Raw genomic sequence first — 54084 nt, forward strand, 5'->3', positions numbered from 1 at the left:
AGCTGGGCTTTTTGCTGGCTTACCGTGCGGGGGGCAGTATGGGCGTGGCCGGGCTGAGCAGCACGGCGCTGAGTACCTTGCTATTGCTGCCGCTGGGTTACTGGCTATTCCGCGAAACCCTGTCCTGGCCACGGCTGGCCGGTGCCGGGCTGAGTTTGACGGGCTTGTGGCTGATGCTGCAGAAATAAGCCGCAGCCTTGGGCTACGATTAGCCTGCCTTGGGGTGAGAGCGGTAACGCTGAGGTAGGTGAAATATTTGTCCGTACAGTATGGACGAACTGGTTGTCGGGTAAGTGTCCCTGGCTGGGCATCGAGATTGGCAAGCGGCTTTTTCTTGCTCAGCTGCAGGCTAGTGAATAGAGCAGATCGGCCATGGTTTCAGGTTCGAGCGCCCCTGATGCGACATCTACCATGATGTCCTCCAGCTTCTGGCTGCGTATCAGCTCTATACCTTGTAGGTCTAGATACGTCAGTGCCGTCACCAAGGCGGTACGTTTGTTGGCGTCGTTAAAACAGTGCCCGCGAGCCAAGGCTTCTGCATAAAGCGCGGCAATACTGAATACATCATTAACGCCTTGGTACAGAATTTTGTTGTCGATGCGTGCCAGCGCGCCTTCTAGCTTGCCGGGCTCTGGCATGCCGATCAAGCCTGGCTCTTCTGCCAGGATGGCATCGTGAATCTCGATGACAAGCTGCGGTGTGATCATCGGTCCGCCAGTGCTTTAATGACCTTCTTATGGCGGCTAATAACCCGTTTGGCAGCGGTTTTTACCAAACGTGAGCCATCCTCGTTGGCCAAGGGAATGGCGACTGGTTTGACTGGCTGGGTGCGTTCTTTTACCCGGATACCATATGAATTAGAAGTTTTCATTTTTCCTCGGCTATAGCTCGTTAGCGTGCTTTGATTGTCGTAGCCTGGCGTGTCTTGCACAAGCTGTGTTTGGTTTTGTTCCGAGCCTGTCTGTGATGTACTGTGCATTAGCCATTTGCGGAGCCCTGCCATGCCCTACCTCGCTACCTATTCCCCCGATGCCCCCGAGCGCGCCGCGCTGGACGCCCTGCCCGGCCCTGTTTTGCTGGAGTTTGGTGCCGGCTGGTGCCCGCATTGCCAGGCGGCGCAGCCGGCTATCGAGTTGCTGCTGCAACAGGTGCCGCAGTGGCAGCACGTGAAGGTAGAAGACGGTGCTGGTCGCCGCCTGGGTCGTACCTTCCGCGTGAAGCTGTGGCCCACGCTGATCCTGCTGCACGGTGGTGTGGAGCTGGGCCGTGTGGTGCGGCCAACCTCTATGGCCGAGCTGGCACCGCTGCTGGCCTTGCTGCCCGCAGCGGGCTAGGCCGCCAGCGCGCCGAACGCTGCGTTTCTGCCCGGTGGTGGCCTTGCGCGCCGATTTGCCGGACAATCCTGCCCTTGATAACAGACGCCCGTTGCAGGGCGCGGCGCCGCCATGGCCACAACTGTGCTGCGGCGGCTGGATACAGGTCAACGCCCGCGCCGCGACGTTGCCGTATCCTGACCGACAGGATTTTGCCGGGTAGCGTGCGCTGCCCGATGCCCCATTAGCCCGTGCGGCGTGTGACGCCGCCAGAAAGGAATACGATGTCCCGCAATCTCGAGCTGTTTGAACGTGGCAAGCAGGTAATCCCCGGCGGCGTGAATTCGCCGGTGCGTGCCTTTGGTCAGGTAGGTGGTACGCCGCGTTTTGTGAAGCGCGCCGAAGGGGCCTACTTCTGGGACGCCGACGACAAGCAGTACCTGGACTACGTGGGCAGCTGGGGCCCGGCCATCCTGGGCCACGCCCACCCCGAGGTGGTGAAGGCGGTGCAGGATGCGGCGGTGGGCGGCTTGTCTTTTGGCGCGCCGACCGAAGGCGAGATCGAGATCGCCGAGGAAATCTGCAAGCTGCTGCCGTCGGTACAGCAGGTGCGCCTGGTGAGCTCGGGTACCGAAGCCACCATGAGCGCCATCCGCCTGGCGCGTGGCTTTACCGGCCGCGACCTGATCGTGAAATTCGAAGGCTGCTACCACGGCCACTCCGATAGCCTGCTGGTAAAAGCCGGCTCCGGTCTGCTGACCTTTGGCAACCCGTCGTCCGGCGGCGTACCGGCCGACTGCACCAAGCACACGCTGGTGCTGCAGTACAACGACGTGCAGCAGCTGGCCGACACCTTCAAGGAGCTGGGCGACAAGATTGCCTGCGTGATCCTGGAGCCGATCGCCGGCAACATGAACCTGATCAAGCCGTCGGCCGAGTTTGTGCAGGCACTGCGCAGCCTCACCGAGCAGCACGGTGCGGTGCTGATTTACGACGAGGTGATGACCGGCTTCCGCGTGGGCCTGCAGTGCGCGCAAGGCCTGCATGGCATTACCCCCGACCTCACCACCCTGGGCAAGGTCGTGGGCGGCGGCATGCCGCTGGCGGCGTTTGGTGGCCGCGCCGACATCATGGCCAAGATCGCCCCGCTGGGTAATGTGTACCAGGCTGGTACGCTGTCGGGTAACCCGCTGTCGGTGGCCGCGGGCCTGGCCACGCTGCGCCTGATCCAGCAGCCGGGTTTCCACGACACCCTGGGCCAGCGTAGCGCCAGGTTGGCCGCAGGCCTGGCCGACGCGGCCCGCGCCGCCGGTGTGCCGATGACCACCGACAGCGTCGGCGGCATGTTCGGCTTTTACTTTAGCGACCGCGTGCCCACCAGCTACGCCGAAGCCACGCAGTGCGATATCCCGCGCTTCAAGGCGTTTTTCCACGCCATGCTGGAAGAAGGCGTGTACCTGGCACCGTCCGCTTACGAAGCCGGCTTTACCTCGATTGCCCACACTGATGCGCTGATCGACGACACCGTCGCCGCCGCCGGCCGCGCCCTGGCACGTATCTGATCGCTACCCCGCGCCCTGGCGCCACACCCAAACACCCCGCCCTGTCTCAGCGCGGGGTGTTTGTTTTGCTGCACTGCGCATTGGCCGTGGCAGGCCGCCCGCGCTTGCCGTAGTATTACGGGTTTGTCTAACCCGCAGGCGTGGCTGCACCTTGGCCGCCGTGCCTGTTTAATTTGAATAATGGCTGAATAAAACAGCGCGGCCCGAATACTGCCTTTACCGGCAGGCCGCCGGTTTTGCCGCCATTGTTTATCAGGCTTACATGACTGCGCTTTCCACCGACTTTACGCTGGACACCCTGCCCGCCCACACCATGGCCGTGCTGCACGCGCTGGCCCTGCTGCCCTCGGGCGAGTCCAAGGCGGCGCTGCTGGCCCTGCTGCAGCTGAACCTGATCCGCGACGAACACGGCAAAGCCGTCAATGGCGACAAGCTGGGGGTGATCCTGGGCGACCTGGAGCACCGCGGTGCCATTGTGCGTACCGCCGGCCTGCCCTACCGCATTGCCCCGCCCGCCCGTAACGCCGTGCTGCTGCAGCTGATGGGCGAACAAGGCGAGCTGTCGGCCTGGGCCGAGCTGCTGTGCGAGCACCTGCCGCTACCGCGTAACCAGTGGGACGTACCCACCGCCACCGCTATCCAGCTGCGCCTGTGGCTGGCCATTTTGCAGGGCAAGGCCGAGCCTACCCAGCAGTGGCTGGCGCAGTACCAGCAGCTGATGCAGGCCGGTGGCGCCACCCCGCAGCCACCGTTCAAGCGCCTGTTTGCCAACGCGGCCGGCCGCCAGCTGTTCGACCGCCTGGACGACGACATCCAGGTGCTGCTGCTGCAAGACTACCTGCCCGACGCCAACTGGCGGCTGGATCACTTTGCCGAAGGCTACCGCTACGCGCTGTCGCGGCTGGACGACGGCTACCGCGACTGGGACGACCTCACTGCCCAGCTGCTGCTGCAGGGCGTCTGGCGTGCCGATTTCGAGCTGGTGCGCCAGCCCGGGGCCGAGGGCGACGGCCTGCCGGTAGCGCGCCTGTGCTACCTGCCGGTACTGCAAGGCCGTTTTGCCGAAGCGCTGTCCATGCTGGACGACTGGCTGGCCGACATCCGCGCGCAAACCAAAAAGCGCACCGTAGACCTGCCTGCCCCGCTGACCGCCTTTTACTGCCTGGCGCTGATCGGCAGCCAGGACAAGGCGCGCCAGCCGCAGCTCAAGCAGGCCATCGCCAGCGCCATCAAGCAGCGTTACGGCCATAGCTACTACGTGCTGCAGCATCTGCTGCTGCTGCAGGAAGGCGGCGCGCTATCGGCCAAACTGCAGCTGCCGGACGCCAGCGCCCTGTCGGGCATGGATGGCCTGCTGCTGGCCCTGGGTGCTTTCTGGCTGGATGTAAACCAGGCGCGTACCCCGGCCTGGCAGGCGGCGCTGGCCAGCTTCCGCGACCAGATGTTCGAAGAAGGCTATGTCTGGGTGGCCGAAGAGCTGGCCGCCCTGCTGGAACGCCAGTTTGGCGAACGCCGCGCCCACCCGCGCTGGCACGCCGAGCGTGGCCTGATACCGCTGGTGGCCGCCTACCAGCGCCAGGAAGCCTGGCAGCACGCGCTCAACGCGCTGAAGCTGCTGGGCGCCGGAAAATCCCCCGAAGGCAAGGCAAACGTGGATAGCAAACAAACCCGGCTGGCGTGGCTGCTCACGCTGGCCCCGCACGGCGCCCTGCTGGAGCCGCGCGAACAAAAGCTGGGGGCAAAGAGCCAGTGGAGCAAAGGCCGCGCCGTGGCGCTGCGCCGCCTGCTGGACGAGCCGGAAAGCTTTGATTACCTGCAAGAGCCAGACCGCCAGCTGCTGCGCTACATCCGCAGCCATCACGACCAGCACCACTATTCCAGCAACAGCGCCTGGGAGCTGGACGCCGAAAAGGCGCTGCCCTTCCTGGTAGGCCACCCGGCCATGTTCTGGGGTGACGCGCCCGACGTGCACATCGACGTGGTGGCCGGCAGCGTGGCGCTGCAGCTGCAAGAGCGCGACGGGCAGATCCGCCTGCGCCTGTCGCCGGCCAAGATCACCGCCGACAGCGAAGTGGTGTGGGAAAAAGACACCCCCACCCGGCTGATGGTGTACAGCGTGAGCCGCGAGGTGCGCCAGATCGCCGCCATTCTGGGGCGCGAGCTCACCGTGCCGGTAGCCGCCAAGGCGCAGCTGGTCGAAGCCGTGACCAGCATCGCCCCGCTGGTGCCCATCCATTCCGACCTGCCAGAGTTGGCCGCCAATGTGGACGCCGTGCCGGCCGACGGCACGCTGTACGCCCACCTGCTGCCGCTGGCGCAGGGCCTGCGCATGCAGCTCTTGGTGCGCCCGCTGCCTGGCGGTAGCTGGAGCCGCCCCGGCCAGGGCCTGGAAACCATCGTGGGCGAGCTGGACGGCCGCACCGTGCAGACCCAGCGCCGCCTGAAAGCCGAAAAAGCCGCGCTGCAAAAAGTGCTGGAAGCCTGTCCCGGCCTGGCTGCCGCCGAAAGCGACGGCCAGGAATGGCAGCTGCCGGACCCGCAAAGCGCCCTGCAAGTGCTGTCCGAGCTGCAGGCGCTGGACGCCAGCCTGCTGGCCTGCGTGTGGCCGGAAGGCGAACGCATGCGTATCAAGGGCCGCCGTGGCCTGCCGCAGCTGGCCATGGGCCTGAAACAGCAAGGTGACTGGTTCGTGCTGAACGGCCAGCTCAAGCTGGACGACGGCCGCGTGTTGCAGCTCAAGGAGCTGCTGGCGCTGGTGCAAAACCAGCCGGGCCGCTTCCTGCAGCTGGGCGACGAAGACTGGCTGGCGCTGACCGACGTGATGAAAAAACGCCTGGACGAGCTGGCGCTGCTGGCCGACCACGTGGGCAAGGACGGCGTATACCTGTCCGCCCTGAACGCCCCGCTGCTGGCCGAGCTGGCTGGCGAGGTGGGCGAGTTCGACGCCGACGACGCCTGGCAGCAACAGTTGGCCGCACTGGACAGCCTGCGCGACTACCAGCCGCAGGTGCCGTCCACGCTGCAAGCCACGCTGCGCGACTATCAGCAAGAAGGCTACGCCTGGATGTCGCGCCTGGCGCGCTGGGGCGTGGGCGCTTGCCTCGCCGACGATATGGGCCTGGGCAAGACCGTACAAACCCTGGCCCTGCTGCTGGAACGCGCACCGGATGGCCCGCAGCTGGTGGTGGCGCCGACCTCGGTAGCACTGAACTGGATCGCCGAAACCGCGCGCTTTGCCCCCACGCTGAAAGTGCGTGCCTACCAGCAGCAGCGCACGCTGGTGGGGCTGGACGCCATGGACCTGGTGATCGTCAGCTACGGCCTGCTGCAGCAAGACGCCGACGCCTTTGCCACCGTGCCGTGGCAAACCGTGGTGCTGGACGAGGCGCAAGCCATCAAGAATGCCGGCACTAAGCGCTCGCAAGCGGCCATGAACCTGCAGGCCGGCTTCCGCCTGGCCGCCAGCGGCACCCCGGTAGAAAACCACCTGGGCGAGCTGTGGAACCTGTTCCGCTTTGTGAACCCCGGCCTGCTGGGCAGCCAGGAGCGCTTTGCCCAGCGCTTTGCCACGCCGATAGAGCGCGGCGACAAAAACGCCCGCCGTGCGCTCAAGCAGCTGATCCAGCCGTTCATCCTGCGCCGTACCAAGACCCAGGTGCTGGACGAGCTGCCACCGCGTACCGAAATCACCCGCAAGGTACCGCTGTCTGCCGACGAGCTGCACCTGTACGAAGCCATGCGCCAGCAAGCGGTAGAAAAGCTGGACGAGCTGCAGGGCGAGGACGGCAAGCAGATGCAGGTGCTGGCCGAGATCACCCGCCTGCGCCGCTTCTGTTGCCACCCCAAGCTGGCCCTGCCGGAATCCACGCTGTCTGGCAGCAAGCTGGCCGCCTTTGCCGACATCGCCGACGAGCTGCTGCAAAACGGCCACAAAGCGCTGGTGTTCAGCCAGTTTGTCGACCACCTGGCGATCGTACGCCAGCTGCTGGACGAGCGCGGTGTGCGCTACCAGTACCTGGATGGTTCTACCCCGGCGCGCGAGCGCAAGGCGCGGGTGGATGCTTTCCAGAAAGGCGAAGGCGATATTTTCCTGATCAGCCTGAAAGCCGGCGGCACCGGCCTGAACCTGACCGCAGCCGACTACGTGATCCACCTGGACCCGTGGTGGAACCCGGCGGTGGAAGACCAGGCCAGCGACCGTGCCTACCGCATGGGCCAGCTGCGCCCGGTCACCATCTACCGCCTGGTGGCCGAGCACACCATCGAAGAACAGATCGTGGCGCTGCACCACGCCAAGCGCGATCTGGCCGACAGCTTGCTGTCCGGCGGCGATATCAGCGCCAAGCTGGATGCCGAGGCGCTGTTGGCACTGCTGAAAGGCGAGGCTGGCTAATAACGAAGTTGGCCAGGGTATAAGCTGGCTTGCCGATCACACCTACCGCTCATCCTCACGGATGGGCGGTATTTTTTTGCCCGTTACCCGGCGGCGTGGCTACCCCCGATACGAGGCAAGCACGGTGGCCAGGCAGTCACGAAATGGGCAGGCAGGCAACGCGAATACCCGCGAGGTTGGCCGCATTGTGTGACACCCGGTGTGGTAGCAGCGCCGCCAGTGGCCACGCTCCGCGTGGTATGCGGGCGAAAAATGCATGTATTATTTGTATGATTATTTGACGGATTAATACAATGCAAAAATAAAAACACAGCGCCAATGTATGTTTTGTGTGAATCAATTGTATTGATGTGTGATTTTCCGGGGAGGCGTACGTCTACATCACGCTTAGTCTTTGTTATGGCTGGTTGATTTCCTCGATTGCGCCTGTGTGCCTGCATGGCATTGTGTGATTTGTTGCAAAACCCATACACACACATGATTGTGGTGTGTGTATTTATTGTATTAATACTGCGCCGTCTGTATGATTGCTGTTTTTCGCCACCTGCCGGAGCCTGCCATGTCTGTATTGCCTGACTTTGAAAGTGCCGAATTCGCCCCCGCGCTGAAAGCCATCCGCAAACAGCTGCAGCTGTCCCGCACTGCCTTGGCCGCGCAGGTGGGCTTATCTACCGCTGCTATCCAGCGCTACGAAGCGCAAGACGGCAGCAATATCAAACCCAGCCGCGATGCCTACGAGCGGCTGTGCAAAGTGCTGGCCGATTTGCTCCAGCACAGCCCCGCGCCGGCCGCTGTCACCCCGCCTGCGGCCAGCCCCGTCCCCCCCGTTGCACTGCCCCCTGTTGTGCGTAGCGAGCCGCTGCTGGCCCCTGGCATTTTGTTGGCCGATGCCACGCTGGAGCAGCTGATTGCACGCGCCAAGTCCATGGGCGCCAAGAAAGTCACCATCGAGTTTTAATGCACTGGCCGCCGCGTCGTAGGCCAAGTCATATTGTGTGACGCAAAGTGTGACAATTGTGTGTTTTCAGTGCTTTGTATGATTCGTGACGCAATGTGTCACAAAATAAATCCCCCATACCCAAGCTGCTGTTTGCCCTGAATGGGCATGATGGCTATGCCAATCGGGTTTTTTGGCAGTAGACTGTCAGGTTTCGATAAGCCTGCCTGTGACCCCGCTGCCAATGACTGACCCCTTAGCTTCTACCGAAGAGCTGATCCAGCAAGCCAATACCCTGCACGCTAGCGACCTGCTGCAGGCACAGCACTATGCCGAGCAGGCCGTGGCGCGTGCCGAAGGCCAGGTATTGCTGCGCGCGCAGGCCTTGCAGATTCGTGGCCGCATCTACAGCTCGCGCGGTTTGCTGGGGCCGGCACTGGAAGATGCCCTGGCGGCCCGCCAGCTGTTTGCACAGCTGGGGGATGATTTCAGCGTGGCGGTGCAGGATGCGCTGATCGGCAACGTGTATGTGCACGAAGGCCTGTTTACCGACGCCCTTACCCTCTACCTGCAAGCCTTGCCGCATATCGAGCAATCTCAGGCTAGCGAGTGGCACACCAGGCTGCTGAATAACCTGGGCTACGCCTATGTGCAGATCAAGATGGCCGACAAGGCCGCGCCGTTTATCGAGCGCTGCGTGGCGCTGGCGCGGCAGAACGGGCACCAGCACACCCTGGCCATGGCGCTGGACAGCCTGGCGCGTGCCTACATGCAGCAAGGCAAATTTGCCGAGGCGCGCCAGCTGCTGGGCGAGGCGCTGTTTCTGTTTAGCGCCACCGATACCAAGGGCTACGAGTCGCTGTGCGAGCTGTACCTGAGCTACGCCAGCAGCGAAGCCGGCCTGGGTAACCTGCCCGAGGCCCTGCACCTGCTGGACAAGGTGCAAGCACTGGCGCGTGAACACGGCCGCCTGCGCCAGGAGGCCGACGCGCTCTATCGTGCCGGTGCGCTGTACCGTCAGCACGGCCGCTGCGAGGCGGCGCTGGGCAAGCTGATGCAGGCGCTGGCGCTGCTGTCGCTGCACGATATGCGTAGCGCACTGCATGAATGCGACTACGAAGCCGCCATGTGCTACCAGGCGCTGGGCGATTACCAGCTGGCGTTCGAGCATTTTCAGCGCTTTCATCAAGGCCGCGAACGGGTGTTTACCCAGCAGTTCGAGGCGCGCATGAAGCACGTGGAGCTGATGTTCCGCCTGCATCAGGCCGAGCGCGAGCGCGAGTACTACCGTGAAACCAGCCATAACCTGGCGCGGGAGGTAGAGCGGCGCAGTGCGCGCCTGCAGGCGGCCGAGCAGCAGGCCAATACCGATATGCTGACCGGCCTGCCCAACCGCCACCATTTCTGGCCGCGTGCCGACGCGATACTGAGCCAGGCGGCGCGCTGGAGCAGCCTGGTGCTGGTGGATGCCGACCATTTCAAGCGGGTAAACGATACTTTTGGCCACCTGGCCGGCGACCAGGTGCTGCGGCGTATTGGCGAGCTGTTGGCCGCACTGGCCCGCCCGCAAGACCTGTACTGCCGTTTTGGTGGCGAAGAATTTGTGCTGCTGTTGCCCGACACTCGTGCTGCCGAGGCGGCGTTGCTAGCCGAGCAGTTGCTGCAACAGTTGGCCGCAAGCGCCTTCAGCCTGCTGCCTGGCCATCAGGTCACACTCAGCGCCGGGGTGGCCGAGCTGTATGCCGATGGCGCATCGGGTGGCAAGCAGCGCTTGCGTGCCTTGCTGGGTGCGGCAGACCAGGCGCTGTACCGCGCCAAGGATGGCGGCCGGCACCAGGTGTGCCTGGCCAGCGTGCAGGGGGCTGGCCAGCCTTCGTGCGGCTAAGCCCTCCTGTTGTGGCCGCTATGGCCCCCTTACACCCGGGCTGGCGGCGTTGGCACGCGCCGCTATGGTCCGGGATGTTGCCAGTAGCGCTGGCTATCAGGCGTGTGGAAAGCCGGGGTTCCACGCGACTTCCCACAAAAAACCGTCCGGGTCGCGGAAGTAGCCGCTGCGCCCGCCCCAGAACACGTCTTCTGCCGGTTTGACGATGCTGGCGCCGCGTGTGGCCAACTCGGCCAGCAGCGTGTCTACCTGGTGCTTTTCGTGCACATTGTGCGCCAGCGTAAAACCGGGAAACGCGGCGGGCGGGCTGTTCGCTACGGTGGCGTCTGCGGCCAGCGCTGCGCGCGGGTAGAGCGATAGCCAGGTTTTGCCCAGCTCGAAAAACGCTACACCGGCGCCGTCCGGCATCGGTACCTGCGGCAGCTGCAGCACATCACGGTAAAACGCGGTGGCGCGGGCCAGGTCGGCCACGCCCAGGGTGACAAAGCTCAGTCTTGCTTCCATGGTGTTTCCTTTTCGGTCTGTTCAATGTTTTCTTGGGCTGTGGCCGCTTGCTGCCGCATGCAGTGTGAAGGGAAGTGCCCGTCACCGTGTCATGCACTGCCGTGGCGCTTTTTCAGGGTTGGCCGCTGTCCTGGCGGTGCCACGGCTGGTGTGTTTCGCGGTGCAGGCGCGCACGGGCGGCGTCCCCTGCATCGCTGTGCTGCAAAAAGGCGTCCAGCGAGACCTGTGCCGGCCACGGGGCCGTGCCGGGCTGTAGCCGGGCGATGCGATCGATACGGAAGTGGCGGTAATCGCCCCGTAGCAGGCACCAGGCGCCCAGGGTCCAGCGGTCGCCCCAGAAGAACAAGCCCAGCGGTGCCACCTCGCGCAAGGTGGCGTTGCCGGCCTCGTCGCGGTAGTGCAGCTGCAGGCAATGCCGGGCCTCGCAGGCGTGGCGCAGCGCCGGTAGCTGCGTGAGCGGGTAGCTGCCGGCGGGGGGCACAAACAGCGGCGCGGCGGTAAGCCCGGCGCTACCCAGCACGGCATGGATCTTGGCCAGCGCACTGGCGGCGGCCTGCGCGGTGGCGCTGTCGGCCCAGGCGCTGAGCATGCGCGCGCCCACTTCCAGTGCGGCCAACTCGTCGGCGGCAAAGCTCAGCGGCGGCGGGGTAAAGCCGGCTTCCAGCCAGTAGCCTTCGCCCGCTTCGCTATTCACCGGTGCACCGCTGGCCAGCAGGTCGGCCATATCGCGGTACACGGTGCGCTGCGATACCTCCAGCCACTGCGCCAGCTGCGCCGCGGTGGTACGCCGCCGCCCGCGCAGCAGCAGCAGGATCTGCATCAGGCGGTCAGCGCGGCGCATCGTGCTTTGCCAGTGTCAGGATGGCGGCGATGCTGGCCCGTGCTTGCGGGCTGTTCTGCCAGCAGCTGCTGCGCAGCAGGCCGGCTATTTGCTGGCAGATGTCTTGCGCATCGGCCCCGGCTAGCTGTGCCAGCGAGCTATAGCCTAGTTGTTCCAGCCGGCTGATAACCGTCGGGCCCACGCCTTTCAGGGCCAGCATGGCGGCGTGTTCGTGTGCGGGGAACGGCATGGCGCTCTCTTAAGTCGTTGTGCTTGGCGGCAGTGTGATACCCATGGCGTGGGCAATCAAGGCAAAGTCACCGGCGCTGATTTCCAGATGCCCACAGCGCAAAGGGTAGCCCCAACGCGCCGGGTTTTCTATAAATGAGAGCGTGTGTAGCAAGGGGCGGATCGCCGCCGGCTGGCCGGGCAGCCAGTGGATGTCGCGGCGCCACGGCACAAAGCCTTCGCCCATCGCCACCTGATACGCGCCACCGTCGGCCACGTAGCCCAGCGCGGTGAACTGCTGGCAAGGTTCGCGGCCCTGCAGGGTGAGCACTGGCGAGTAGTACACCAGGCCATCGCCGGGCTGCATGCGCGCCAGCGGTGCCTGTTTGCCGTGGCAGAGCTGGGCAAAGCCGCCGGCGAGGCCCCGGCACACGTGCTCGCTGCAGGCCACGCCTACCCAGTAGCGTGGCGGGCGGGGGGCGATGCCGCCCAGTATGCCTTGCCGGCTCATGGCGCTTGCTGCTGCCACGCCGCCTGCAGGTAGGCGGCCACCTGTTTGCGGCCAACCTCGTCCAGGCTGTGCAGCTTGATGTGGCGGCGCAGCTTGCCGCTGCCTTCCAGTACCTGATGCGGGTCGGCCAGCTGCGCCCCGGCGCTGAATTCCAGCGACACGTGGGCACGATAGGCAAACAGCCCGCAAAAGGGCTGCTGGTCGGCAAACAGGATGCCGCCGTATTTGATGTCTTCCTGTATGCCGGGCGCGAGCGCCAGGATGTGCTGGCGTACCGCCAGCAGGATGGCGTGTTGCTGTGGCTGCTGCTGGCTGATATCGAGCAGCCACTGTTGTGTGCGGGAAACGGTGTGTGACATGGCAGGTACCTGTGGTGGTGGATCAGGGTTCGGTGTGCAAGCCGATGATGTTGCCCTCGCTGTCGGCAAACAGGCCGATCTGGCCATTGCCATCCGGCAGTGACATCTCGGGCAGCACCATCCGTCCGCCGTGCCGGGTGGCGCGGGCCAGCACGGTACTGACATCGGGGCTGCCATCCAGGTAAATGCGTGTGCCATGGGCAGCAGGCTGCAGGCGCAGGCTGGCCATAATGCAGCCGCTGCTGTCGGGGAAGACGGCGATGCGCTCATCCATGACGTGTTCTACTTTCAGTTCCACGTGGAACACTTGCTGGTAAAACGCGACGGCACGGTCAAAATCGGTAGCGGGGATTTCAAACCAGTGAATCATCTTGTTCATGGGGTGTCTCCTGACAGGTCAGCCGGCTGGCTGTTGTCAGGCACTATGCAGCAGGCCTACTGACAGCATTCTGTCAGCAGGCACAGGGTGGTGATTGTGCGGTGGCAAAACGGCAACAGCCCTTCGTGTGGCCGTGCCTCATTTATCGGCGTGCTTTTTGCTTTTGCACTAAAGCACGGTGCGCTGGGTATCATCACCCGCTGCGTACTTGCGCAGCCATGCGGGTTTACGCTGCAGGCGCCATGGCTAACTGGCTAAAAGGAAAACATTTTCTGTCTATGTGTGGCTACCCGACATGCTCACCATCATGAGTAAACCCGCCTCCACGCGCCAAGGCCTGGCGCTCAGGCGGCGCATCGCCCTGGCGCTGCGCCGCTCGCGGCACTGCCAGGACAGCGGCCAGCACCAGGCAGGCGTGCAGGCTGCCGAGGAGGCTTTATTGCTGTGCGAGCTGCCGCAGCACCGCCCGCAATGGCAGCAGGCCATGGTGCAGCTGGCCTTGCACCAGTTTCGCATGGGCCAGTTTTCCGATGCGGTGCGTAGCGGGCTGGAGGTGGCCGCCACACTGGATTTTGGCCCCGATGCCGCCCTGCGCGCCGAGGTCTTGTGCGTGGTAGCCATTGCCTGCAACGAAATGGGCCTGATGCAGGACGGGCTGAAATACGCACTGGAAGCCCTGGCCGCAGCCCGTACCAGCAACGACACCGCGCAGACGATCAACGCACTGAACCGGGCCGGCGTGTGCACCTATGGCGCGCTGGGTGATATGGCGCAAGGCGAACAGCTATTGCGCCAGGCCGCCGAGCAAGCCCGGCTGGCAGACCTGCCGGTATTGCTGTTTGCCGCGCGTAACAACCTGGGCACGCTCTACAGCAGCGAGGGCCGCAAACAGCTGAAGCTGGGCAAGCAGGCCGAAGCCCACCGTCTGCTGCACATCGCACTGGCGCATTACCACGATGCCTGGCAAAGCGTGGCCCACGCAGGCAACCGCCACCAGTGGGCCATGTTGCAAACCAATCTGGCCGAAGCGTACGCAGACCTGGATGAGTTCGACCACGCCCGCGCCGCGCTGGCCGAGCTGCGCCAGGCGCTGGCCGGTAGCGACTTTCACTCGTTGCAACGTAATGCCGACCTGATCGAAGCCACCCTGCTGCAACGTAGCGGCCGGGTAGCCGAGGCGGTGGCCGCGCTGCAGCAGATGCTGGGGTTGCCGGGCAATATGATCGAGTTCGACATGCGCCGTTTTGCGCAGGAAGAGCTGTACCGGCTGTACAAAGCCAGCGGCCAGTTCGAGCTGGCGCTGGCCCAGCTGGAAGCCATACGCCACAGCGAGCAAGAACAGAACGAGCAGCGCAGCAGCACGCAGGGCTGGGCTATCCGCAAAGAGCTGGAAATCACCAGCGTACAGCTGGCGGCCGAGCGCGAGCGGCTGCAGGCCGAGCGCGAACGCCTGCGCGCAGCGCAGCTGGAAGCAGAAAAAGTGGTGACCGAGGCGCGCATGAGCGAGCTGGAGCAAGCCGTACTGATCGACCCGCTCACCGGGGTAGGCAACCGCCGCTGCCTGGATCAGCAAGGCCCGGCCAGGTTGGCCGCATTGGGCCAGCAGCTGCACGGCATGGCGGTGGTGGTGGTGGATCTGGACCATTTCAAATCCATCAACGACCGCTTTGGCCATGAGGTCGGTGATGAAACGCTGAAAAAAGTGGCGCAGATCATGGTGTTGCGTACCCGTGGCAGCGACCTGACCGTGCGCTTTGGCGGCGAAGAGTTTGTGCTGCTGCTCATGGAGCAGTCGCTGGACAGCGCGCTGGCCTGTTGCGAGCGGCTGCGCCTGGCCATCCTGGATTACAGCTGGCACGAGGTACACCCCTTGCTGCACGTTACCGCCAGCTTCGGCGTGCACTGGTGCCATGCCCCGCAGCCGTGGGCGCACGCTCTGCGCCAGGCCGACCTGGCGCTCTATCAGGCTAAACGCTTCGGGCGTAACCGCCTGCAGCTGGCCAGCACGGGCTAGCGCCGCACAGGATTTCAGGGTGCTACCGTAAAAAAGCCGCCAGAGAAAGGCGGCTTTTTTGCTGCTGCCCTGTCAAGGCAGCAGGCTGAACTGATGCTGCCAGCGCAGTAGCCAGCGCTGGCGCGAGCGCGCGTCGGTTTGGTCTTCCTGCCATTCCAGCGACCCCTGCTGCTGTTTGGCCGGCTGCCAGCGCAGGCGCACGCCAATGACTTCGGGCTGATGCTGGCTGCTAGCGATGCCGGCTTCTGTGGCCAGTATTGCGGCATTGGTACCGGTTAGCGTGTGCCGCAGGCGCAGGCGCTCGTAGCGTACGCTGGCGTCCACTCCGGCCAATAGCGGCGCTGCGGTGGTGGCTTCCACGGCTAGCCAGTCGGTACGGCCATCGTAGTCTACCTGCCCGGTAGCGCTGCCCAGCGTGCCTTGTTCTTGCCGGCTGCCTAGCGCGCCGCGCAGGGTCACGCCGTACAGTTGGCCGCGTGCGGCCAACTCCAGCCACTGGCCATCGCCGTTCAGGCAGGCCAGCGTGCGCTGGCAGCCGCGGGCACCACCATGGCTATGGCTGTGGCCGTCGCCAGCCAGCGCGTTCTGGCGGCTGACGCGTGGCGTATCTGCGGCGGTCAGGCCCAGTTGCAGCGGGCCCAGGTCTTGTTCCAGCGCCAGCAACCACAGGCCAGCCTGTGCGCCAGCGCGGCGGGTGCCGGGGTTGCTTTCGCCGCGCAGTGCCGACAGCGTCAGGCGGCGGCCAGGCTGTTGCAGCTGCAGGGCCAGGCCGCTGTCGTGCCAGTGGTCGTGGCCGCCGGTGAGCAGCGTGTCGCGCAGGCTGCTGCGCCCCCATTCGTCGGCAGCCAGGGCCTGTGCCGGGCTAAAACGGCCAGCTTGCAGCGCCAGGCTGCCGGGGATGGCGGCCCAGCGCAGCCAGGCCTGGTCGTTGGCCAGCTGTTCGCGCTCGCGGTCGTAGCTGACGGCCCACTGTGTTTGCAGGCCGGGCAGCCAGCGTGCTTGCCAGGCTAGCGTGCTGCGGTCGGCATTCAGCTCGCGCAGGCTGGCGGCAGCCGGGTGGTCGATCTGCACCAGTGCCGCCGGGGCGGTGTGGCTGCCGCGGCCCTGGCGCAGGTCCAGGTCTAGCGTGAGCTGCTGGGCCGGGGCCGCGCTATCGGTATCGTCATCGTGGCTAACGCCGTCGTGCGCCCAGCTGCCTGCGCTACTGGCCAGCAGGGAAAGGATTGCTAAAGCGCGGGCTGGTGAGGAGTGTGTCATCGGTAAGGGTCTTCAAAAAGGCAATGATGTCCTGCTTGTCCTGGGCGCTCAGGTTGATGCGCGTGATCAGGTCGCTTTTGTACGGGTTCAGGCGGCCATCACCGGCGTGCGGGCCGCTGCTGAGGTTGCGCCCGCCTGCGGCGTAGAAATCCAGCACTTCTTCCAGCGTGGCGATGCTGCCGTCGTGCATATAAGGCGCCGTGTTGGCGATATTGCGCAGGCTGGAGGCGCGGAAGGCGCCCATATCGGCCGGCAGGCTGGTGAACTCGAACAGGCCACGGTTGGGGAAAGGGAAGCCGCCTTGGCCGTCGATGTTGTACAGGCCGGTGTTGTGGAAGGCGCGGTTCACCTCCGGGCTGCCCAGGTGGTTGGTCTGGTCGTTGAAGTTGAAGCTGCCGTGGCAGTGGAAGCACTCGGCGGTTTCACCCATGAACAGCTGCATGCCGCGCAGCTCTTCGGCGCTGAGTACGGCTTTTTTCTGCAGGTAGCGGTCGTATTTGCTGTCAAAGCTCAGCAAGCCGCGCTGGAACGTGGCAATGGCTTTGATGATGTTGCCAAAGGTGATGGTGTCGCTGCTGCTGCCAAAAACATCGGCAAAGCGCTGGCGGTAGCCGCTGTCTGCCTTGATGCGCGCCAGCACGGTGTCTTTATTGCTGTCGTCGATGCCCATTTCTACCGGATCGGTGCCAAACAGCGGCACTTCCATCTGGCGCTCCAGTGTGGTGAGCGAGGGGTTGGCCCAGGTATAGGTGCTGTGCCAGGCGCTGTTGGCCAGGTGCTGGGCATTGCGATGGGTCAGCTCGCCGGTACTGCCAGGCGACACCGCCAGGCCATCGGTAAAGGCCTTGTCCTGATGGTGGCAGCTGGCGCAGCTTTGCGTGCCATTGCCAGACAGGCGCTTGTCGTAGAACAGCTGGCGGCCCAGCTCGAACTTGGCTTCGCTCATCGGGTTATCCGCCGGTACCACCGGGGTGGGCACGTCGGCCGGCAGGCTCCATTGCCAGCCGCTGGTGCTGCGCGACGGGTCGACAACCGTGGTGCCGCCGGCACCACCGCCACCCAGGCAGCCAGCCAGCAGCGCACTGCTGGCCAGGGTGATCAGCAGTGCGCGCATTATTTGCTTTCTACGCGGAAGGCCGGCACGTTGCTGCCGTCACCTTTGGCTTGGCCGGCCGGGCTGGTGGCCAGGTTCAGGTCGAGCTTGTCGAAGATGGCCGGGCATTCCGGGTCGGTGGTGCCGCTCATGCAGCCCACCGAGCTGCCATTGTCTTGCGACAGATTGCTGCTGGCCAGTAGCTGCTGGATGTCCAGTACCACTTGCTGGCTGGACGGGTTGAAGGCGGCAAACTTCACTGGCAGGCGGTTGGGGTTGCTGCAGCTCACGCCCAGGCCGGTGAGGCTGTCGCCACCCGTGCAGTTGGTGGAGCCCAGGTGAATGTTAAAGGTGGTGGCGGTGGTGGGCGGTGTGGTATTCGGTCGGGCCACGCCGCCTACCGGGTTGAGCTCTACTTTCATGAACTTGCGGCCAACCTGCCAGCTCCAGGCCATGGCCTGGATATTCAGGGGTGCCGGGGCGGTGGCGTAGGGCAGATGGTTCATGCCGACCGTCGCATTGCTGCTGTTGGTGCTGGTGTACGGCACACCCACCTGGAAGCTCAGGCCTACGTAGTTGCCGCTATCGATGGTGCCCTGTACCAGATTATTGGTAGCGGCCGTGCCGGCTGCGCACGCGCTAGTGGCATTTTCGAAGTCCAGCAGTGAGGTATCCAGGTATTGCCACTGGCTGTCCTGGGTCAGCTTTACTGGTACGGCATTGCCTTGGGCGGTGATCAGTTTTACATCGTGTACGTAGAAGCGGGCGTCTTTCAGGTCGGCCGTTGCGGCACTGGTGCCCAGGTTGCTCACGGGCGTGCCGCAGCTAACGTTGTTATTACCGGCTTTCAGCGCAAACTGGATGCTGACCGGGGCGGTGACAGGTGTGTTGCTTGTGCTGGCGGCCGGGGCAGCACCGCCGCCGCCGCCACCTAGCAGGCAGGCGCTAAGTAAGAGTGGCAGCGTGGCAAGGGGGAGCAAGGCTGTGCGCATGGTGTGGTTCTCTCTTGTGTCGATATAGAAACAAAAGAGAATTATCCAGACACATGACGTGTTGATAGTGCGGCAAATTGTCGCATTGCTGCGGCGATTTGCCGCAAAAGCAGCAGAGTTTTGACCAATATCAGGTGGATTACACCCCGGTTATCCGCTTTTCCATCATCAGGTAGGGGGTGCCACCCAGGCCGGACTGGGCAAAGCCTTCGCCCTGATACAGGCTGCGGCCAACGTGGTTATCGGCGCGGACTTCCAGCGTGACTTTGGCGCAGCCCCGCGCCAGCGCTGCGGCTTCTACCGCCTGCATCAGCGCGCTGCCCAGCCCCAGGCCGCGCGCGGCGGGCAGCACGGACAGGTCGTGCAGATTGCACACCGGGGCGGCGTAAAAGCTGGAAAACCCCAGCACGCACAGCGCATGGCCTGCCGGCTGGCCGCCCTGCTCGGCAATCAGCGCAAACAGGCCGGGGTGCTGCGCCAGCGCGGCGGGCAGCTGCTGGCGGGCATGCGCGGACAGCCCTTCGCCGCCGCCCATGGCGTCGCGCGCGTAGGCGTCGGTCAGCTGCATCAGCAGCTGGCAGTCACCGGCATCGGCCAGGTTGGCCGCACGGATGGCCAGGGGGCTCATGGCGCGCTGCTGGCTGCCGGCGGGGTGGTGTTTTTGGGCAGATACAGCGGGCCTTTGTAGCCACAGGCGGTGACAGTGAGGGATAGCAGGGCAAGCAGGAGTGCAGTACGCATACGGAATCCGGGTGCTATGGCAAAATGGCAGTCTATCAGGCCGTTGCCGTACTGCCCATGCAGTGCCGCGTGCGGCCAACCTTGAGACAGGATGACACCATGACCGAAAGTGATTTTCTGGGCCTGACCGATGGCCTTTTCCGCCGCATTGAAGACGCGCTGGAAGACGCCGGGCTGGATACCGACTGCCTGATCAACGGCAACGTAATGGAAATCGAGTTTGAGGACGGCACCAAGATCGTGGTGAACCGCCATGTGCCGAACCGTGAAATGTGGATTGCCGCCAAAAGTGGCGGTTTCCACTTTGCCCTGCGCGAAGACGGCCAGTGGCTGGCCGCGCGCGACGGTGCCGAGTTTGGCGCCACGCTGTCGCAGGTGGTGAGCGCGGCCAGCGGCGAAGCGTTTAGCTTTGTCGTATAAATGACAGAGCTGGCCCTGCTGGCCGGCCTGGCAGCGTCGGCTTTTTTGTCGGCCACGGTACTGCCGGGCAACTCCGAGCTGGCGCTCTCTGCCCTGTTCTATCAGCAGCCATCCTTGCTGTGGCCTGCTGTCTTGGTGGCCAGCGTCGCCAATACGGCGGGCAGTGCCACCAGCTTGTGGCTGGGGCGCCGCGCCCCGGCCAAGGCCTTGCCGGCACGCACGGCGGGCTGGTTTGCCCGCTTTGGCCCGGCGGCCTTGTTATTGAGCTGGGTACCGCTGCTGGGCGATGCGCTGCCGCTGGCGGCCGGCTGGCTGCGGCTGCCGTGGTGGCCCTGCCTGCTATGGTTGGCCGCAGGCAAGACGCTGCGTTATCTGTTGCTGGCCTGGGGTCTGCAGCAGTGGCTGTAAGCCGTGGTAGACGGCAGGGCGTACGCCGCCAGCTGCCGTGTACGGAAATCCGGACGCACAGCCCGGCGGCGACACCGATACAATAGCGTTTTGCTGGCCTGCCCGGCCGTGCCGCGTCGCTGGCCGGTAGCGTGCAGGGCAACACCGATTTTGCAAGCTGCCACACCCTGGCCGGTGCGGGCGGCTTTCGTTTTTTGAAGAACTGAGCGTGCCATGAGCAAACATATTCCGCGCAAGCGTTTCGGGCAGAACTTTCTGCAGGACCAGCGCGTCATCGAAGACATCGTTAATGCCGTTGGCGCCCAGCGCAGTGATGTGGTGGTGGAAATCGGCCCCGGCCTGGGGGCGCTGACACGCCCGCTGCTGCAGCGTCTAGACCACCTGCATGTGGTGGAGATCGACCGTGATATCATCAGCCGCCTGCGCGGCGAGATCTCGCCCAAGCGCCTCACCATTCACGAAGGCGACGCGCTGGCGTTTGATTTCGGCAGCGTGTGCGAGGGCCAGTTCAAGCTGGTAGGCAACCTGCCGTACAACATTTCCACCCCGCTGCTGTTCCACCTGGCCTGCTACGGCAACCGCGTGATCGACATGCATTTCATGCTGCAAAAAGAGGTGATCGACCGCATGGTGGCCGAGCCATCCACGCCGGATTACGGCCGTTTGACAGTCATGTTGCAATATCGCTTCGATATGGAACAGATCTTGCTGGTACCACCGGGTGCGTTCTACCCGCCGCCAAAAGTAGACTCGGCGGTAGTGCGGATGATTCCGGATGCGGGCCGTTGCGGCATAGCCGACAACGAAACCCTGCTGGAAGAGCTGGTGGCCCAGGCGTTTGCCCAGCGTCGCAAGACCCTGCGCAACAACCTGAAAGGCCTGGTAAGCGACGAAGAGCTGGCATCGGTAGGCATCGATGCAGGCTGGCGTGCCGAAAATGTCAGCGTGGCGCAGTATGTATCGCTGGCCAACCTGGTAGCCCGTCGCGGCTGAGCCGTGTTGCAGTGCGCCTTGTGCGCGCTGCCCGGCATGGACACAATCCGGAACATACCGGCCTGGCACAAGACTGCGCTACGCAGCGGCCGGGCCAACGCCAACTGGTGGAAGAGAGAGAAACCATGATTCGTTTCAATAATGTACACAAGTGGTTCAAAGACCTGCACGTGCTGAACGGCATTAATCTGCAAGTGCAGCAAGGGGAAGTGGTGGTCGTGTGCGGGCCGTCCGGCTCGGGCAAGTCCACGCTGATCCGCACCGTGAACCAGCTGGAAAGCATCAACGAAGGGGAAATCTGGGTAGACGGCAAAAACGTGGCCGACCCCAAGACCAACCTGAATGCCCTGCGCGCCGAAGTCGGCTTTGTGTTTCAGCATTTCAACCTCTACCCCCACCTGTCGGTACTGGACAACATCACCCTGTCGCCTATGAAGGTAAAGGGCATGGACCGCGCGGCTGCCGACAAGCAGGCCGTTACGCTGCTGGAGCGCGTTGGCCTGGCGCACAAGAAAGACGCCTTCCCTGCCATGCTGTCCGGCGGGCAGCAGCAGCGCGTGGCGATTGCCCGTGGCCTGGCCATGGAACCGCGCGTGATGCTGTTTGACGAACCTACCTCGGCACTGGACCCGGAAATGATCGGCGAAGTACTGAAGGTAATGAAAGATTTGGCCGAGTCCGGCATGACCATGATGGTGGTGACCCACGAAATGGGCTTTGCCCGTGAAGTGGCCGACCGCGTGGTGTTTGTCGACCATGGCCAGATAATTGAAGAAGCGCACCCTGAGCACTTCTTCACCAACCCCCAGCACGATCGCGCCAAGCAGTTCCTGCGCCAGCTGCTGACACCGATGAATTGAATCGCAGTAAACCGCACCGGTGCCGGCGCGGCCTGAATAAAAGCAACATCACTTGAGAAACTGGAGAAACTTATGCGTTTTACTACCCGTCTGCTGACCACTGCTGTCATCGCTTCTGCCTTTGCCGCCCCGGCCATGGCAAATACGCTGGAAAAAATCAAGGATTCCGGCGTGATCGTGCTGGGTCACCGCGATGCTTCCATCCCGTTCAGCTATCTGGCTGACGGCCCGAACCCTATCGGCTACTCGCACGACCTGCAGCTGAAAGTGGTAGAAGCCGTGAAAAAACAGCTGAAAATGCCGAACCTGCAAGTGAAGTACAACCTGGTAACCTCCCAGACCCGTATCCCGCTGGTACAGAACGGCACCGTGGATCTGGAATGTGGTTCCACTACCAACAACCTGGAGCGTCAGAAACAGGTGGCTTTCTCGGTAGGTATCTTTGAAATCGGTACCCGCCTGATGACTGCCAAGACCTCCGGCGTAAAAGACTTCCCGGACCTGAAAGGCAAGAACGTGGTGACCACTGCCGGTACCACTTCCGAGCGCCTGCTCAAGGCCATGAACGCCGAGAAGCAGATGGGCATGAACATCATCTCCGCCAAAGACCACGGCGAATCGTTCCTGATGCTGGAAACGGGCCGTGCCGTTGCCTTCATGATGGACGACGCCCTGCTGTACGGCGAAATGGCCAAGGCCAAGAACCCGGCCAACTGGGTGGTAACCGGCAAGCCGCAGTCTTTCGAAATCTACGGCTGCATGCTGCGTAAAGACGACCCGGCCTTCAAGAAAGTGGTCGATGATGCCATCAAGGCCACCTTCAAGTCCGGCGAAATCAACAAGATCTACAGCAAGTGGTTCATGAACCCGGTTCCGCCAAAAGGCCAGAACCTGAGCTTCCCGATGTCCGACGAGTTCAAGGAACTGATTGCCAAGCCGACCGACAAGTCCGCCGAGCAAATGTAATACCTGCATGAACGCCCAAGCGGGTTTGTTCGGGTTGCGGCCAACGTAACCGGGCCGGGGGCTTGCCCCCACCCGCTTGCGAAGGGGCGCGGCTTGCGCCCCTTTTTCTTTGGAGAAGTGTATGAATTACAACTGGGACTGGAACGTCTTTTTCAAGTCCACCGGTATCGGCAGCGAAATCTATCTGGACTGGTTCGTGTCCGGCCTGGGCTGGACCATTGCCGTGGCCCTGGTGGCCTGGATTGTGGCGCTGATCATCGGCAGCGTGCTGGGCGTGATGCGCACCCTGCCCAACAAGCTGTTGTCCGGTATTGCCACCGCCTACGTGGAGCTGTTCCGTAACGTACCGCTGTTGGTACAGCTGTTTATCTGGTACTTCATGGTGCCCGACTACCTGCCAGAATCCACGCAGGTCTGGTTCAAGCAGGAGCTGAACCCGGCCACCTCCGCCTATATCTCGGTGGTGGTGTGTCTGGCGCTGTTTACCGCTGCCCGTGTGTGCGAGCAGGTACGCACCGGTATCCAGGCCTTGCCCAAAGGCCAGAGCGCGGCTGCACTGGCGGTGGGTTTTACCCTGCCGCAAATGTACCGCCACGTGCTGTTGCCACAGGCTTTCCGCATCATCATCCCGCCACTTACCAGCGAATTCTTGAACATCTTCAAAAACTCGTCCGTGGCCTCGCTGATCGGCCTGATGGAGCTGCTGGCGCAAACCAAGCAAACTGCCGAATTTACCGCCAATATGTTTGAGGCCTTTACCCTGGCCACGCTGATCTACTTTGTACTGAACATGAGCCTGATGACGTTCATGAGCTGGGTAGAGAAAAAAGTGCGCATTCCGGGCATGATGGGAGGAGCTAAATAATGGATTTCAGCCAGATTATTCCTGCAATGCCGGGCCTGGTGGACGGCATGCTGATGACGCTGAAGCTGCTGGCCTTGTCGGTAGTAGGTGGTGTGGCACTGGGCACGGTACTGGCGCTGCTGCGCCTGTCCAGCAACCCGCTGCTGTCCGGTTTTGCCAAAGCCTATGTGAACTACTTCCGTTCCATTCCGCTGCTGCTGGTGATCACCTGGTTCTACCTGGCGGTACCGATGCTGCTGAACTGGATTACCGGTTCGTTCGTGTCTATCGGTGCCTTCACCTCTTGCCTGGTGGCCTTCATGATGTTTGAAGCCGCCTACTACTGCGAAATCGTGCGTGCCGGTATCCAGTCCATTTCCAAGGGCCAGGAAAACGCCGCCTACGCGCTGGGCATGAACTACGGCCAGGCCATGCGTCTGATTATCCTGCCGCAGGCCTTCCGCAAGATGATGCCGCTGCTGCTGCAGCAGTCCATCATCCTGTTCCAGGACACCTCGCTGGTGTACGCCGTGGGTCTGATGGACTTCCTGAACGCTGCCCGCTCCAAGGGCGATATCGTTGGTTTGCCGCATGAGTTCCTGATTTTTGCCGGTGCGGTGTACTTTGTGATCAGTTTTGGCGCGTCCCTGTCGGTGAAGCGCCTGCAAAAGAGGTTTGCGGTATGAGCATGATTTCCATCAAGAACGTCAGCAAATGGTACGGTGACTTCCAGGTGCTCACCGATTGCACCACCGACGTGAAAAAAGGCGAAGTGGTCGTTGTATGCGGCCCGTCCGGCTCCGGCAAATCCACGCTGATCAAAACCGTCAACGCACTGGAGCCGTTCCAGAAGGGCGACATCATTGTGGATGGCACCTCGGTAGGCGACGCCAAGACCGACCTGCCCAAGCTGCGTAGCCGCGTGGGCATGGTGTTCCAGCATTTCGAGCTGTTCCCGCACCTGTCCATTACCGAGAACCTGACCATCGCACAGGAACGCGTGCTGGGCCGTAGCAAAGATGAAGCTATGCAAAAAGGCCTGCACTACCTGGACCGCGTCGGCCTGAAAGCGCACGCGCACAAGTTCCCCGGCCAGCTGTCCGGCGGCCAGCAGCAGCGCGTGGCCATTGCCCGTGCGCTGGCCATGGACCCGATTGCCATGCTGTTCGACGAGCCAACCTCGGCGCTGGACCCGGAAATGGTGAACGAAGTGCTGGACGTGATGGTAGAGCTGGCGCAAGAAGGCATGACCATGATGTGCGTCACCCACGAAATGGGTTTTGCGCGCAAGGTAGCCCACCGCGTCATCTTTATGGACCGCGGCTGCATTGTGGAAGACTGCGCCAAGGAAGAGTTCTTCGGCAATATCGACGCCCGCTCCGAGCGCGCCCGCCAGTTCCTGTCCAAGATCCTGCAGCACTAAGCCATGTACGTTGGCCGCCAGTGTGCGGCCAACGTTTCACATGAAACGCGGCACGCGCTGCGTACTGCCAAGCCCTTCGCATAGCGAGGGGCTTTTTTATGGAATTTTATAAGTAAATCTGCAGGCCGCTGCCACTGCGTTTTGCCTGCTGTCCAGTACTGGTGGGGTTTCTTCCACATAGCCAGGGTGGCTTACCATGGGTAAACGCAGTATTTTTTTATTGAATGCCGCAAGTGAAATAAAGCGGTAAAACGATATCGCCAGATGGTGCGATAAATGTGTTGCCAGGGAGTGTTGTTCGGCCTGGGCTTGGGCTACCATCGACTCGTCAATACCCGAATGTCTGTCATGTATTCCACGATCTACCTTGGCCGCCAGCCTATCGTCGATGCGCAGCAAAAGCGCGTGGCCTACGAGCTGCTCTTTCGCTCCGGGCCGGAAAACCGCGCCCTGTTTCAGGACGACGTCAACGCCACGGCAGCGGTGATTCGCCATGCTTTTATCGACCTGGGCTTGTCCAGGGTGCTGGAAGGCTGCCCGGGGTTTGTGAATGTCAGTGAAAAGCTGCTGTTCAGCCCGGTGCTGGACCTGCTGCCGCCCGATACCATCATTCTGGAAATACTGGAAAGCGTAGAGCTGAACCAGTCGGTATACGAGCGCTGTGTGCAGCTCAAGGCGCGTGGCTACCAGCTGGCGCTGGACGATGTGTGCGACATCACCCCCGGCATGCTGCCGATGCTGCCGCTGGTGGATTATCTGAAGTTCGACCTGCAGCAAGTATCGTTGTCGGCCTTGCCCGGGCTGCTGCAGCGGCTGCAGGGCTTTCGCGGCCAACTGCTGGCGGAAAAAGTAGACACCTTCGAGCAGTACGAGGCGTGCAAACAGCTGGGTATCGGGCTGTTTCAGGGCTACTTCTTTGCCCGCCCTACCGTGATGAGCCATAACCGCGCCCACCCGCACCGCGCCCTGCTGCTGCGCCTCCTGGGCCTGGTGATGAAAGACGCGGATGTGGCCGAGCTGGAAAGCGTGTTCAAGGCGGCGCCGGATATGGTGGTGGGTTTGCTCAAGCTGGTAAACGCCGCCGAATCGTACCGGCAGCCGGTGGGCTCCATCCGTGAAGCCATCATTACGCTGGGTAGCTCCCGGCTCAAGCGCTGGGCGCTGATTATCCTGTTTGCCGCCGACTGCCGCCCGTCGCAAGGCCCTAGCCCGCTGCTGGAAATGGCCGTGGTGCGCGGCCGCATGATGGAGCTGTTGGCCGACGATGCCGGTATCGACCCCGACGAAGCGTTCATGACCGGTGTACTGTCGCTGGCTGATTCGCTGCTGGCTACGCCCATGGCCGAGCTGGTCAGCGGCCTGGCATTGAGCCAGGATGTGCTGCAGGCGCTGTTGGCGCGTAGCGGGCCGCTGGGCCAGCTCTTGGCACTGGTGGTGCTGGGCGAGTGCCAGGAGCAAGGCTCGCCGCTGCCGGATATGGATGCCGAGCGTTTTAATGCCTTGCAGCTGTCTGCGCTGGCCTGGGTGCGCGAAACCTGGCGCGATGATTTCCTCGGCTAAGGGTTGGCCGCAGGCGGTAGTAAACAGAAAAGCCGGCATCTGCCGGCTTTTTGCATGGTGGCCTAGGCTTACACGATATCGAGGTGGTCCAGCCCGTCCAGCGGGTTGTGCTGCTTGGTTTTTTCGCTGTAGAGCTTGATTTGCAGGCGCAGGTCGTTGATGGAGTCGGCGTTGCGCAGCGCGTCTTCGTAGCTCACCAGGCCAGCCTCGAACAGCTGGAACAGCGCTTGGTCGAAGGTTTGCATGCCGGACTCTTTCGAGCGGCCCATCACCTCCTTTATGCCGGCAATCTCGCCCTTGAAAATCATGTCCGAAATCAGCGGGCTGTTCAGCAGGATTTCTATTGCGGCGGTACGGCCTTTGCTGCCTTTTAGCGGCACCAGGCGTTGCGAGATGATGGCGCGCATGTTCAGCGACAAGTCCATCAGCACCTGCTGGTGGCGCTCTTCCGGGAAGAAGTTCAGGATGCGGTCCAGCGCCTGGTTGGCGTTGTTGGCGTGTAGCGTGGCCAGGCACAGGTGGCCGGTTTCGGCAAACTGCAGGCCGTACATCATGGACTCGCGGTCGCGGATCTCGCCCATCAGGATCACGTCTGGCGCCTGGCGCAGCGTGTTTTTCAGCGCCACTTCCCAGCTTTCGGTATCTACACCGATCTCGCGCTGGGTAATGATGCTTTTCTTGTGGTTGTGTACGTACTCGATGGGGTCTTCGATGGTGATGATGTGGTCGGCCGTGGTGCTGTTGCGCCAGTCCACCAGCGCTGCCAGCGAGGTAGATTTACCCGAGCCGGTGCCACCCACAAAGATCACCAGGCCACGTTTGATCAGCGCAATATCCTTTAGCACGTCCGGCAGGCCCAGACCATCCAGCGAGGGGATCTCGGTATTGATCTTGCGCAGCACCATGCCGGCGCTGCCCTGCTGTACGTAGGCGCTGACACGAAAACGGCCGATGCCCGGCGGGCTGATGGCAAAGTTGGCCTCGCGGGTGGATTCGAACTCCTCGGTCTGGCGGTCGTTCATCACCGAGCGCACCAGCTCCTTGGTGTGCTGGGCGGTCAGCGGCTGCGGCGCTACCGGGGTGATCTTGCCGTCGATCTTCATGGCCGGCGGAAAGTCGGCGCTGATGAAAATATCGGAGGCGTTCTTGCTGATGGCGTGTTTCAGCAGGTCGTGAATGAATTTTGATGCCTGGTCTTTTTCCATGGCCTACCCCGCTTAGAAAGCGTCCTTGTTACTGGCTTTGGTGCGGGCTTCCTGCACCGATACGTGGCCATGGCGTACCAGCTCTTGCAGGCACTGGTCCAGCGTCTGCATGCCGTGCTGCTGGCCGGTCTGGATCATGGAGTTGATCTGCGCGATCTTGTTTTCGCGAATCAGGTTACGGATGGCCGGGGTGCCGATCATGATCTCGTGCGCGGCAATGCGGCTGGTCTCGTCTTTGGTTTTGAGCAGGCTTTGCGAGATGACCGCGCGCAGGCTTTCCGACAGCATGGAGCGCACCATTTCCTTTTCCCCGGCCGGGAACACGTCCACGATACGGTCGATGGTTTTGGCGGCACTGCTGGTGTGCAGGGTGCCAAAGACCAGGTGGCCGGTTTCGGCGGCCGACAGCGCCAGGCGGATGGTTTCCAGGTCGCGCATTTCACCGATCAGGATCACGTCCGGGTCTTCACGCAGTGCGCTGCGCAGCGCGGCCGAGAAGCTGCGGGTCTGCGAGCCCAGCTCGCGCTGGTTCACCAGTGACTTTTTACTTTCGTGCACGAATTCGATCGGGTCTTCTACCGTCAGGATGTGCGAGTAATGGTTGGCGTTGATGTAGTCGATCATCGCCGCCAGGGTGGTGGATTTACCCGAGCCGGTGGGGCCGGTCACCAGCACGATACCGCGCGGGTAGTCGGCGATGTCCTTGAAAATGCGCGGTGCACCCAGGTCTTCCAGGGTGAGCACGCGGGACGGAATCACGCGGAAGACGGCGCCGATACCCCGGTTCTGCACAAAGACGTTTACCCGGAAACGCGCCACGCCAGGCACCTCGAACGAGAAGTCGGCCTCGTAGGTGTCTTCGAAAATCTTGCGCTGGTAGTCGTTCATGATGTCGTACACCATGTCATGCACATCATGGTGCGCCAGCGGCGGCAGGTTGATGCGGCGGATATCGCCGTGCACGCGTATCATCGGCGGCAAGCCCGCCGACAGATGCAGGTCAGAGGCTTTGTTCTTGACCGTAAAGGCCAGAAGATCAGATATTTCCATAAATTTCTCCGGGGGTGTACGGCATCCGCAAGGCATGTCGGGCGCATTGTACTCCCACCCATTGCTGCTGCCCACGCAAGCGCTGGTGCAGGTTTGGGCAGCCATGTCGGAAACGCACTATGTCCCAATTGACTCTAGCCCTGCACGCAGTGCAGGCGCAACTGGCCGAGGCGACCCGCCTGTCCGGCCGCGAAGCTGGCGCAGTACAGCTGCTGGCAGTAAGCAAAACCTTTCCGGCGGCCGCCGTGCGCGAGGTATACGCCGCCGGCCAGCGCGCCTTTGGCGAAAACTACGTGCAAGAGCTGCAAGCAAAGGCCGCCGAGCTGGCCGACTTGGCTATCACGTGGCACTTCATTGGCCCGCTGCAATCCAACAAGACACGCATCGTGGCGGAAACCGCCCATTGGGTGCATTCCATCGAGCGGCTGAAGATCGCCGAGCGGCTGTCGGCCCAGCGCCCGGCGCATTTGCCGCCGCTGAATGTGTGCGTGCAGGTCAACGTGTCGGGTGAAGACAGCAAGAGCGGCTGCGCGCCCGCGGACGCGCCCGCGCTGTTGCGGGCTGTGGCTGCCTTGCCACAGCTGCGGCTGCGCGGCCTGATGTGCATCCCGGAGCCCACGCCCGATGCGGCAACGTTGGCCGCACGCTTTGCCGTGCTGCGCCAGCTGCAGGCGCACATGGCGGCTGAGGGCCTGGCGCTGGATACACTGTCCATGGGCATGTCGACCGACATGGCGGCAGCTATTGCTGCGGGCAGCACCATGGTGCGTGTGGGCACGGCCATTTTCGGGGCCCGCCAGTACCCGGCGTAGGCTAAGACCGTGGCGCAGCGTGCGCCGTATACCATCTACAGAGAGAGCAGCATGAACATTACCTTCATCGGCGGCGGCAATATGGCCACCGCCATCATTGGCGGCCTGGCTGGCGGGGCCCATCAGATCCGTGTTGTGGAGCCGGGCGAGGACAAACGCCAGCAGCTGGCTGCCGACTTTGGCGTAACCAGCCTGGCGGCTCTGCCGGATGCGTTTGGCCCGCAAGACATCATCGTGCTGGCAGTAAAACCACAGGTATTGCGCGAGGTGTGCCAGCAGCTGGCACCGGTACTGGGTGGCGCGCTGGTGATTTCCATTGCGGCCGGTATCGGCATTACGGCCATGGCTGGCTGGCTGGGTAGCGAGCGCATTGTGCGCGTGATGCCCAATACCCCGGCCATGGTGGGCAAGGGGGTATCTGGCCTGTACGCTGCGGCCAACGTGGCGCAGGCCGATCGTGATAACGCCACGGCCATCATGGCGGCGGTGGGTACTACCACCTGGCTGGCGGCAGAAAGCGGCATTGACGACATCACCAGCGTGTCGGGCAGCGGCCCAGCCTATGTGTTTTACTTTATCGAAAGTATGATCGAGGGCGCAGTGCAGGCCGGCTTTGCCGAAGACGAGGCGCGCCGGCTGGTGCTGGACACGTTTGAGGGTGCGGTCGCACTGGCACGCCAGAGCCCGCTGCCGGTGGCCACACTGCGCCAGAACGTGATGAGCAAGGGCGGCACCACCGAGCGTGCCATCTTGCGTTTCGAGGCAGAGGGCGTGAAGCCGGCCATTATCGCCGGCGCGCTGGACTGCCGTGCCCGCTCGGTAGAGCTGGGCATTGAACTTTCCAAGGACTAGGCATGCTGCTGCAGACCCTGCAATTTTTGCTGCAAACCGTAGGCGGGCTGTTCTCGCTGGTGTTACTGATGCGTTTTTACCTGCAGCTGGCGCGGGCGCCGCACAAACACCCGCTCAACCAGTTTGTCATGGCGGTAACCAACTTTGCCGTACTGCGCCTGCGCCGCCTGGTGCCTGCGTGGCATGGCTACGACAGCGCCTCGCTGTTGGCCGCCTTCCTGGTGACGCTGATCGTGAGCACCCTGGTGCTGGCCACCGGCTTGCTGCCCTACGACTTTGCCCACCCGCAAACGTGGCTGGGCCTGTGCCTGCTGTCGTTGCTGGAGCTGTTTCGCCAGTCGCTCAACCTGCTGGCCGGGGCGGTGATCGTACAGGCCATTCTTAGCTGGGTAAGCCCTTACAATGCCATTACACCCATTCTGGACGCGCTGACCCGCCCTTACCTGAAGCCGTTTCGTGCGGCCAACGTAGGCGGGGTGGACCTGTCGCCGCTGATTGTCATCCTGATCATCCAGGTGATACAGATGCTGCCGCTACGCATGCTGGAGCAGCTATTCTTGATGCAACTCAAGATGGCCGTGTGAAAGAGCCAGTATTAACTACCCTGCTTGCTGCCCCCAAGGCGGCTTCAACCCTGTGGAGATGCTTCAATGAAAAAAATGCTGTTTGCCGCGCTGGCTATCAGCGCCTTTGCTGCCCCGGCTTTTGCCAACCTGCAACTGGCACAAAAGAACAACTGCACTGCCTGTCATGCCGTTGACAAAAAAGTAGTTGGCCCGGCTTACAAGGATGTGGCCAAGAAATACGCTGGCGACAAGAGCGCAGAAGCCAAGCTGGTGGCCAAGGTAAAAGCCGGCGGTGCCGGTGTATGGGGCGCCGTACCGATGCCGCCGAACCCGCAAGTCAGCGATGCCGACGTAAAAACCCTGGTGAAATGGATTCTGTCGCAGAAGTAATGCGCCAGATGCCACACAAGCGGCCTGCGGGCCGCTTTTTGTTTTTCATCGAATACCGGGGTCATTGTGGCATTGCAGCTTGTGATCTGTGTCGGCGGGCGCTATATACAAACATAAATCTCGCTTTGTGCTACTGTGGCTGTTGCACTTTCCTTATGCCGTCGGTAATCTCTCACGCCTGTCTGCCACACTACCTTGCTGGAACACATCATCATGGCCAAGCTGACTGAACAAGACATCATCAACTGGTCCGGCGAAGACTACATGAACGCCGACCACCTTGAGTTCTTCAAGGAGCGCTTGTTGCAGATGCAGCAGGAGCTGCTGAGCAACGCCACTGCCACCGCCAGCCACCTGCAAGAGCAGGAGGCCACACCGGACCCGGCTGACCGCGCCACACTGGAAGAAGAGTACGCCCTGGAGCTGCGTACCCGTGACCGTGAGCGCAAACTGCTGCAAAAAATCCAGTCCACCCTGCGTCTTATCGAAGATGGTAGCTACGGTTACTGTGAAGACACGGGTGAACCTATCGGCCTGAAACGCCTGCTGGCCCGCCCTACCGCTTCGCTGTCCGTGGAAGCCCAGGAGCGCCGCGAGCGTATGAAGCGCCAGTACGCCGACTGATCCTGGCCGGCTAGCTACACCACAAGGCACCCTGCGGGGTGCCTTTTGTTTTTGCACGCAAGGCTTGGCAGGCGGGGTGAGTCAGGTTAATGTTGCTATGCAAATAAACAGATAAAGTGCAAGGACAAAGCAATGCATCGCCAGACCGACGACGTCAGAATCCGCGGCATCAAGGAACTGCTTCCCCCGATCGCCCACCTGTACGAGCTGCCTATCAACGAACCGGCCGCCGAACTCATCTACCATACCCGCCGTGATATCGCGCGCCTGCTGCGCTCGGAAGACGACCGCCTGCTGGTGGTCATCGGCCCCTGTTCCATTCACGACCCGGAAGCCGCCGAAGAGTACGCCCGCCGCCTGCTGCCGCTGCGCGAGAAATACGCTGGCGAGCTGCTGGTGGTCATGCGCGTGTACTTCGAAAAACCGCGTACCACCGTGGGCTGGAAGGGGTTGATCAACGACCCGCACCTGAATGAAACCTTCGATATCAATACCGGCCTGCGCATGGGCCGCCGCCTGCTGCTGAACCTCAACAGCATGGGCATGCCGGCTGCTACCGAATTCCTGGACATGATCACGCCACAGTACCTGGCCGACCTGATCAGCTGGGGTGCTATCGGCGCGCGTACCACCGAGTCGCAAGTACACCGCGAGCTGGCCTCCGGCCTGTCTTGCCCGGTAGGCTTCAAAAACGGTACCGACGGCAACCTCAAGATCGCGGTGGATGCCATCCGCTCCGCCAGCGTGTCGCACCATTTCCTGTCGGTGACCAAAACCGGTCATTCCGCCATCGTGGAAACCGGTGGCAACCCGGACTGCCACGTGATCCTGCGTGGTGGCAAAGAGCCGAACTACGAAGAGCGTTTTGTGAAAGCCGCCGCTGCCGAGCTGGCCGCCGTTGGCCTGTCGCAAAAGCTGATGGTGGATTTCAGCCATGCCAACAGCCGCAAGGACTACCGTCGCCAGATGGAAGTATGCGACGACGTGGCGCAGCAAATGGCCGCCGGCGATACCCACATCTTTGGCGTGATGGTGGAAAGCCACCTGGTAGAAGGCCGCCAGGACCTGAAACCGGGCTGCGAGCTGACCTACGGCCAGAGCATTACCGACGCCTGCATCAGCTGGGACGACACGGAAAAGCTGCTGGAAACGCTGGCCAACGCCGTGAGCGCCCGCCGCCTGAAGCAGGGCAGCGCCGGCAAATAAGCGGGCTACTGCCGCCTGTGCACCATGCAAAACCCCCGCAACGCAGCGGGGGTTTTTGTTTGCGGCCAACGTTGGCCGCAGCGGGGCGCTAATGGCTCACTTCTTGCCGTCCAGGATATTGCCGATGCTGCCCAGAATGGAGCCCTGCTCGCTGCTGCCACCGCCGGCACGCGGGCTGGCGGCCACAATGCGGTCGGCCAGGCGCGATAGCGGCAGCGACTGCAGCCATACCTTGCCCGGGCCGGTCAGGCGGGCAAAGAACACGCCCTCGCCGCCAAACAGCGCGCTTTTGAGCTTGCCCACGTACTCGATATCAAAGTCTACCGTGGGCTGGTACGCCACCACGCAGCCGGTATCCACGCGCAGGATTTCGCCCGGCTGTAGCTGGCGGCAGGTGAGCGTGCCCCCAGCGTGCAGGAATACATAGCCGTCGCCTTCCAGCTTTTGCATGATGAAGCCTTCGCCACCAAACAGGCCTGTGCCGATTTTCTTTTGCAGCGCCAGCCCCAGGCTCACGCCCTTGGCCCCGGCCAGAAAGCTGTCTTTCTGCGCATACAGCAAGCCGCCCAGCTCCAGCAGGTGTACCGGCACGATCTTGCCCGGATAGCTGGCAGCAAAGGCCACCTTGCGCTTTACCTGGCTCTGGTTGTAGTACACGGTGGTAAACAGCGATTCGCCGGTTACCAGGCGTTTGCCCGCTCCCAGCAGTTTGCCCAGCAGCCCGCTCTGGCTGGCCGAGCCATCGCCAAACACGGTATCCATGGTGATGCCGTCTTCCATGTAGTACAGCGCGCCGGCTTCGCCCACGGCCGCTTCGCCCGGGTCCAGCGCCACTTCGACGTACTGCATGTCGTCGCCAAATACTTCGTAATCGATTACGTCCATTGCCATCGTGTTGCTCCTCGGGTTGGGGGTGGGTCAATACCAGCGGTGGTACTCAGACCATGCTAACGCGGTTTAGTGTCCTGCGTTTGCGTTGCGCTGGTGTCTTTGGGCGGGCGCAGCAGCATGATCCACAGGTGTAGCACGATGCCGGCCAGCGGCACCAGGCCCAGAATGATGACAAATACCCACTCCAGTGGGGTGAATAGCTCGCTGAGTGCCATAAATGCTCCTGACAGGGGCGTGAAAAAGGGCTGCCCGCAGACAGCCCTTACCATAGGCGGCCAACCCTGGCCGCCGTGGTGCCTTACTTCACGATCTGGGCCAGCTGGCCTTTCAGGTACAGGTTGGCCATGGCGTCCAGGCTCACCGGCTTGATCTTGCTGGCCATGCCGGCGGCGCCAAAGGCTTCGTAACGGGCAATCACGATGTCGCGCATGGCCACGGTGCTGGCGGCCAGGTATTTGCGCGGGTCGAACTCTTTCGGGTTCTGCGCCATGAAGCGGCGGATGGCACCGGTAGAGGCCAGACGCAGGTCGGTGTCGATGTTGACCTTGCGCACGCCGTGCTTGATGCCTTCCACGATTTCTTCTACCGGCACGCCGTAGGTCTCGCCCAGGTCGCCGCCGAATTCGTTGATGATGGCCAGCCACTCTTGCGGCACGCTGGACGAGCCGTGCATCACCAGGTGGGTGTTAGGAATACGCGCGTGGATTTCCTTGATGCGGTCGATACGCAGCACGTCGCCGGTAGGCTTCTTGGTGAACTTGTACGCGCCGTGGCTGGTGCCGATGGCGATCGCCAGCGCGTCCACGCCGGTGTCTTTCACGAACTGGGCGGCTTCTTCCGGGTCGGTCAGCAGCTGGCTGTGGTCCAGCACGCCTTCGGCGCCTACGCCGTCTTCTTCGCCGGCCAGGCCGGTTTCCAGGCTACCCAGGCAGCCGATCTCGCCCTCTACCGATACGCCGCAGGCGTGGGCAAAGTTCACCACGGTGCGGGTGACGTCCACGTTGTAGGCGTAGTCGGCCGGGGTTTTGCCGTCGGACTTCAGCGAGCCGTCCATCATCACCGAGCTGAAACCCAGCTGGATGGAGCGCTGGCACACGTCCGGGCTGGTGCCGTGGTCCTGGTGCATTACCACCGGGATATGCGGAAACTCTTCCACGGCGGCCAGGATCAGGTGGCGCAGGAACGGCGCGCCGGCGTATTTACGGGCACCAGCCGACGCCTGCACGATCACCGGGGCATTCACCTTGTCGGCGGCTTCCATGATGGCGCGCATCTGTTCCAGGTTGTTCACGTTGAAGGCCGGCAGGCCGTAGCTGAATTCTGCTGCGTGGTCCAGCAGTTGACGCATCGAAACGAGTGCCATGTAAAAGTCTCCAGTATTGTGGTGCAGCCCGCTTGTGGCAGGCCGCGGAAAAGGTTGGCCGCAGGGGCCGTTTCGCGCTGTTTACGCGCGGCTTACCGTGCCGAGTGCTACCCCGGTCGCCATGAACGAGCCGCCGGCAAAGCGGTTCATCAGGCGCAGGCGGCGCGGGCTGGTCAGCCAGTGTTTCAGGCGTGCGCCGCCAAAGGCGTAAACCAGCTGCCAGCTCACTTCAATCACGAAAAACGTGGCAGACAGCACCACCAGCTGTGGCAGCTGCGGCACGTCGGCGCGCATGAACTGTGGAAACAGCGCGGTAAAAAACACAAAAGCTTTCGGGTTGCTCATGGCCACCAGAAAGCCGGTGCGGAAACGTTGGCCGCGGCTGCTCTCTCCTGCCGCCACGGCATCGTTTGTCTCTGCCTGCTCTGCCACCGGGGCACGCCAGGCCTGGTAGCCCAGCCACACCAGATACGCCGCACCGGCGTATTTGACGATGGAAAACAGCAGTTCGGAGGTGGCCAGTACCGCACCCAGCCCGGCCACGGAGCCGGCCATGATCAGCGCCAGCGCCACCAGCAGCCCCGCCAGCGTGGGCAGCGCACCGCCCAGGCCGTAGCGAATGCCGTGGCTCATCGCCAGCAGCATATTGGGGCCGGGTGTGGCTGACACGAAAAACACCGTTACCACGAACAACAGCCAGGTTTGCATCGCCATGGGCACCTCCTTGTGTATTGCCTGCCGAGTCTAGGCGCTGGGCCTGTACCCGGCAAGTTTCAGCGGGGCGATTATGCCCCGCAGCACCATCAGGCGCGTTCGCCCAGGATGGCGACCGCCGGCAGGGTTTTGCCTTCCAGGAACTCCAGGAACGCGCCGCCGCCGGTGGAGATGTAGCTGATCTTGTCGGTCAGCTCGTACTTGGCGATGGCGGCCAGGGTGTCACCGCCGCCGGCGATGGAGAAGCCTTCGGTATTGGCGATGGCTTCGCCCAGCACGCGGGTGCCTTCGGCAAACTGGGCAAACTCGAACACGCCTACCGGGCCGTTCCATACCACGGTACCGGCCTGGGCCACGATGGCAGCCAGCGCGGTGGCGGAATCCGGGCCAATGTCCAGGATCATGTCGTCGGCGCTGACATCGGCCACGGTTTTCAGGGTGGCGGTGGCGCTTTCGGCAAACTCGGTAGCGCATACCACGTCGCTAGGCAGCGGTACGTCGCCGCCACGGGCACGGATTTTGGCGATGACGCGTTTGGCGTCTTCTACCAGGTCAGCTTCGGCCAGCGATTTGCCGATGGCGTGGCCTTCGGCCAGCAAGAAGGTGTTGGCGATACCGCCGCCCACGATCAGCTGGTCTACCTTGTCGGCCAGGCTTTCCAGAATGGTGAGCTTGGTGGACACCTTGGAGCCTGCCACGATGGCCACCAGCGGGCGGGCCGGGGCCAGCAGGGCTTTGCCCAGTGCGTCCAGCTCGGCAGCCAGCAGGATGCCGGCGCAGGCTACCGGGGCGTACTGTGCCACGGCGTGGGTAGAGGCTTCGGCGCGGTGGGCGGTGCCGAACGCGTCGTTGACGAACACATCGCACAGGCTGGCGTAAGCCTGGCCCAGCTCGGCGTTGTTCTTTTTCTCGCCCTTGTTCAGGCGCACGTTTTCCAGCATCACCACATCACCCGCGGCCAGGCTGAGGCCGGCTTGCCAGCTGTCGGCCACGGTGACGGTTTTGCCCAGCAGCTCGGACAGGCGCGCGGCAACCGGGGCCAGGCTGTCTTCCGGCTTGGGTTCGCCTTCGGTGGGGCGGCCCAGGTGGGTCATCAGGATCACGCTGGCGCCGGCTTGCAGGCAGTGCAGGATGGACGGCAGGCTGGCGCGGATACGGGTGTCGTCACCGATCACGCCGTTTTTTACCGGCACGTTCATGTCCACGCGGATCAGCACGCGTTGGCCTGCCAGGGCGAGGTCGGTCAGTTTCTTGAATTGCATGGTTGTGGCCTTCTAGAAAACAAGTAAATAAACAGGCTGCTTGCTTGTGTGCAGGGCCGCCCGGTGGCAGTAAAGCGCCGGGCTGTGTTGTATACCAGGCCCGGTGGAGCGGGCCTGCACGCCTGGGCAAACAGGCTGCGGCCAACCTTTGGGGGTTGGCCGCAGGGTTTGCTTACTTGGCGGCGAACATCGCGCGAGCGGTTTTCAGCATCTGCTGGCAGAAGCCCCACTCGTTGTCGTACCAGGCCAGCACTTTCACCATATTGCCGCCGGTTACCTTGGTCAGGGTGGCGTCGAAGAAGGAGCCTTCGGTGGTGTGGTTAAAGTCGCTGGAGACCAGCGGCAGGGTGTTGTAGCCCAAGGTGCCCTTCATGCTGCCTTCGGACGCCTTTTTGACGATCTCGTTGATTTCGTCCTTGGTGGTGTCGCGCATGGCGGTGAAGGTGAGGTCAACCAGCGAGACGTTGATGGTCGGCACGCGCACGGCAAAACCGTCCAGCTTGCCTTTCAGCTCTGGCAGCACCAGACCGACCGCTTTGGCGGCGCCGGTCTTGGTGGGGATCATGTTGTCGGTGGCGGAGCGGGCGCGGCGCAGGTCTTTGTGACGCACGTCGGTCAGCACCTGGTCGTTGGTGAAGGCGTGGATGGTGGTCATCAGGCCTTTTTTGATGCCGATGGCGTCGTTCAGTGCCTTGGCCACCGGGGCCAGGCAGTTGGTGGTGCAGGACGCGTTGGACACCACGGTCATGTCGGCCGTCAGGATGTCGTGGTTCACGCCGTACACGATGGTGGCGTCCACGTCGTCACCGCCCGGGGCGGAGATCAGCACCTTCTTGGCGCCGGCGTCCAGGTGCAGCTGGCACTTTTCCTTGGTGGTGAACGAGCCGGTGCACTCCAGCACCAGGTCCACATTCAGCGCGGCCCACGGCAGCTCGGCCGGGTTGCGGGTGCTGAAGAACGGGATGCGGTCGCCGTTAACGATCAGGGCTTCTTCATCGTGGCTGACATCGGCAGCAAAACGGCCGTGCACGGTATCGAACTTGGTCAGGTGTGCGTTGGTGGCCAGGTCGCCGGAGGCGTTCACGGCAACGATCTCGAAATCGCCACGCAGATTGTATTCGTAGATGGAACGCAGAGCCTGACGGCCGATACGGCCGTAGCCGTTGATTGCGATGCGGATGGACATGGTTTTCTCTCCCAGAAATGAAAACCCGGCAAGCCGGATGCAGCCTGTGTGCGGCCAACGCTAGCGTGGGCGGGCTGTGGAACCCGCCGGGGCCGGACACCCTGCCGTACTTTTGTACTGTTCTGGGTGCGGGCGCATTGTCGTTTCAGGCTGTGCCCTGGCTTGCGGGCGAATAAAAAGCCGCCCCTCGTTGGCACGGGGGCGGCTAGTTGTTATGCGCGGATCACGCTCTTGGTCTTGGCAACCACGTTTTCCACGGTAAAGCCGAATTCCTTGAACAGCACGCCGGCCGGGGCGGATTCGCCAAAGTGGTCGATGCCGATCACTTCGCCTTCCAGGCCCACGTACTTGCGCCAGCCGTCGGTCACGCCGGCTTCGATCGCTACGCGCGGCAGGCCTGCCGGCAGCACGCTGGCGATGTAGGCCTTGTCTTGCTGGTCGAAGGCGCGGGTGCAGGGTACGGATACCACGCGTACGGCGATGCCTTCGGCAGCCAGGGCTTCCTGGGCTTTCAGCGCCAGCTCCACTTCAGAGCCGGTGGCCATCAGCACAGCCTGGGCGCCAGCGGCGTCACGCAGTACGTAGCCACCCTTCTTGATGCCGTCGATCTGCGCGGCATCACGTGCCACGAATGGCAGGTTCTGGCGGCTGAAGATCAGGCAGGACGGGTGGTCTTTGGCGGCCAGTGCCTCGGCCCAGGCCACCAGCGATTCGACGGTGTCGCACGGGCGCCATACGGCCATGTTCGGGATCAGGCGCAGGGTAGCGATCTGCTCTACCGGCTGGTGAGTCGGGCCGTCTTCGCCCAGGCCGATGGAGTCGTGGGTGAACACGAATACCGGGTTGATCTTCATCAGCGCGGCCATGCGCAGCGCGTTGCGGGCGTATTCGCTGAACATCAGGAAGGTGGCGCCAAACGGCTTCACGCCGCCGTGCAGGGCCAGGCCGTTCATGATGGCAGCCATGCCGAATTCGCGTACGCCGTAGTGCACGTAGTTGCCGCCGGTTTCACGTGAAACCGGGCTGCTGCCAGGCCAGTTGGTGAGGTTGGACGGGGTCAGGTCGGCGGAGCCGCCGACCAGTTCCGGCAATACCTCGGCCAGCGCGGCGATGGCGTTTTGCGAGGCCTTGCGGGTGGCAATGGTCTCGCCTTTTTCGTTCACGGCAGCGATCTTGGCGGCCAGGTGAGCGTTCCAGTTGGCCGGCAGCTCGCCTGCCATGCGGCGGGTGTACTCTGCAGCCAGCTCAGGGTAGGCCGCGGCGTAGCCGGCAAACAGCGTGTCCCAGGCCGACTCGGCTGCGGCGCCTTTGGTTTTACCGTCCCAGGCATCGTAGATGGCTTGCGGGATCACAAACGGCTCGTAGCCCCATTGCAGGCTGGCGCGGGCTGCCGCGATTTCGGCAGCGCCCAGCGGTGCGCCGTGCACATCGTGGCCGCCTTGCTTGTTGGGCGCGCCTTTGCCGATCACGGTTTTGCAGCAGATCAGTGTGGGGCGGGCGCTTTCTTTCTTGGCGGTATCGATGGCAATCTGCAACTCTTCGGCGTCGTGGCCGTCTACGTTGCGGATCACTTGCCAGCCGTAGGCTTCAAAGCGTGCCGGGGTGTCGTCGGTGAACCAGCCTTCTACATCGCCGTCGATGGAAATGCCGTTATCGTCGTAGAAGGCAATCAGCTTGGACAGGCCCCAGGTGCCGGCCAGGCTGCAGGCTTCGTGGCTGATGCCTTCCATCATGCAACCATCGCCCAGGAAGGCGTAGGTGTGGTGGTTGACCACCGGGAAACCGTCGCGGTTGAATTCGGCGGCCAGGATTTTTTCAGCCAGTGCCATGCCTACCGCGTTGGTAATACCCTGGCCCAGCGGGCCGGTAGTGGTTTCCACGCCAGGCGCGTAGCCGTACTCCGGGTGGCCCGGGGTTTTGCTGTGCAGCTGACGGAAGTTTTTCAGGTCGTCGATCGAAAGGTCGTAGCCAGAGAGGTGCAGCAGGCTGTACAGCAGCATGGAGCCGTGCCCGTTGGAGAGCACGAAGCGGTCGCGGTTGGACCAGGCCGGGTTGGCAGGATTATGCTGCAGGTGATCGCGCCACAGTACTTCGGCGATATCTGCCATGCCCATCGGGGCGCCGGGGTGACCGGATTTGGCCTTTTCCACGGCATCCATAGACAGGAAACGCACGGCATTGGCTAGCTCGGTTCGGGTGACCATTCGGGGAAAACCTCAACTTGTAGGGAACCGGAACAACGGCTGCACCATCGCTTTTGCCGACGGCCTAACCGTTGCGAAATCATGAAATTATCGCCGATTTTGTCGCATCGCGGCAACCGCGCTGCAAAGCCAGGCCTTTGTTTTTACGCGTAATAAAATTACGCGCACCCGCTTGCCCTGCCCCCGTACCCTGTCGGGGCAAGTGGTGCACCACCGATTCAAACAGATAAGGCTGCCGGCTCAACGACTTAAGCGGGCAGCCAGCGGCGCGGCAGCGCGGCCGCCTGATCGATACCCGAAAGAAGGAAGACGATGGAACAGCGACAAACCCAGGCCCCCCGGCCACGCAAAGTGCCTGCAGCGCAGGGCTGGCAATGGATAAAACAGGCATTTTTTCTGGTACGCGAGCAGCCGCTGACCTGGGTACTGTTTGCCGTGTGCTACCTGTTGCTGCAAATGCTGCTGAGCAACCTGGGCCAGTTTGGCCAGCTGCTGGGCATGGCAACCGTGCCGCTGTTTGCCGGCAGCTTTGTGCTGGCGGCGCAGCGGGCCGCGCGGGGTGAAACCCTGCGCCCGCTGGATGTGTTTGCCGCGTTCGCTAGCCACTGGCGGCAGCTGGCAGGGCTGGGGCTGGCCTATTGCGGCCTGCTGGTCGCGGCCATGCTGCTGGTGATGCTGGCTTTGCTGGCGCTGGCGGGCGGGCAGATCGGCGATGAGGCGCTGACCGCCATGCCGCTGGGCAAGCAGCTTGTCGGCCTGGTGCTGTTTGCGGCGGGTATGTTTATCGCCTCGTTGCTGTACTGGTTTGCGCCGGCGGCGGTGGTGCTGGCCGCGTGCGACCCCCTGCCCGCCATGCGGCGCAGCCTGGCCGGTGGCTGGCTGAACTGGCCTGCGGTGCTGGTGTGCGGGGTGATGCTGGCAGTATTGCTGTTTCTGGCCATGCTGCCGTTTGGCCTGGGCTTGCTGCTGTGGCTGCCGGTGATGTTCGTGTCGGTGTACGTGGCGTGGCAGGATGTGTTCGGGGACGGCCTGCCGCTGCGGGCTTAAGGTCTCGGCATAACAACGCAGCAAGGCCCGCCGCGAATGCGGCGGGCCTTGCGCTTTTCGGGCCATGGCCAGGTTGGCCGCACAGGCGCGGCTTAGCCGCGGCGCATGTCTACATGCAGGATGCCGCCGTCGTCGTAGGGCGCGGACACGCTGTGAAAGCCGAACTGCTCGTAAAAGCCCAGCTTGTCCTGCTGCGCCGACAGCATGATGGCGCGCCCGGGGAACAGCTGCTCGCATTGCTGTACCGCCTGCTGCATCAGCGGCTTGGCCAGGCCACTGCCACGCGCATAGGGCGGGATCACCACACGGCCGATAGCGGTAGCGTCCGGGTATTTCACCCCTGGGGCCACTAGCCGGGCGTAGGCCACCAAGCGGCCGCTGGCATCACGCGCCGACAGGTGCCAGCAGTCCAGGTCGATACCATCGATATCGCCATAGATAGACTGCTGTTCCACCACGAACACCTGGTCGCGTAGTTGCAATACCTGATACAGGTCATGCGGGGTAAAGTCGGTAAAACCGTGGCATTGCCACTGTAGCGGGTTGGGCATAGTACAATCCTTGCAATTTCACTCTTCGTGATCCGAACATAACACGCTGCACGGTCTGTGTAGCGCGTACTACCCCACTATGAGCCAGAACGATTTGTTTGCTGAAAGCGGCACCCCCGCCCAGCCCCCCGTGCCCGCTGCGGCCAACCTGCCAGATCAGGACGACGGCAGCCTGGCGCTGGACCTGTACGCCGAGCGCGCCTACCTGGAATACGCCATGAGCGTGGTGAAGGGCCGTGCCCTGCCCGAGGTGGCCGACGGCCAGAAACCCGTGCAGCGCCGCATCCTGTACGCCATGCGCGACATGGGCCTGACCCACGGCGCCAAGCCGGTGAAGTCTGCCCGTGTGGTGGGCGAAATCCTGGGTAAATACCACCCGCACGGCGACAGCTCCGCTTACGAAGCGCTGGTGCGCATGGCGCAGGACTTTACCCTGCGCTACCCGCTGATCGATGGCCAGGGCAACTTTGGCAGCCGCGATGGCGACGGCGCCGCCGCCATGCGTTACACCGAAGCACGCCTGACCCCCATCGCCGAGCTGCTGCTGTCCGAGATCGACATGGGCACGGTGGACTTCGTGCCCAACTACGACGGCGCGTTTGACGAGCCCGCCCTGCTGCCGGCGCGCCTGCCCATGGTGCTGCTCAACGGCGCTTCCGGCATTGCCGTGGGCATGGCCACCGAGATTCCGCCGCACAACCTGTCCGAAGTGGCCGCCGCCTCGCTGGCGCTGCTGGCCAACCCGGACCTGACCACCGCCGAGCTGATGCAGCATGTGCCGGGGCCGGACTTCCCCGGTGGCGGCCAGATCATCACCCCGTACGAAGACATCCTGGCCGCCTACGAGCTTGGCCGCGGCAGCGTGCGCGTGCGCGCCAAGTGGGAAGTGGAAAAACTGGCGCGTGGCCAGTGGCGCGTGATCGTGTCCGAGCTGCCGCCCGGCTCCAGCGCGCAAAAAGTGCTGGCCGAGATCGAAGAAGCCACCAACCCCAAGGTGAAATCCGGCAAGAAGGCGCTGACACAAGACCAGCAAAACCTGAAGAGCCTGATGCTGTCGCTGCTGGACCGCGTGCGCGACGAATCCGACAGCGCGCAGCCGGTACGCCTGGTATTCGAGCCCAAATCCAGCCGCCAGGACCCGGACGAGTTCATGAACATCCTGCTGGCGCAAACCAGCCTGGAAGGCAATGCCTCGCTGAACCTGGTGATGATCGGCATGGACGGTCGCCCGGCGCAGAAAGGCCTGAAAACCATTCTGGCCGAGTGGTTGGCGTTCCGTCAGCACACCATTACCCGCCGGCTGAACCACCGCCTGGGCCAGGTAGACAAGCGCATCCATATTCTGGAAGGCCGCATGATTGCCTTCATCCATATCGATGAAGTCATCCGCGTCATCCGCGAATCGGACGAGCCCAAGCCCGACCTGATCAAGGCCTTTGGCCTGTCCGAGGCGCAAGCCGAAGACATTCTGGAAATCCGCCTGCGCCAGCTGGCGCGGCTGGAAGGCTTCAAGCTGGAAAAAGAGCTGGGCGAGCTGCGCAAAGAACGCGACGGCCTGCGCCACCTGCTGTCCAGCGAGGCCGCGCTGCGCGGCAAGATGGCCGAGGAAATCCGCGAGGACGCCACCAAGTACGGCGACGCCCGCCGCAGCGAGATCAAGGCCGCCGAGCGCGCCGTGCTCACGCAAACCGTGGCCGACGAGCCGGTCACCATCATCCTGTCGCAAAAAGGCTGGGTACGCGCCCGCGTGGGCCACAACGTAGACCTGTCGGCGCTGGCCTTCAAGGACGGCGACGCACTGCACACCGTGGTGGAAACCCGCACCGTGTGGTCGCTCATCGTGCTCGATAGCCGCGGCCGCGCCTACACGCTGGACCCGGCCGACGTGCCCACCGGCCGTGGCGACGGCGTACCGGTGGCATCGCTGGTCGAGCTGCAGGATGGTGCCAAACCGGCGCAGATGATCTCCGGCCGCGACGACGCCCGCTATGTCGTGGCGGGTAGTGGCGGCTACGGCTTTATTGCCAGGATCAGCGACATGGCTGGCCGGGTCAAAGCCGGCAAAGCCTTCCTCACCCTGGACGCCGGCGAAACCGTGCTGGCTCCGGTGCCGGCTGCGGCCAACCTGGACGGCGTACGCCTGGTCGCCGCCAGCGACGGTGGCCGCCTGCTGGCCTTCCCGGCCAGCGAGCTGAAAGACCTGGCCAAGGGCCGTGGCCTGATGCTGATGGCCATGGACGACGGCGAAACGCTCACCGCCATCGGCCTGGTAGCGGGCGACAAGGCGCTGCTGGCTACCGTGTCGGTACGCGGCAAAGTGGCCGACGAAAAGCTGGCGCTGGCCGAGTTTGACGGCAAGCGCGGCCGCAAAGGCAAGCTGATGCCGAAGAAGTGGACGGTTGGCCGCATCGGCAACCCGGACTAAGCCTGTGTCCAGCCTGGCCCTGCCCACGCCACCCCTCACCCCGCAGCGCGCGCTGCGCTACTACAATATTTTTCGTGTAGCCAGCGTGGCGGCGCTGCTGATCATGACGCAGTGGGCCATGCCGGCGCCGTTTCGCGGCAATGGCTGGCTTACCGGCTGGCTGTTGATGTACAGCGGCCTGGTGGTGCTGGGTATGCTGCTGCCACGGCTGCGCATCCCGCTGGAATGGGGTGTCACCGTGGGCCTGGCTGGCGACATCGCCCTGCTGGTGGTGTACATGCACGAGTACGGTGGCGTGCAAAGCGGCTTTGGCATGCTGCTGCTACCCTTCCTGGCCGTGGCCGGCATGCTGGTAACCGGCCGTCTGGCGCTGTTCCACGCCGCCATGGCCACGCTGGCCGTGTTTGCCAGCGTGCTGGTGTATGCCCTGGATGGCCTGAGTGTGCCGCGCGAGCTATTCCAGGCCGCCCTGCTGGCCATTGCCTGCTTTGTGACCAGTAGCACCACCTGGCTGCTGGCACGCAAGGCCCGCGAATCGGAAAGGTTGGCCGCAGAGCGTGGCGGCCAGCTGGCCAGCCTGAACCGTGTCAACGCGCTGGTATTGCAAGCCCTGCGCGAAGCCGTGGTGGTGCTGGATGGCCAGGGCGTGGTGCGCCACTACAACAGCCGCGCCGAGCGCCTGCTGGGCCGTATCCAGCGCGATGCCACCCTGCCCGAGCTGATGCCGGTGATACAGCGCTGGCAGCGTGGCGGCGGCCAGCCCTACGCCCAGACCATAGAAAGCAATGTGCGTGGCCAGCAGCTGATAGGCCGCATGGTGCCGCTGGAAGAAAACGGCGCACCGCTGCTGGTGCTGTTTCTGCAAAACGTGGCCGAGCTGGCCGCCGAGGCACAGCAGCTCAAGCTCACCGCGCTGGGCCGCCTTACCGCCAATATCGCCCATGAAATCCGCAACCCGCTGGCCGCCATCAGCCATGCCAGCGAGCTGTTGGCTGAAGACGCCACCGACCCGGCCACCCAGCGCCTGGCCGGCATGGTGCAAGCCAACACCCGCCGTATCAACCGCCTGGTAGAAGAAGTGCTGCAGCTGAACCGCCGCGACCGCGTGCGCAGCGAAATGCTGGAGCTCAGCCGCTTTCTGCCCGAGCTGATCGACAGCTTTGTGCTGGCTCACCCCGACACCGCCGGGCGCATTCTTACCCGCTACCTGGCGCCGGTGAGCGTGCGCTTTGACCGTGGCCACTTGCAGCAAATCCTCGGCAATTTGCTTAGCAATGGCTGGCGCCACAGCAGCGGCACCACCGGTGCGGTACGCATGGAAATAGACCACGACTGCATCCGCGTGATCGACGACGGCCCCGGCATTGCCCCCGACACGCAGAGCCACCTGTTTGAACCCTTTTTCACGACAGAAAGCAGCGGCACCGGCCTGGGCCTGTACATTGCCCGCGAGCTGGCCGAGGCCAACGGCGCCCGGCTGGACTACCAGCCGCCCGGTGGCTGCTTTCGCCTGAGCCTGCCCAAGGAACCATGAGCCGCGTACTGATCGTAGACGACGAACCCGATATCCGTGAACTGCTGCAACTGACCCTATTGAAGATGGGGCTGGAGGTCGATACCGCCGCCTCGGTAGGCGAAGCCTGCAACAAGCTGGCCCGCCAGCGTGTAGAGCTGGTGCTCACCGACATGCGCCTGCCCGATGGCGAAGGCCTGCAGGTGGTGGAATACATCGCCGCGCAGCAGCTGGATATCCCGGTGGCGGTGATTACCGCCTTTGGCAGTACCGAAAACGCCGTCGCCGCCATGAAAGCCGGCGCGTTCGACTACCTGGCCAAGCCGCTGAGCCTGGCGGCCCTGCGCGCCCTGGTGAAATCGGCCATGCGCCTACCGGACAATGCGGCCAACCCGGCACTGGCCAGCGAACGCCTGCTGGGCGAGGCACCAGCCATGCAAGAGGTACGCAAGCTGATCGCCAAGCTGGCGCGCAGCCAGGCGGCTGTGCATATCAGCGGCGAGTCCGGTACCGGCAAAGAACAAGCCGCCCGCCAGATACACGAACAAAGCCCGCGCGCCGGCAAGCCTTTTGTGGCGGTGAACTGTGGTGCCATCCCGGAAAACCTGATGGAAAGCGAGTTTTTCGGCAGCAAGAAAGGCGCGTTCACCGGCGCCGATGCCGACCGCGAGGGCTTCTTTCAGCAGGCGCATGGCGGCACACTGTTTCTGGACGAAGTCGCCGACCTGCCGCTGGCCATGCAGGTCAAGCTGCTGCGCGTGATCCAGGAAAAAACCGTACGCCGCCTGGGCGCCACCCAAGAAGAAGCCATCGATGTGCGCATCCTGTCGGCCACGCACCGTAACCTGCCCCAGGCGGTCAGCGATGGCCTGTTCCGCCAGGACCTGTTCTACCGGCTGAACGTTATCAGCCTGGCCATGCCGGCGCTACGCGAGCTGCGCGACGATATCCCGCGCTTTGTCGGCGCCCTGCTCGACCGCTTTACCGGTGGCAGCGAGGAGCGCCCGCGCCTGACCCCCGACGCCGTGAAAGCCCTGCTGGCCTACCATTACCCGGGTAATTTCCGCGAGCTGGAAAACATTCTGGAACGCGCCGTGGCGCTGTGCAGCGACAATCGCATCGAGCCGGCCGACCTGCAGCTGGGCGCCTGCCCGGATAGCCTGGCCGAGGGCGAGGCACTGGCGCCTGGCGGCAGCGAAACCCTGCAAGACTACCTGGACCGCGTGGAGCGGGTAGCCATCGAAGCGGCCCTGCAGCAAAGTGACGGCAACCGCACCCAGGCGGCCAAGCTGCTGGGCGTGAGCTTTCGCTCGCTGCGCTACCGGCTGGAGCGGCTGGGGATGAAGTAAAACGCGCAGGCGGGCAGCGTGCCCAAAACAAAACCCCGGTCCTTGGCAGGCCGGGGTTTTGTGTCACTGGCGGGCGGCTCAGATCTTGAAGCGCGATACCGACTGGCGCAGCTGCTGCGCCATGGCGGTCATTTCGCAGGCAGCCAGCGAGGCATCGTGCGCTTTGTGGTGGTTCTGGTCGGCTTGCTGCGCCACGCGCTCCACATTGTGGGCAATGTCCATGCTGGCCGTGCTTTGCTCGCGCAGCGCATCGGCGATGCCGACTACCGATTCTTCTACCTTGCGCGCGCCGTCGCGGATGCTTTGCAGGCTGTCGCCCGCTTCGCTAGCCGACTTCACCCCCGCCTCTACCTGCAGCACGCCGCTATTCATGCTTTCCACCGCTTCGCGCGATTCGGTCTGGATGCGGCCAACTGTCGCGCTGATTTCCAGGGTGGATTGCGTGGTGCGCTCGGCCAGCTTGCGTACCTCGTCGGCTACCACGGCAAAACCGCGGCCCATTTCGCCGGCGCGGGCGGCTTCGATGGCCGCATTCAGCGCCAGCAGGTTGGTTTGGTCGGCAATATCGCGAATCACGGTGACCACACGGCTGATCTGCTCGGAGCGCTCGCCCAGCTGGGTCACGGTGGCGGCGGTGCTGCCGCTGGCGGCGGCGATTTCGCGCATGGTTTGCACGGTGCGGCCAACAATCACTTCGCCGGTTTTGGATACCTGGTCAGACTGGATGGCCAGCTCGCGCGCGTCGCTGGCGTACTGGCTGACCTGGCTGATGCTGTGGGTCATTTCTTCTACGCACGAGGCCATGGCGGATACCGCCGCGCTTTGCTCGCGCGAGCTGTTGGACACGTCGTCCGACAACACCGCCAGGCCCTGGGCGTTGCGTGCCAGGCCATCCACACTCTGGTTTACTTCGCTGATCAGCTGGCGCAGCTCGCGGCACATCAGGTTATTGGCTTGCAGTACTTCGCCGATTTCGTCGTGGCGGTCTACCACAATGCTTACCGTCAGGTCGCCAGCGGCTACGCGGCGGGTGGTGTCTACCAGGCGTGCCAGCGGCGTGCTAACCCAATGACGCATGGCGACGAACACCAAGGCCACCAGCAGAACGATGACCAGCAGCGTACCCAGCAGCATTTTTGTCTGCATTTCGTGCGGCTCGCGTACCAGCTCGTCCTGGTAGGCGCTGGTGGCCACCAGCCAGCCCCAATGCGGGTAGGAAACAAAGGTGGCCAGCTTCAGGCGCGGCTGGGTGGCACCGGCATCCAGCCAGTTGTAACGGATTTGCCCTTGCTGCTGCGACAACATGGTTTTGACAAACGGCTGGCCGTCGGCATCCGTGCTGTCCAGCATGTTCTTGCCTTCTTTATTGGGGTGGATCACCAGCTCGCCCGGCCGTGCTTTGGCGTCCAGCACGTATACGTAGCCGGTGTCACCAATCTTGAGCGACAGGATCTTCTGTTTCAGTGCTTTCAGGCCGTCGGTGTAGTCGATGCCGGCAAACACCACGGCTACCACCTGGCCGGCAGCATCTTTCAGCGGAATGTAGTGCGTCATGTAGTCGCGGCCAAACAGGTTGGCCGGGCCGGTGTAGCGCTCGCCGCTTTTCAGCGGGCCATAGGCCGGGTGGGCGTGGTCCAGCGTGGTGCCCACTGCGCGGGTGCCGTCCTCTTTTTTCAGCGACGAGGCAATACGGATGAAATCGTCGCCCTGGCGTACAAACAGCGTGGCCACGCCACGGGTGGCCTGGGTAAAGCGGTCTACCAGGGTTTCATTGCCATTGAGCTGCAGCTCGCCGCTGTATAGCGCCGGCGCCGTGTGCCCGCTGAGGGTGACCGGGTTGGCCGCATCGGCCCGCAGCGGGCTGGCCAGGCTGGCGGCCAGCTGCGCAGCACTGTTCTGGGCACTGCTTTCCAGCACGCTGGCGTAGGCGGCGATGGTGTCTACGGCCTGCTGGTTGGTTTGTTGCATGGTATCTACCGCGCGCTGTTCTACGCGGCTGGCCAGCCATTCGCTGACCACCAAGCCTGAAATACCCAGGATGATAAACAGCGCAATGCTTAGCAGCAGGCTGAGTTTTTGCGCCAATGACAGGCGTGCAATGGTGAGTTTGGACATGATTTTTTACGCATAGGTGGGTGGTTTTGTGCGTACTTTCATTACAAACTTACTAAAGCAGTGTGAATTTTATACAAAAGTACGCGTGACTATCGTATGTCCTAAGGCATTTCACGCCATTGATAATGGTCAAATTCTGTTGGCTAGGCCGCTGATTTTTAAAAACTTTCTACATTATATCTATTGGATACCTGTGGCATTTTATTGCTGGAATGTAAACAAGCTTGCAGCAAATGCATCAATGGCCGGGGCACGTACGCCGCGGCGGCGAATCAGCACGGTAGGCGCATGCGCCAGCTGCGCCGGTAGCGGGTGGGTGGCCACATGGCCGGCGGCCGGGGTCAGTGCCAGCAGGGCTTCGGGTACCAGGGCAATGCCCATGCCGCTGGCGGCGCAGCTGATCATGGCGTGGTAGGAGTCCAGCTCTACCAGCCGGTCTACCACACAGCCGCTTTGTTCCAGCCAGCGCTCCAGCCGCTGCCGGTAAGCACAGCCGTGGTCAAAGGCCAGCAGGGTGTGCGGCCCGTGTTCTGGCCCGACCTGCGCGCCCAGCGCGCTGATGAGCAACAGGTTTTCGCTGCAAAATGGCTGGCTTTCCAGCCTGGGCTCGTTTACCGGCCCGCAGACCAGCGCGCAATCCAGCTCGCCGGCCAGTACCGCGCTGATCATATTGGCCGTGGGGCCGGTGCGTAGCTCCAGGCGCACGCTTGGGTGTTGCTGGTGAAAGCTGGCCAGTAGCGGTGGCAGGCGCACAGCGGCGGTGTTTTCCATGGCGCCCAGGCGCAGCGTGCCGCGCGGGGTGTCGCTGGCCACGGCGGCGCGTGCCTCGTCGGCCAGCGCCAGCAGGCGCTCGCTATAGCCGGCCAGCACCCGGGCGGCGGCGGTGGGGCGCACGCCACGGCCATCGCGCTCGAACAGCGCTACGCCCAGGCTGTCTTCCAGCTGCTTGATGCGGGTGGTGATATTGGACTGCACGCGGTGCAGGCGGCGGGCGGCGGCAGTAATGCCACCTTCTTGCAGTACCACCTGAAAAATGGCCAGGTCACTCAGGTCCATATCGTTCTCCGTTGTGGATGTATTGCATCATTTTAATTCATTTTTCAGAATGTCATTGCCCGTGCATAGTGCTGCTATTCCACCTTGCAGGCCCGCGTCATGCCATTTACTGCTACCCGAAAGGGCTATGTTTATCTGTTTGCCTGCCTGTTGCTGTGGAGCAGCTTCATGCTGATGGCGCGCCTGGGCGGCAAAACGCCGTTAACGGCCTACGATCTGCTGGCGTTGCGCTTGGGTACCGCCAGTGCGGTACTGTTGTGGCTGCCCCGCCCCACATGGGCGGCCTGGCGTGATGCGCGGCTGTGGCTGCTGGCGCTGATTGGCTGCATCGGCTTTTGCCTGTTGTGTTACGGGGCGGTGCGCTGGGTGCCGGCGGCGCATGTGGCGCTGCTGGTGGCGGGGATACAGCCATTTCTGATGGCGCTGTTGCTGGTCGTAGCGGGCCAGGGTTGGCCGCAGCGTGCCGCGTGGCCAGGTTATGCGGTGATGGCGTTGGGCCTGGGGCTGCTGGCTTGGCCGCTGTTTAGCGGGCAGGCGCTACCGGGGCAATGGCTGGGTGATGGCATGCTGCTGACGGCGGGTGTGCTGTGGGCGCTGTATGCGCTGCTGGCCAAGCGCTGGGGCTACGCGCCGTGGCTGCTCACCAGCTTTGTCACGCTGGCCTCCACCCTGCTCTACCTGCCGGTGTACCTGCTGTGGCTGCCCAAAGGCCTGGCCGAGACACCGTGGCCGATGATCGTTAGCCAGGCGCTGTTTCACGGCATCAGCCCGGCGATTCTGGCCATGCTGTGCTACCTGCGTGCCGTGGCCCTGCTGGGGCCATCGCGTGTGGCGGCGCTGATGGCGCTGATACCGGTGATGACCGGTTTGGCGGCGGTGCCGCTGCTGGACGAGCCGCTAACCGCCATGCTGGCTGCGGCGCTGCTGAGTGTGTCGCTGGGTGCCTGGTGGGTGTCCCGCCCGGTGCCCGCCCCTGCCCCTGCTGCCCGCCCGGCAGCGTGCGGCCAACCTTGAACCCCGGAGTGACCATGCCCTACGTCAATATCAAGATTACGCGCGAAGGCGCTACCACCGAGCAAAAAGCCGAGCTGATTGCCGGTGTGACCCAGCTCTTGCAGCAGGTGCTGAACAAGAACCCGGCCACCACGGTGGTGGTGATCGACGAGGTGGACACCGATAACTGGGGCATAGGCGGCGAAAGCGTTACCGTGCGCCGTGCGCGTGGCAGCTAGCCACAGCAGCGTTTTGCGGCCAACAAAAAGCCCCGCACTCGGCGTAATGCCAGTCAGTTAACGCTGATTGGCATTTTTTGGCTGGCGGTTTGTTGTGTTAAGGCGGCTTGCGAGTCCGCTATGCGGACGATGCTTACATGCCGGTTCCGCCCGGCAGACGGGAAAGGGGGCGGATTGCCGCCCCCTTTTCATTCCCCCGCAACCCGGGGCTGCTCGAAACCCCATTCAAAATGGCAAGCCCCAGGCGCCGCCGAACTCGCATCGCTGAGCAAATCAAAGATTTGCACGCAGATCGCTAACGGCTCGGGGCTCAAACAAATCGGCGTCTTAAAACCTGGGGCGCACCATTTTGACCGGCTCGCGCCAACGGGATGGGGCGCAGACCAACATGTTGGCTGTTAGCCAAGATAGTGATTCCCACTAGTCAAGCGCTTAACTGACTGGCATTACGCACTCGGCGGGGCTTTGTCGTGACAGGCTGGCGGCGATCAGGCGGCGCCAGCGTCCTTCAGGCATTTTTTCACAAAGCTGTTCTTGGCGGCGCCGGCCAGTTTCTTCTCGGCGGCCTTGGTATCGCAGCTGGCCTGCGCACCGGTGGCCTTGCTGTCTTTTTCGCACTTCTTCATAAAGCTGTTTTTGGCGGCGCCAGCCAGCTTTTTCTCGGTGGCTTTGGCTTCGCAGCTGGCGTCGGCGGCGAAGGTAGCGGTGGAAACACAGGCCAGCAGGGCAATAGCGAGCAGTTTGCGCATGGTGTTGATCCTTTAGGTTGGCGATAAGGCGTTAGCAGTATTGCCCTGTGCTGCGCGGGCTGGCAAGGGCTGCACGGTGGCAATCGGTAACAGTGTGTCACGGCGGTATGACAATATAAAAACCCCCGGTAAATACCGGGGGTTTTTTATGGGTATTGCTTGATTATCCAGCCAGGCGGGCGCGGTGGCGGGCAATCTGGAAGCGTACCTGGTTGGGTGCGGTGCCCCCCACGTGGTCGCGTTGGGCCAGGCTGCCTTCCGGCGTCAGTACGCTGTATACGTCCTGCTCGATCAGGGTGCTGAACTGGCGCAATGTGTCCAGGCTGAGGTCGGCAATGTCCACGCCCTGCTGCTCGGCGTGGCGTACGGTCAGTGCCACCACTTCGTGGCTATCGCGGAACGGCATGCCCTTTTTCACCAGGTAGTCGGCCAGGTCGGTGGCGGTGGCAAAGCCCTGCAGCACGGCAGCGCGCATGGCGTCTGGCTTCACGGTGATGCCGCGCATCATGTCGGCGTAGATGCGCAGGGTGTCGATCAGCGTGTCGGCGGTGTCGAACAGCGGCTCTTTGTCTTCCTGGTTGTCTTTGTTGTAGGCCAGCGGCTGCGCCTTCATCAGGGTCACCAGCGCGATCAGGTGGCCGACCACACGGCCGGATTTGCCACGTACCAGCTCGGGCACGTCCGGGTTTTTCTTCTGCGGCATGATGGAGCTACCGGTGCAGAAGCGGTCGGCGATATCGATAAAGCCGACGCGCGGGCTCATCCACAGGATCAGCTCTTCGGACAGGCGGCTCAGATGCACCATTACCAGGCTGGCGGCGGCGGTGAATTCGATGGCGAAGTCACGGTCGGACACGGCGTCCAGCGAGTTGTGGCACACATCGTCAAAGCCCAGCAGCTGCGCGGTGTAGTGGCGGTCGATCGGGAAGGTGGTGCCGGCCAGCGCGGCGGCGCCCAGCGGCAGGCGGTTCACGCGCTTGCGGCAGTCGGTCATGCGCTCGGCGTCGCGGCCCAGCATTTCCACGTAGGCCAGCATGTGGTGGCCAAAGGTCACCGGCTGCGCTACCTGCAGGTGGGTGAAACCGGGCATCACGGTGTCGGCGTGCTGTTCGGCCAGGTCCAGCAGGCTGGTTTGCAGCTCGGCAATCAGCACCACGATGGCGTCGATCTGTGCACGCAGCCACAGGCGGATGTCGGTGGCCACCTGGTCGTTACGGCTGCGGCCGGTGTGCAGGCGCTTGCCGGCGTCGCCGATCTTGT

At 63.2% G+C, this 54084-nt stretch carries 56 protein-coding genes (2 of these 56 only partly in view); 28 read left to right on the top strand and 28 right to left on the bottom strand.

The window, feature by feature from the left end; all coding sequences use genetic code 11:
* Positions 1–188: the 3' end of an EamA family transporter gene (locus tag FLQ44_RS03955; RefSeq protein ID WP_147693155.1), read on the top strand. The gene continues 223 nt to the left of window position 1, outside the view; only the last 188 of its 411 coding nucleotides appear in the window; its start codon lies off the left edge, out of view; its stop codon occupies positions 186–188.
* A gap of 150 nt (positions 189–338) precedes the next feature.
* Here the strand turns inward: FLQ44_RS03955 and FLQ44_RS03960 are convergent, their stop codons facing one another.
* Both FLQ44_RS03960 and FLQ44_RS23505 read right to left on the bottom strand, forming a co-directional pair.
* Positions 339–707 carry a type II toxin-antitoxin system death-on-curing family toxin gene (locus FLQ44_RS03960; protein ID WP_147693156.1) on the bottom strand — a complete coding sequence of 123 codons (369 nt, stop codon included), beginning with the start codon at positions 705–707 and terminating at the stop codon, positions 339–341.
* Positions 704–871 carry a hypothetical protein gene (locus FLQ44_RS23505; RefSeq protein WP_170252762.1) on the bottom strand — a complete coding sequence of 56 codons (168 nt, stop codon included), beginning with the start codon at positions 869–871 and terminating at the stop codon, positions 704–706. The genes FLQ44_RS03960 and FLQ44_RS23505 overlap by 4 nt, the downstream gene beginning before the upstream one ends.
* Before the next feature lie 130 nt (positions 872–1001).
* Here FLQ44_RS23505 and FLQ44_RS03965 point away from each other — a divergent pair, with 130 nt between their 5' ends.
* The 5 genes from FLQ44_RS03965 to FLQ44_RS03985 all read left to right on the top strand — a co-directional run bounded on the left by FLQ44_RS03965 (position 1002) and on the right by FLQ44_RS03985 (position 10090).
* Positions 1002–1334: a thioredoxin family protein gene (locus FLQ44_RS03965; RefSeq protein WP_147693157.1), complete on the top strand. Its 333-nt coding sequence runs from the start codon at positions 1002–1004 to the stop codon at positions 1332–1334.
* 263 nt (positions 1335–1597) lie between these two features.
* Positions 1598–2875 (top strand): glutamate-1-semialdehyde 2,1-aminomutase, encoded by a 1278-nt coding sequence (hemL, locus tag FLQ44_RS03970; RefSeq protein WP_147693158.1) that lies wholly within the window; start codon positions 1598–1600, stop codon positions 2873–2875.
* 262 nt (positions 2876–3137) lie between these two features.
* On the top strand, positions 3138–7268 hold the full coding sequence (locus FLQ44_RS03975; RefSeq protein WP_147693159.1) for a DEAD/DEAH box helicase: 4131 nt from the start codon (positions 3138–3140) through the stop codon (positions 7266–7268).
* A gap of 559 nt (positions 7269–7827) precedes the next feature.
* Positions 7828–8226 (top strand): helix-turn-helix domain-containing protein, encoded by a 399-nt coding sequence (locus FLQ44_RS03980; protein WP_147693160.1) that lies wholly within the window; start codon positions 7828–7830, stop codon positions 8224–8226.
* A gap of 223 nt (positions 8227–8449) precedes the next feature.
* Entirely contained in the window at positions 8450–10090 is a 1641-nt protein-coding gene (locus FLQ44_RS03985; RefSeq protein WP_147693161.1) for a diguanylate cyclase, read from the top strand.
* Between the two features lie 96 nt (positions 10091–10186).
* Here FLQ44_RS03985 and FLQ44_RS03990 read toward each other — a convergent pair whose 3' ends face one another.
* From FLQ44_RS03990 to FLQ44_RS04015, 6 genes are all read right to left on the bottom strand, one after another.
* Positions 10187–10594, bottom strand: coding sequence for a VOC family protein (locus FLQ44_RS03990; protein ID WP_147693162.1), 408 nt, complete (start codon positions 10592–10594; stop codon positions 10187–10189).
* A gap of 112 nt (positions 10595–10706) precedes the next feature.
* Positions 10707–11435, bottom strand: coding sequence for a helix-turn-helix transcriptional regulator (locus FLQ44_RS03995; protein ID WP_147693163.1), 729 nt, complete (start codon positions 11433–11435; stop codon positions 10707–10709).
* Complete coding sequence (locus FLQ44_RS04000; protein ID WP_147693164.1) at positions 11422–11664, bottom strand: helix-hairpin-helix domain-containing protein; 243 nt, start codon at positions 11662–11664, stop codon at positions 11422–11424. Before FLQ44_RS04000 ends, FLQ44_RS03995 begins: the two co-directional genes overlap by 14 nt.
* Before the next feature lie 9 nt (positions 11665–11673).
* A complete protein-coding gene (locus FLQ44_RS04005; protein ID WP_147693165.1) occupies positions 11674–12153 on the bottom strand; it encodes an EVE domain-containing protein in 480 nt (159 codons plus the stop codon).
* A complete protein-coding gene (locus tag FLQ44_RS04010; RefSeq protein WP_147693166.1) occupies positions 12150–12512 on the bottom strand; it encodes a DUF1801 domain-containing protein in 363 nt (120 codons plus the stop codon). The genes FLQ44_RS04005 and FLQ44_RS04010 overlap by 4 nt, the downstream gene beginning before the upstream one ends.
* 22 nt (positions 12513–12534) lie before the next feature.
* Positions 12535–12891, bottom strand: a complete 357-nt coding sequence (locus FLQ44_RS04015; RefSeq protein ID WP_147693167.1) for a VOC family protein — start codon at positions 12889–12891, stop codon at positions 12535–12537.
* Between the two features lie 307 nt (positions 12892–13198).
* Between FLQ44_RS04015 and FLQ44_RS04020 the strand changes: the two genes are divergently transcribed.
* Positions 13199–14905: a GGDEF domain-containing protein gene (locus FLQ44_RS04020; protein ID WP_170252770.1), complete on the top strand. Its 1707-nt coding sequence runs from the start codon at positions 13199–13201 to the stop codon at positions 14903–14905.
* Positions 14906–14977: 72 nt separating this feature from the next.
* Here FLQ44_RS04020 and FLQ44_RS04025 read toward each other — a convergent pair whose 3' ends face one another.
* The 5 genes from FLQ44_RS04025 to lptM form a co-directional block, all read right to left on the bottom strand.
* Entirely contained in the window at positions 14978–16162 is a 1185-nt protein-coding gene (locus FLQ44_RS04025) for a hypothetical protein (RefSeq protein ID WP_147693169.1), read from the bottom strand.
* Positions 16107–17276, bottom strand: coding sequence for a methanobactin export MATE transporter MbnM (locus tag FLQ44_RS04030; protein WP_147693170.1), 1170 nt, complete (start codon positions 17274–17276; stop codon positions 16107–16109). Before FLQ44_RS04030 ends, FLQ44_RS04025 begins: the two co-directional genes overlap by 56 nt.
* Positions 17276–18247, bottom strand: a complete 972-nt coding sequence (locus tag FLQ44_RS04035; protein WP_147693171.1) for an MbnP family copper-binding protein — start codon at positions 18245–18247, stop codon at positions 17276–17278. The genes FLQ44_RS04030 and FLQ44_RS04035 overlap by 1 nt, the downstream gene beginning before the upstream one ends.
* 139 nt (positions 18248–18386) lie before the next feature.
* On the bottom strand, positions 18387–18875 hold the full coding sequence (locus FLQ44_RS04040) for a GNAT family N-acetyltransferase (RefSeq protein WP_147693172.1): 489 nt from the start codon (positions 18873–18875) through the stop codon (positions 18387–18389).
* Positions 18872–18988, bottom strand: coding sequence for an LPS translocon maturation chaperone LptM (gene lptM / locus FLQ44_RS04045; RefSeq protein ID WP_147693173.1), 117 nt, complete (start codon positions 18986–18988; stop codon positions 18872–18874). The genes FLQ44_RS04040 and lptM overlap by 4 nt, the downstream gene beginning before the upstream one ends.
* Before the next feature lie 99 nt (positions 18989–19087).
* On the opposite strand from lptM, the gene cyaY reads away from it, so the two are divergent.
* The 8 genes from cyaY to FLQ44_RS04085 all read left to right on the top strand — a co-directional run bounded on the left by cyaY (position 19088) and on the right by FLQ44_RS04085 (position 24902).
* Entirely contained in the window at positions 19088–19408 is a 321-nt protein-coding gene (gene cyaY, locus FLQ44_RS04050) for an iron donor protein CyaY (RefSeq protein WP_017507788.1), read from the top strand.
* Positions 19409–19816 (top strand): YqaA family protein, encoded by a 408-nt coding sequence (locus FLQ44_RS04055; protein ID WP_147693174.1) that lies wholly within the window; start codon positions 19409–19411, stop codon positions 19814–19816. It begins immediately after the preceding gene.
* Positions 19817–20029: 213 nt separating this feature from the next.
* Positions 20030–20809 carry a 16S rRNA (adenine(1518)-N(6)/adenine(1519)-N(6))-dimethyltransferase RsmA gene (gene rsmA / locus FLQ44_RS04060; RefSeq protein WP_147693175.1) on the top strand — a complete coding sequence of 260 codons (780 nt, stop codon included), beginning with the start codon at positions 20030–20032 and terminating at the stop codon, positions 20807–20809.
* A 125-nt stretch (positions 20810–20934) separates the two neighbouring features.
* The gene (locus FLQ44_RS04065) at positions 20935–21669 is read left to right on the top strand and encodes an amino acid ABC transporter ATP-binding protein (RefSeq protein WP_147693176.1); all 735 of its coding nucleotides are present in this window, start codon (positions 20935–20937) and stop codon (positions 21667–21669) included.
* A 72-nt stretch (positions 21670–21741) separates the two neighbouring features.
* Positions 21742–22635 (top strand): glutamate/aspartate ABC transporter substrate-binding protein, encoded by an 894-nt coding sequence (locus FLQ44_RS04070; protein WP_147693177.1) that lies wholly within the window; start codon positions 21742–21744, stop codon positions 22633–22635.
* A 121-nt stretch (positions 22636–22756) separates the two neighbouring features.
* Positions 22757–23500 (top strand): amino acid ABC transporter permease, encoded by a 744-nt coding sequence (locus FLQ44_RS04075; RefSeq protein ID WP_147693178.1) that lies wholly within the window; start codon positions 22757–22759, stop codon positions 23498–23500.
* Positions 23500–24165: an amino acid ABC transporter permease gene (locus FLQ44_RS04080; RefSeq protein WP_170252771.1), complete on the top strand. Its 666-nt coding sequence runs from the start codon at positions 23500–23502 to the stop codon at positions 24163–24165. The genes FLQ44_RS04075 and FLQ44_RS04080 overlap by 1 nt, the downstream gene beginning before the upstream one ends.
* Before the next feature lie 2 nt (positions 24166–24167).
* Complete coding sequence (locus FLQ44_RS04085; RefSeq protein WP_147693315.1) at positions 24168–24902, top strand: amino acid ABC transporter ATP-binding protein; 735 nt, start codon at positions 24168–24170, stop codon at positions 24900–24902.
* 96 nt (positions 24903–24998) lie between these two features.
* Here the strand turns inward: FLQ44_RS04085 and FLQ44_RS23510 are convergent, their stop codons facing one another.
* On the bottom strand, positions 24999–25223 hold the full coding sequence (locus FLQ44_RS23510) for a hypothetical protein (protein WP_170252773.1): 225 nt from the start codon (positions 25221–25223) through the stop codon (positions 24999–25001).
* 27 nt (positions 25224–25250) lie between these two features.
* On the opposite strand from FLQ44_RS23510, the gene FLQ44_RS04090 reads away from it, so the two are divergent.
* On the top strand, positions 25251–26462 hold the full coding sequence (locus FLQ44_RS04090; RefSeq protein ID WP_170252775.1) for an EAL and HDOD domain-containing protein: 1212 nt from the start codon (positions 25251–25253) through the stop codon (positions 26460–26462).
* A gap of 68 nt (positions 26463–26530) precedes the next feature.
* Here the strand turns inward: FLQ44_RS04090 and FLQ44_RS04095 are convergent, their stop codons facing one another.
* Both FLQ44_RS04095 and FLQ44_RS04100 read right to left on the bottom strand, forming a co-directional pair.
* A complete protein-coding gene (locus FLQ44_RS04095) occupies positions 26531–27667 on the bottom strand; it encodes a PilT/PilU family type 4a pilus ATPase (protein WP_147693181.1) in 1137 nt (378 codons plus the stop codon).
* A 12-nt stretch (positions 27668–27679) separates the two neighbouring features.
* The gene (locus tag FLQ44_RS04100; protein WP_147693182.1) at positions 27680–28717 is read right to left on the bottom strand and encodes a type IV pilus twitching motility protein PilT; all 1038 of its coding nucleotides are present in this window, start codon (positions 28715–28717) and stop codon (positions 27680–27682) included.
* Between the two features lie 119 nt (positions 28718–28836).
* Between FLQ44_RS04100 and FLQ44_RS04105 the strand changes: the two genes are divergently transcribed.
* From FLQ44_RS04105 to aroG, 6 genes are all read left to right on the top strand, one after another.
* Positions 28837–29529, top strand: coding sequence for a YggS family pyridoxal phosphate-dependent enzyme (locus FLQ44_RS04105; protein ID WP_147693183.1), 693 nt, complete (start codon positions 28837–28839; stop codon positions 29527–29529).
* Positions 29530–29580: 51 nt separating this feature from the next.
* Entirely contained in the window at positions 29581–30381 is an 801-nt protein-coding gene (gene proC / locus FLQ44_RS04110) for a pyrroline-5-carboxylate reductase (protein ID WP_147693184.1), read from the top strand.
* A 2-nt stretch (positions 30382–30383) separates the two neighbouring features.
* The gene (locus FLQ44_RS04115; protein WP_147693185.1) at positions 30384–30965 is read left to right on the top strand and encodes a YggT family protein; all 582 of its coding nucleotides are present in this window, start codon (positions 30384–30386) and stop codon (positions 30963–30965) included.
* A gap of 66 nt (positions 30966–31031) precedes the next feature.
* Positions 31032–31337: a c-type cytochrome gene (locus FLQ44_RS04120; protein ID WP_147693186.1), complete on the top strand. Its 306-nt coding sequence runs from the start codon at positions 31032–31034 to the stop codon at positions 31335–31337.
* Positions 31338–31550: 213 nt separating this feature from the next.
* A complete protein-coding gene (gene dksA, locus FLQ44_RS04125; RefSeq protein WP_147693187.1) occupies positions 31551–31961 on the top strand; it encodes an RNA polymerase-binding protein DksA in 411 nt (136 codons plus the stop codon).
* Between the two features lie 132 nt (positions 31962–32093).
* Complete coding sequence (gene aroG, locus FLQ44_RS04130) at positions 32094–33167, top strand: 3-deoxy-7-phosphoheptulonate synthase AroG (RefSeq protein WP_147693188.1); 1074 nt, start codon at positions 32094–32096, stop codon at positions 33165–33167.
* A gap of 96 nt (positions 33168–33263) precedes the next feature.
* Here aroG and FLQ44_RS04135 read toward each other — a convergent pair whose 3' ends face one another.
* From FLQ44_RS04135 to tkt, 7 genes are all read right to left on the bottom strand, one after another.
* Complete coding sequence (locus FLQ44_RS04135) at positions 33264–34058, bottom strand: TIGR00266 family protein (RefSeq protein WP_147693189.1); 795 nt, start codon at positions 34056–34058, stop codon at positions 33264–33266.
* 56 nt (positions 34059–34114) lie between these two features.
* Positions 34115–34273, bottom strand: coding sequence for a hypothetical protein (locus tag FLQ44_RS23515; protein WP_170252777.1), 159 nt, complete (start codon positions 34271–34273; stop codon positions 34115–34117).
* An 83-nt stretch (positions 34274–34356) separates the two neighbouring features.
* The gene (gene fba, locus FLQ44_RS04140) at positions 34357–35421 is read right to left on the bottom strand and encodes a class II fructose-bisphosphate aldolase (protein WP_147693190.1); all 1065 of its coding nucleotides are present in this window, start codon (positions 35419–35421) and stop codon (positions 34357–34359) included.
* Between the two features lie 81 nt (positions 35422–35502).
* On the bottom strand, positions 35503–36135 hold the full coding sequence (locus tag FLQ44_RS04145) for a LysE family translocator (protein ID WP_147693191.1): 633 nt from the start codon (positions 36133–36135) through the stop codon (positions 35503–35505).
* An 89-nt stretch (positions 36136–36224) separates the two neighbouring features.
* Positions 36225–37397 (bottom strand): phosphoglycerate kinase, encoded by a 1173-nt coding sequence (locus FLQ44_RS04150; RefSeq protein WP_147693192.1) that lies wholly within the window; start codon positions 37395–37397, stop codon positions 36225–36227.
* A 172-nt stretch (positions 37398–37569) separates the two neighbouring features.
* A complete protein-coding gene (gene gap / locus FLQ44_RS04155) occupies positions 37570–38583 on the bottom strand; it encodes a type I glyceraldehyde-3-phosphate dehydrogenase (protein ID WP_147693193.1) in 1014 nt (337 codons plus the stop codon).
* Between the two features lie 212 nt (positions 38584–38795).
* Entirely contained in the window at positions 38796–40787 is a 1992-nt protein-coding gene (gene tkt / locus FLQ44_RS04160; protein ID WP_147693194.1) for a transketolase, read from the bottom strand.
* Positions 40788–41099: 312 nt separating this feature from the next.
* On the opposite strand from tkt, the gene FLQ44_RS04165 reads away from it, so the two are divergent.
* Entirely contained in the window at positions 41100–41834 is a 735-nt protein-coding gene (locus tag FLQ44_RS04165; RefSeq protein WP_147693195.1) for a BPSS1780 family membrane protein, read from the top strand.
* A 92-nt stretch (positions 41835–41926) separates the two neighbouring features.
* On the opposite strand, the gene FLQ44_RS04170 is transcribed toward FLQ44_RS04165, so the two are convergent.
* Complete coding sequence (locus tag FLQ44_RS04170; protein WP_147693196.1) at positions 41927–42385, bottom strand: GNAT family N-acetyltransferase; 459 nt, start codon at positions 42383–42385, stop codon at positions 41927–41929.
* Positions 42386–42515: 130 nt separating this feature from the next.
* On the opposite strand from FLQ44_RS04170, the gene parC reads away from it, so the two are divergent.
* Genes parC through FLQ44_RS04185 form a run of 3 tightly spaced genes read left to right on the top strand, consistent with a single transcriptional unit; the run spans position 42516 to position 47672 of the window.
* The gene (gene parC / locus FLQ44_RS04175) at positions 42516–44810 is read left to right on the top strand and encodes a DNA topoisomerase IV subunit A (protein WP_439144896.1); all 2295 of its coding nucleotides are present in this window, start codon (positions 42516–42518) and stop codon (positions 44808–44810) included.
* Between the two features lie 4 nt (positions 44811–44814).
* Positions 44815–46344 (top strand): two-component system sensor histidine kinase NtrB, encoded by a 1530-nt coding sequence (locus FLQ44_RS04180; RefSeq protein ID WP_240801176.1) that lies wholly within the window; start codon positions 44815–44817, stop codon positions 46342–46344.
* Positions 46341–47672 (top strand): sigma-54-dependent transcriptional regulator, encoded by a 1332-nt coding sequence (locus FLQ44_RS04185; RefSeq protein ID WP_147693198.1) that lies wholly within the window; start codon positions 46341–46343, stop codon positions 47670–47672. The genes FLQ44_RS04180 and FLQ44_RS04185 overlap by 4 nt, the downstream gene beginning before the upstream one ends.
* Before the next feature lie 78 nt (positions 47673–47750).
* Here the strand turns inward: FLQ44_RS04185 and FLQ44_RS04190 are convergent, their stop codons facing one another.
* Together FLQ44_RS04190 and FLQ44_RS04195 are read right to left on the bottom strand one after the other, a co-directional pair.
* Entirely contained in the window at positions 47751–49787 is a 2037-nt protein-coding gene (locus FLQ44_RS04190; protein WP_147693199.1) for a methyl-accepting chemotaxis protein, read from the bottom strand.
* 201 nt (positions 49788–49988) lie between these two features.
* A complete protein-coding gene (locus FLQ44_RS04195) occupies positions 49989–50843 on the bottom strand; it encodes a LysR family transcriptional regulator (RefSeq protein WP_147693200.1) in 855 nt (284 codons plus the stop codon).
* A gap of 99 nt (positions 50844–50942) precedes the next feature.
* Here FLQ44_RS04195 and FLQ44_RS04200 point away from each other — a divergent pair, with 99 nt between their 5' ends.
* The gene (locus tag FLQ44_RS04200; RefSeq protein ID WP_147693201.1) at positions 50943–51857 is read left to right on the top strand and encodes a DMT family transporter; all 915 of its coding nucleotides are present in this window, start codon (positions 50943–50945) and stop codon (positions 51855–51857) included.
* Positions 51858–51871: 14 nt separating this feature from the next.
* Entirely contained in the window at positions 51872–52075 is a 204-nt protein-coding gene (locus FLQ44_RS04205) for a 2-hydroxymuconate tautomerase family protein (protein ID WP_147693202.1), read from the top strand.
* A 488-nt stretch (positions 52076–52563) separates the two neighbouring features.
* On the opposite strand, the gene FLQ44_RS04210 is transcribed toward FLQ44_RS04205, so the two are convergent.
* Complete coding sequence (locus FLQ44_RS04210) at positions 52564–52824, bottom strand: hypothetical protein (RefSeq protein WP_147693203.1); 261 nt, start codon at positions 52822–52824, stop codon at positions 52564–52566.
* Positions 52825–52987: 163 nt separating this feature from the next.
* Positions 52988–54084: the 3' portion of an argininosuccinate lyase gene (argH, locus tag FLQ44_RS04215; protein WP_147693204.1), read on the bottom strand. 286 nt of this gene lie beyond the right edge of the window; only the last 1097 of its 1383 coding nucleotides appear in the window; the start codon falls outside the window, past its right edge — the gene reads right to left on this strand; the stop codon is at positions 52988–52990.

This window comes from Vogesella mureinivorans, assembly GCF_007644035.1.
Lineage (GTDB): Bacteria > Pseudomonadota > Gammaproteobacteria > Burkholderiales > Chromobacteriaceae > Vogesella > Vogesella mureinivorans.

What these genes read in the sequence shown, in the direction of transcription:
- FLQ44_RS04040 (WP_147693172.1), bottom strand. Translation starts at nt 18,875, where the DNA reads ATGAGCCCCCTGGCCATCCGTGCGGCCAACCTGGCCGATGCCGGTGAC.
- FLQ44_RS04030 (WP_147693170.1), bottom strand. Translation starts at nt 17,276, where the DNA reads ATGCGCGCACTGCTGATCACCCTGGCCAGCAGTGCGCTGCTGGCTGGC.
- lptM (WP_147693173.1), bottom strand. Translation starts at nt 18,988, where the DNA reads ATGCGTACTGCACTCCTGCTTGCCCTGCTATCCCTCACTGTCACCGCC.
- FLQ44_RS23510 (WP_170252773.1), bottom strand. Translation starts at nt 25,223, where the DNA reads ATGGTAGCCCAAGCCCAGGCCGAACAACACTCCCTGGCAACACATTTA.
- FLQ44_RS04120 (WP_147693186.1), top strand. Translation starts at nt 31,032, where the DNA reads ATGAAAAAAATGCTGTTTGCCGCGCTGGCTATCAGCGCCTTTGCTGCC.
- FLQ44_RS03960 (WP_147693156.1), bottom strand. Translation starts at nt 707, where the DNA reads ATGATCACACCGCAGCTTGTCATCGAGATTCACGATGCCATCCTGGCA.
- FLQ44_RS04000 (WP_147693164.1), bottom strand. Translation starts at nt 11,664, where the DNA reads ATGCCGTTCCCCGCACACGAACACGCCGCCATGCTGGCCCTGAAAGGC.
- FLQ44_RS04105 (WP_147693183.1), top strand. Translation starts at nt 28,837, where the DNA reads ATGTCCCAATTGACTCTAGCCCTGCACGCAGTGCAGGCGCAACTGGCC.
- FLQ44_RS04135 (WP_147693189.1), bottom strand. Translation starts at nt 34,058, where the DNA reads ATGGCAATGGACGTAATCGATTACGAAGTATTTGGCGACGACATGCAG.
- FLQ44_RS04095 (WP_147693181.1), bottom strand. Translation starts at nt 27,667, where the DNA reads ATGGAAAAAGACCAGGCATCAAAATTCATTCACGACCTGCTGAAACAC.
- FLQ44_RS04080 (WP_170252771.1), top strand. Translation starts at nt 23,500, where the DNA reads ATGGATTTCAGCCAGATTATTCCTGCAATGCCGGGCCTGGTGGACGGC.
- FLQ44_RS04115 (WP_147693185.1), top strand. Translation starts at nt 30,384, where the DNA reads ATGCTGCTGCAGACCCTGCAATTTTTGCTGCAAACCGTAGGCGGGCTG.
- FLQ44_RS23505 (WP_170252762.1), bottom strand. Translation starts at nt 871, where the DNA reads ATGAAAACTTCTAATTCATATGGTATCCGGGTAAAAGAACGCACCCAG.
- rsmA (WP_147693175.1), top strand. Translation starts at nt 20,030, where the DNA reads ATGAGCAAACATATTCCGCGCAAGCGTTTCGGGCAGAACTTTCTGCAG.
- aroG (WP_147693188.1), top strand. Translation starts at nt 32,094, where the DNA reads ATGCATCGCCAGACCGACGACGTCAGAATCCGCGGCATCAAGGAACTG.
- FLQ44_RS04075 (WP_147693178.1), top strand. Translation starts at nt 22,757, where the DNA reads ATGAATTACAACTGGGACTGGAACGTCTTTTTCAAGTCCACCGGTATC.
- FLQ44_RS04090 (WP_170252775.1), top strand. Translation starts at nt 25,251, where the DNA reads ATGTATTCCACGATCTACCTTGGCCGCCAGCCTATCGTCGATGCGCAG.
- FLQ44_RS04085 (WP_147693315.1), top strand. Translation starts at nt 24,168, where the DNA reads ATGATTTCCATCAAGAACGTCAGCAAATGGTACGGTGACTTCCAGGTG.
- proC (WP_147693184.1), top strand. Translation starts at nt 29,581, where the DNA reads ATGAACATTACCTTCATCGGCGGCGGCAATATGGCCACCGCCATCATT.
- FLQ44_RS04020 (WP_170252770.1), top strand. Translation starts at nt 13,199, where the DNA reads ATGAGTAAACCCGCCTCCACGCGCCAAGGCCTGGCGCTCAGGCGGCGC.
- FLQ44_RS04025 (WP_147693169.1), bottom strand. Translation starts at nt 16,162, where the DNA reads ATGACACACTCCTCACCAGCCCGCGCTTTAGCAATCCTTTCCCTGCTG.
- FLQ44_RS04200 (WP_147693201.1), top strand. Translation starts at nt 50,943, where the DNA reads ATGCCATTTACTGCTACCCGAAAGGGCTATGTTTATCTGTTTGCCTGC.
- FLQ44_RS04205 (WP_147693202.1), top strand. Translation starts at nt 51,872, where the DNA reads ATGCCCTACGTCAATATCAAGATTACGCGCGAAGGCGCTACCACCGAG.
- FLQ44_RS04005 (WP_147693165.1), bottom strand. Translation starts at nt 12,153, where the DNA reads ATGAGCCGGCAAGGCATACTGGGCGGCATCGCCCCCCGCCCGCCACGC.
- FLQ44_RS04010 (WP_147693166.1), bottom strand. Translation starts at nt 12,512, where the DNA reads ATGTCACACACCGTTTCCCGCACACAACAGTGGCTGCTCGATATCAGC.
- FLQ44_RS04065 (WP_147693176.1), top strand. Translation starts at nt 20,935, where the DNA reads ATGATTCGTTTCAATAATGTACACAAGTGGTTCAAAGACCTGCACGTG.
- gap (WP_147693193.1), bottom strand. Translation starts at nt 38,583, where the DNA reads ATGTCCATCCGCATCGCAATCAACGGCTACGGCCGTATCGGCCGTCAG.
- FLQ44_RS04150 (WP_147693192.1), bottom strand. Translation starts at nt 37,397, where the DNA reads ATGCAATTCAAGAAACTGACCGACCTCGCCCTGGCAGGCCAACGCGTG.
- FLQ44_RS04015 (WP_147693167.1), bottom strand. Translation starts at nt 12,891, where the DNA reads ATGAACAAGATGATTCACTGGTTTGAAATCCCCGCTACCGATTTTGAC.
- dksA (WP_147693187.1), top strand. Translation starts at nt 31,551, where the DNA reads ATGGCCAAGCTGACTGAACAAGACATCATCAACTGGTCCGGCGAAGAC.
- FLQ44_RS03995 (WP_147693163.1), bottom strand. Translation starts at nt 11,435, where the DNA reads ATGCGCCGCGCTGACCGCCTGATGCAGATCCTGCTGCTGCTGCGCGGG.
- FLQ44_RS23515 (WP_170252777.1), bottom strand. Translation starts at nt 34,273, where the DNA reads ATGGCACTCAGCGAGCTATTCACCCCACTGGAGTGGGTATTTGTCATC.
- tkt (WP_147693194.1), bottom strand. Translation starts at nt 40,787, where the DNA reads ATGGTCACCCGAACCGAGCTAGCCAATGCCGTGCGTTTCCTGTCTATG.
- FLQ44_RS04210 (WP_147693203.1), bottom strand. Translation starts at nt 52,824, where the DNA reads ATGCGCAAACTGCTCGCTATTGCCCTGCTGGCCTGTGTTTCCACCGCT.
- FLQ44_RS04185 (WP_147693198.1), top strand. Translation starts at nt 46,341, where the DNA reads ATGAGCCGCGTACTGATCGTAGACGACGAACCCGATATCCGTGAACTG.
- FLQ44_RS03985 (WP_147693161.1), top strand. Translation starts at nt 8,450, where the DNA reads ATGACTGACCCCTTAGCTTCTACCGAAGAGCTGATCCAGCAAGCCAAT.
- hemL (WP_147693158.1), top strand. Translation starts at nt 1,598, where the DNA reads ATGTCCCGCAATCTCGAGCTGTTTGAACGTGGCAAGCAGGTAATCCCC.
- FLQ44_RS03965 (WP_147693157.1), top strand. Translation starts at nt 1,002, where the DNA reads ATGCCCTACCTCGCTACCTATTCCCCCGATGCCCCCGAGCGCGCCGCG.
- FLQ44_RS04195 (WP_147693200.1), bottom strand. Translation starts at nt 50,843, where the DNA reads ATGGACCTGAGTGACCTGGCCATTTTTCAGGTGGTACTGCAAGAAGGT.
- FLQ44_RS03990 (WP_147693162.1), bottom strand. Translation starts at nt 10,594, where the DNA reads ATGGAAGCAAGACTGAGCTTTGTCACCCTGGGCGTGGCCGACCTGGCC.
- FLQ44_RS04145 (WP_147693191.1), bottom strand. Translation starts at nt 36,135, where the DNA reads ATGGCGATGCAAACCTGGCTGTTGTTCGTGGTAACGGTGTTTTTCGTG.
- FLQ44_RS04035 (WP_147693171.1), bottom strand. Translation starts at nt 18,247, where the DNA reads ATGCGCACAGCCTTGCTCCCCCTTGCCACGCTGCCACTCTTACTTAGC.
- FLQ44_RS04190 (WP_147693199.1), bottom strand. Translation starts at nt 49,787, where the DNA reads ATGTCCAAACTCACCATTGCACGCCTGTCATTGGCGCAAAAACTCAGC.
- FLQ44_RS03980 (WP_147693160.1), top strand. Translation starts at nt 7,828, where the DNA reads ATGTCTGTATTGCCTGACTTTGAAAGTGCCGAATTCGCCCCCGCGCTG.
- FLQ44_RS04165 (WP_147693195.1), top strand. Translation starts at nt 41,100, where the DNA reads ATGGAACAGCGACAAACCCAGGCCCCCCGGCCACGCAAAGTGCCTGCA.
- FLQ44_RS04100 (WP_147693182.1), bottom strand. Translation starts at nt 28,717, where the DNA reads ATGGAAATATCTGATCTTCTGGCCTTTACGGTCAAGAACAAAGCCTCT.
- FLQ44_RS03975 (WP_147693159.1), top strand. Translation starts at nt 3,138, where the DNA reads ATGACTGCGCTTTCCACCGACTTTACGCTGGACACCCTGCCCGCCCAC.
- fba (WP_147693190.1), bottom strand. Translation starts at nt 35,421, where the DNA reads ATGGCACTCGTTTCGATGCGTCAACTGCTGGACCACGCAGCAGAATTC.
- FLQ44_RS04070 (WP_147693177.1), top strand. Translation starts at nt 21,742, where the DNA reads ATGCGTTTTACTACCCGTCTGCTGACCACTGCTGTCATCGCTTCTGCC.
- cyaY (WP_017507788.1), top strand. Translation starts at nt 19,088, where the DNA reads ATGACCGAAAGTGATTTTCTGGGCCTGACCGATGGCCTTTTCCGCCGC.
- FLQ44_RS04055 (WP_147693174.1), top strand. Translation starts at nt 19,409, where the DNA reads ATGACAGAGCTGGCCCTGCTGGCCGGCCTGGCAGCGTCGGCTTTTTTG.
- FLQ44_RS04170 (WP_147693196.1), bottom strand. Translation starts at nt 42,385, where the DNA reads ATGCCCAACCCGCTACAGTGGCAATGCCACGGTTTTACCGACTTTACC.